Source organism: Rhodopirellula baltica SH 1 (assembly GCF_000196115.1).
Lineage (GTDB): Bacteria > Planctomycetota > Planctomycetia > Pirellulales > Pirellulaceae > Rhodopirellula > Rhodopirellula baltica.
This window is the reverse complement of record NC_005027.1, coordinates 4,325,364-4,383,034: the sequence shown is the minus strand read 5'-3', so window position 1 is coordinate 4,383,034 and position 57,671 is coordinate 4,325,364. Positions and strand designations below refer to the sequence as shown.

Below are 57,671 nucleotides of genomic sequence, written 5' to 3'. Positions count from 1 at the left end.
CGAGATTTGTTCCCACAGGCCTTGTTGTTCTAGGAATGGCAACATGCCTACCAGATACGACAGGCGATAGTTTGAGGAAATGTCTCCGTTTGGGTTGCCGTCCCATGGATCACGTCCCCCAACGGCATACGTTCCTGAGCCTTGGACTGGCAGGTTGTTGTAGGCCGAGTGGTAGTTGTGGGCAGCTAATCCAAGCTGCTTGAAATTGTTGCTGCAACTCATACGGCGGGCTGCTTCGCGGGCGGCCTGGACCGCAGGAAGCAATAGTCCGACGAGCACCCCGATGATTGCGATGACAACAAGCAATTCCACCAAGGTGAAACCGCGAGGCCGCGAGAAACGTTTGTGCATCAGTACCTCAATTGAGTCTTAGATGGGCTAGTTCGCCCGTAGCAACCAAACTCGAAATGAAATCTGGACGGGCTTCAATTTGAGCATGTTAATATGGGGTTCAAAGTCTTTCATCTCCGATTGCGAAGAATCCAAAGCCTTTTTTCCCGAATAGTGGGTCGGGAATCCCCGAAGATGCTGCAAGTCAATTGATTAACACGTGCTCAAAATGAAAGTACCGCGCTAAGTAGAATTACTCCGGCATTTTGTCTCGGATGGGGGGATGCCGACAAAGGCAATGTGCGGTGGTTGCTTCAGCGGGTGCTGCTGGCAGGTGAGGGAAGAGGAAACCGCATTCGCGGAAACCCGAATGAGATTTTAGTTTTCCTCCTATTGCAAAATCGATGATTCAATTACTCTCCTGGGCCACAGAAGTCGGCGGCGTGCAAATTGACGTCGCGAATCGACTTTTCTGCGACAGGTCTTCAGTGTGATCCGCTCGGTTTCGACCCGAGTGGCTACCCAGTCCGTTGAGCGTCTTGATTGATCGCTTGAGACGGATTCTTTCTGGTGAATGAGAAGCGGCGTCGTGGTTGTGTCGGAATGCAAGGGTTCGAAGGTCCTGGAGGACTGAATCGAACCGCAGACAACCAGATCCAGGGCTCTGAAAGAGTCCTCTTGGTTTGGCATTCCATCCTTACCAATTCTGCCGCGACCATGACCGCCTGCGAAACGCAGCGTGGGTGCGGCTACCTTTTTAAGCGCACGAGTTTTTTGATGTCTGATCATCCCGCTTCCAATGAAACGTTGGTCGATCCTACGTCCGAGTTGAATTCGCAAGAACGAGCTCAGGACACATTTGAAATGTCGACAACCGAGACGGTCGTCGATCCTTCGGCACAATGGGCGGCTCACTATGCCAACCCAGTGATTGATCCGAGCGAAATGCCATCGCCGGCTGTCGACGAATCCTTGCTGTTCTATCAAGCCGACTGCACCGATGAAGCGTCCGACGTGATCGTCGAAGTGCAAGCAGAGCCAGCGATCGAACTGAACACAGAACCTGTTCAGGTCGAAATCGCTGAACCAGAGCAGCACGTTCAAGAGCAACCGAAATCGCAGGAACAGCCAGCTGAATCCGATGCTGTTGCATCACCAGATGCAGTGATCGCTGAGCCTGAGGTGGCTCGCGAACCAGAACCTGCGAATGAAGCCGTGGTGGAATCGCAGCCCGTTGCAACGATGGCGCCACCTGTCGTCGAAGAGCCTGTTGCGGCTGCGGAAACAGCGGCCAGCCCAGAACCAGTCGTTGAACCGGAAGTGGTTGCGGAGCAAAAGCCCGCAGTTCAATCAGAACCCGTTGCTAAACAAGAACAGTCTGTTCGCGAAGAATTGGCTCCGCCAGCTCAGAGCCAGTCCGCACAAACAGAAGAGCCCGCGAAGGCGGAGAAGGCACCTGAGTCGAACGAGCCGGCTGAGCCACTGTTCCGCGATTTGGACCTGCGAGCAGAAGTTCAAAAAGCGGTTGCCGCATCGGGTTACGATAAACCAACTCCAATTCAAGCCGAGATCATCCCCTACATGTTGGATGGTCGCGACGTTTTGGCACAGTCGCAAACTGGCACCGGCAAAACGGCTGCATTTGCATTGCCGATCTTGTCGCGTGTCGATGTTCGCAGCCGTCGCCCACAAGTCCTCGTGCTGGCACCAACACGCGAATTGGCGATCCAAGTGGCTCGGTCGTTCACCAAGTACGGTGCTGATCTGAGTGGTTTCCAGGTTGCTGCTATCTACGGTGGACAAGACTACGAACCACAACTCAAACAGCTCCGTCGCGGTGTCCAAGTCGTCGTCGGCACACCGGGCCGAGTCATTGATCACGTCAAACGCGGTACGTTGGATCTCGGTTCGCTCGATTGCCTTGTGCTCGATGAAGCCGACGAAATGCTCAACATGGGATTCTTGGAAGACGTTCAGTTTGTCCTCGAAAAATCGCCTGAAGGACGGCAAGTCGCGTTGTTCTCTGCGACGTTGCCAAAGCCAATCCGCAAGATCGCTGACGAGTATCTCAACGACCCAGCTCGGATCACGATCAAGTCAAAGACGATCACCGCCGCTTCGGTTCGCCAGCGTGCGTTGTTTGTTTCACCACGCGACAAAATTGATGCGTTGACTCGCATCTTGGAAGTGGAAGAAACCGATGGAGTGATCGTCTTCACGAAGACAAAGGACTCCACGCTGAGTGTGGCTGAAAAGCTGAGCCAGCAAGGGTTTTCCGCTATCGCACTGAACGGCGACATGCCACAGAAGGTTCGAGAGCGGACAATTGACCAACTCAAGCGTGGTCAACTCGACGTTTTGGTTGCAACCGACGTCGCGGCTCGAGGTTTGGACGTGCCACGGATCAGTCACGTGTTCAACTTTGATTTGCCGCACGACAGCGAATCGTATGTGCACCGGATTGGTCGTACCGGTCGAGCGGGACGCAGCGGGCAAGCCATCATCTTCTTGACCAATGCTCAGCGTCGTCAGCTTCGGTTCATTGAGAACACGACCAAGCAACCCATTGAAATCATCGACATCCCAACGGTTGCCGATATCAACGAGGCTCGCGTGCGGCGTTTCAAGCAACGCATCACCGATGTTTCCGCTGATCAGGATTTGACGGTCTACAAAGACATGATCGCTCAGTACGCGGAAGAATCTGGCAAACCGATGGAGATGATCGCTGCCGCACTGGCAGAAATGAGCCAGAACGGACGTCCGTTCTTGTTGAAGGAACGTCCCAAGAAGCAGCGCGAACGTTCCGACCGAGACAATTCTCGCGGTCGTGACTCATTTGATTCGAACGATCGCTCCGGCAATCGTGGATCCTTCGGCGATGATCGCCCTCGTCGTCCCAAAGGCCGTCCACTCACACCCGTCAAAGAAGGCATGACTCGATATCGCCTTGATGTCGGTTGGCAGGACGGAGTCAAACCCGGCAACATTGTTGGTGCAGTTGCAAACGAAGCTGGTATCGATGGCGAATACATCGGCCCGATCAACATTCGCGACTCGCACACTTTGATCGACCTGCCCGAAGGCATGCCCTCGGACATCTATCAAACGCTTCGCAAAACTTGGGTGGCCGGCAAACGGTTGAACCTTGAAGAAGCAGGTGACGTCGTCGATGACTTCGAAGGCGACGGTGGCCGCAGCAACTTCCGCAAGGAGGGTTTCCGCAAAGGCAAGTTCTCTGGCAACGGAGGTTCGGGCGGCAAGAACTTCAGTGGCGGAAAGCGTTCGTTTGGCAATAAGTCTCGCAATAACGGAAGCACCGCACCCACCGCGAAACGCGGCAAGAAGAAGTTCAAACCTTCTTGATCCACGAAGCCGCTTCGCGAAGTCCCGCAGCGGCTTCGTTCACCGGCCAATACTCCAGCCCAACGTGGCCGGAGTAGCCGGTGTCCGCGATCGCAGCGAAAATGGACGGGTAATGCAATTCGCCACGGTCGAGTTCATGTCGACCGGGATTGCCGGCGGCATGGAAGTGAGCGATCGCATCAACGTTCTGCGTCAAATTCGCGATCACATGACCTTCGCTGATTTGTTGGTGATAGATATCAAATGTCACCTTCACGTTGGGGCTGTCGACCTCTTGGATGATCGAGAACGCTTCGTCACTGCGGACGAGGTAGTAGCCGGCGTGATCAATTAATTCGTTGAGAGGTTCGATCGCCAGCACCACGCCGGAATCTTCCAGCATCGGTGCGGCTTCTTTTAGACCCGCGATCAAGCAGTCGCGTTGCTCGGCACGATCGACTCCCGGTCGTGCATCGCCGACCTGCGAAATCAGCACGGGGCAATTCAGGCTCCCAGCCGCGGCGATGGATTCCTTCAAACCAGCGAGGTATTCGGCTCGCACGTCGGGATCCACCAGGCTGACGAACTTTGTGCAGACGGCGGCGACCTGAAGCTGCAACTCTTCGCGTGCTTGATTGATTGAGTCCAGGTCTTTGTCCCACCACTTCCAAAATTCGAAGGCGGGGTAGCCACAATCCGCGACCAACTTCATCGCATCGACGGTGGACAGGTTTTCGAGGACAGCGTCGACGCAGACGGAAGCTTTCAATCGAGCGGGCGAATTCATGGAGGCGAGTTGCTTTCAACTTCGTGGTAGAGTTCGGCGAGCGGGACCAAGATTTTCTCGAGGTGGTCCGCCCATTGGTTGTCAGGGAACGCGGCGGGATCAGAAAGCCGTTGCATGCGAAGTGCATCCAGCCGGTCTTCCAATTCATCGCGGCGTTTGAGCTGATCGTCGGTCCAATTCAACGAGTTGGCAACCGGGGCGATTGTCATTCGCCCCGCCTGTTTTCCATCGAGCTTTGCGAGCTGTTCTGGTGTGAGCACTTTCTTGCGAAGGTCATCCGCCTTCGTGCCCAAACCATCGCCGTTGTCATCCATCAACGCGTGTTCTGTCGCGATCCGATCTTCCGCTTCGTAGAAAAGCTCGACGTCCTTGCTGGCTCTGACAAATGCTTCGCGAATCGAAACCGCGTCATCGTGATCGAGATCAGAATCGATCGCCGCGAGCGCTTCCGCGAAGTACTGTCCAAACCTCGCAAAATTTTGTTCGTTGCCGCTTTTGGTTGCGGTCACGATGACTCGGTTGGGGGCAGACAATGCATTGATGAACGGGCCGCTCGATGAAGCGTTGTTGACGACAACGACCGGACGTTGGAAGCCGGCCAACCAGTCCTTCATTTGGTCCGCGGAAACATCCGGGCCTCGCAGATTGAACTTGGCAACATTGCGAGCAAAGGTTCCATGGCCGATCAACGAGATCCACAACGGTCGTGGCGAGTCGGTCTCCAAACCCTGGAGGGCCTGTTCCAACAATTGCTGGTCAGTTTGTTCGCTCTCCAGCGATTCGCTTCCAATCCGGATGGCGTTCAGTTTCGCCGTTTTCGCGAGTTTCATCCAAGTGTCAGACCATTCGCGAAAAAGGGGTTCGTACGTTGGATCGCCCGCCGCTCCCACGACCACGATCAGATCGCCACGCATGACCTGGGTCTCATCCGAGTCAGTGCGAGCTGATTCGCTGGCCACATCCGGTTTCGTCGCCGGTTCGTTGGATGACGTGTCTTGCCCTGAGTCGGACGTTTGGCCGCTGCCGGATTCTTGCAAGGTATCGGGCTCTTGCCCCGAGGCCACCGTCGAAACGGGCAGGCACAACGCGGTGGCGACACAAAGCTTGGGCCAACTTTTTCGACGAAGCATTTTCAATCGATTACTCATGCGAGTCCCTTCCATCGTCGAAGTCCCCATTCGCCGCACAGGCAGGCCATCGCGAGGAGCATCACCCATGTTTGGTGCCAAAGAGGATAGACCCAAGTCTCGGTCACTGGTATTTCTCGATTGGGTAGGTCGCTGACGAAGTCGCCTAGGTCCGATACCCGCAAGACTTCGCCACCGGTGGATTCGGCCAAGTTCTTCAGCCAATTTTCGTTCCACGACAAACGCTGAGTCTCTTCCATGCCGGGATCGCTGACCCAACCACCTTCGTCGTTTCCGATGAAGCTTTGGTCAGCCGCTTTGACATCGGCTGATACCGTGAACCGACCGGAGTCACGCGAGACAAACGTTGCGGCGTAGGTGCCAAGTTCGTTTGCATCCGGACGAGCGGTCAGCGGGATTGAAACGCCATCTTCACCGGTCACGTTGAGTGTCACCGTCGCATTTTCCATCGGAAGATACGACTCATCTCGTACCAAGACTCGCAGGTTGGTCGATCCGGTCGAGCCATCCGGTTGGATCGTCAGTTCCACGCGGCGAGGGACTTCGCCCACCAACCAACGCGCCATTTGACGCCATGCCTGAGCTGGATCATCACTGACCTCGGTGGTGTTGTCGTATTGGTTCTTCCGCATCGACCATCGCCAGAAGTCGCCGATCGGCATGGCAGCTGTTCGGCCTTTCCCGAATCGCTGGGTGATGAAGGCGGGGGCGGGTTGGCCAGAACTCGTTTCCAATTGGGCCAATTCGATGGCTCCGGGTTTGATGTCACCCACCTCGTGCGTCACGCGGAACGGCGGCATCTTTAACAGACGCAGCTTTTCAGCTGCTTCCGTTTCGCGAAGTCGTTGCCACGGTTGCAGCATGCCTTCTCGGGTGATGGACCATTTGCCAGCGGGAGCCGGTTGGTCGGACCGATTGCGCGGTGGGTAGACGGGGGACAGTTCGCCCAGAGGTGTCTTGCCAAAGGAATCGTCGTTGAAGGATTCTTGGCCGCCCATCATCAGCAATCCGCCGCCACGCAGACTCACGAATTGTCGCAGCAGCAGCATCTGGTCCTGTGTAAAAAACTCCGGTTCGATGTCGTCCAGAATGATCCCGTGATACCCAAACAATTCTTCGGGTGTCTCTGGGAACCCTTTGCTGAGTTCTTCGGATTCTTTGACTCCCAGGCGGATCATGACTGCTTCGTCGTATTGCTCGCGGGTTTCTTCTTCGTCCTCGCCTAAACCAGCGAACAATGGGTTGCTGCTGTTGACGCCTTTGTCGCGGAAGCTGAATTTGGGTTCCTTGTCCGCGATTCGAAGCAGGCCCACGAGTTGGGTTTCCGCATCGCTCTGCAACGCACGACGTAAGAACTTGAATTCCCAGTTCGGGCGTCCGGCCAAGTACAGAATTCGGAACGGGCCACGCCGAGGTTGAACGTCGATCCAACGTTGATTGTTTCGCAACGTGGCTTCATCGCCGGATGATCCTTCCAGCCACGCATTGCCTTCATCGATTTGAGAACGGATCGATTGACGTTGTGATGGAGTGAAGGCCAGCACTCGATAGAACTGGGTGCCAGATTGTTCGGGGCGAAAACGAAAAGTAACCGATTGCAGCTCGCCTTCCTTTTCGATGGTGACAGTTTTCTCTTCGACGGAAGTCCCGGATGCGTTGAGCAATTGAACGACAACGTCTTGGTCTTTCAGCCCGGTCGCCATCACATCGGCGCGAACGGTCATTGGCGACGTCTCAAAATCGCTTTGAGTCACGCTGACTCGTTCCAGTCGCAAGTCCGTTGGGGTGGTCGGAGCGTCGGGGAGAACGGGGAAGATTGGGAACGGTGAATCGGTGCCGGTGATCTGTTCCGCGGAGGGATCGGTGAGATTGCCATCGCTGAATAACAACGCACCGGCGACGGGGCGTCCTTTGAGTCGCTGCGACAATGCATCGATCGAAGTTTGTATGGACGATTGCATGCCGTCGAATTCGATTGTGTCGATGTCGGCCATACGGCTCAGTCGTGAATCTGCACCGAACAGGCGGACGTCAAACGTTTGTTCCAGACGAACTCGCCAGTCCGAGTCGGCAGCCAACGCGTTGGCAAAGTTCTGCCCACGTGAAAGTTCCTCGTCGACATCTTGGAGCTGCATGCTCTGGCTGGTGTCGACCAAGATCGGAAACAGGTTGGCCTGCGGTCGAGGACGTTCGCCTCGCCACATCGGTTGAAGCAAACACAGCAGCATCAATGCCACGGCGATCAGTTTCAGCGTAGCCGCGAGCACGCGAATCGGCGTGGTTGCGCGTGAACGTGCGTAGGACCAACCAATCGCGGCGGTAAGCACCACGGCTAGGATGCCCGCAGGAAAGATCCACTCCGGTGCACCCCAAACCAAATGCTGGCTCCAGTTGTCAGATGAATTGAAAGCGTCGTTCAAAGCCCGCTCCCGATTCGTTCGTAATATCGACGCACCGCTTCGGAGTACTGGTCCGGTACCGGATCACGATCGATCGGAACCAGCGATTGTTTCTTGGCGCTGCGACGCATGTATTCTTCGGCGAGATCGCGTTTGAGTTCTCGCATGGGTTCGACGATCATCTCCTCGACCAAATCCCATTGCGGCGGTTTGGATTCGCGGCGAATTTCCTCACGCATGTCGCGGGCTCGTTCCCGAATTCGTGTCGCACGTGAACGCAACTCGGGGTCGGAAACCATCTCTTCGATGTCTCGCAATCCATCAGACCATTCGCGAAATCCTTCGCCGGTCAGCGGTGAGGTGAAGTTGCTGGGAGAGGAGGGAGCTTGGGCGGCGGATGGATTGGGACCGCCGGATTGACCTTCTTGCGGTTGGTTCGGCTGTGGTTGCCCTTGCTGCGATTGCGAACTAGGGCGAAGACCAGGTGGCCCTTGCGGACGCTCCGTGGATTCTTGCGGTTCGGTGTTTTCAGACGGTTCGCCCGGAGTCGGCTCGGTCGAAGGTTCTTCGTCTGGAGCTTGTCCGCCCTGCCCTGCCCCACCCTGCCCCGGCGAGGTTGACTGCGAAGGCGGATTCGATGGTTGACCCGTTTCTGATTCGCCAGCGGATTGTTCTCCCGGCTCTTGGCCATCTTGTGATTGACTGGGGCCACCTTGACCCGGTTGGCTTTCCTCGCCGGGTTGTTGTTGGCCAGGTTGTCCTTCCCCTTCCCCTTGTTCTTGCCCTTGGCCTGGCTGGTTCTCACCGGGCTGTCCTTGTTGGGGTTTGTCTTCTCCTGGCTGACGTTCCGTTGGCTCTGAGGTTTCGCCCTGCCCTGCCCCGCCGGAATCGTCTCCGCGTGCTTGCTGGACTTCGTCTGACACAGCGGATTCCAATTGCTCAGCCAAACTCGCTGCACGTTGCAATCCTTCTGCTTCGTTGCCCAATACGCTTTCGGCGGCCGTTTCGATTTGCTCGCTTAATTCCTGGATCGCTTCACCGGCCTGCCCCGCCATTTGCTGCGACTGCTCGTCAAAGCCACGCTGAAGAAGTTGGCTGGCGGCATCGAGTCGTTCTTCTGTCCGGCGTTGTTGCGTTTCGCGGAAAGCGTCGTACAAGTTTTGTGCGAGCAACGGTTCGGACTCTTCGGCTTCCTGGACGACCTCCTCAATGTCCTCCATTAGTTCGCCCAAGGATTCACGCTGCTCGGTCAGTGCGTCCTTGAGTTCTTCGCGATTGCCGCTGGAACGCAGGCCAGGCGATTCGCTGGGTGCGTCCATTTCGGACAATTGTTCCTCGAGTTCCTTTTGTTGCGTGTTCAATTCGCGAGCTCGATCACGCATTGACTGCATCGCTTCGTTGAACTGACCCGCAGCCTGTTCGCGAATTTCTTCTCGAACGGATTCGAGTTCGCGCTCGGCGCGTTTGCCGCTGGATAAAGCCGTTTCAGCGTCTTGCTGTTCCATCGCTTCGCCAGCCTCACGAATGTTTTCGCGAGTTTGCTCGAGTTGTTCGCTGGCTTCCTGCATGTTGGACGCGTTCTCGGGTGAGTTCATGCGTTCCATCAGCTCATCGGTTTGGCGGAGCATATCCTGCTGTTGCTCGCGAAGACGTTCGAGTTGCCGGCGTAGTTCTTCCTTTTCCTCTTCGTCGTCAGCCAATTGCATCGCTGATTGAAGTTGGGCCAGTTCCTCGTTGAGATCCTGCTGGCGACGGGCGAGTTCACTCAGCCGGCTGAGCACTTGCCGAATCTCACGTTGAGCTTGCTGCTCCGGCGTCATTTGCGCCTGTTGCTGCGTTTCGTAGCGGTCCTGTTCCTGGTCCAGTTCCAATTCATCCAATTGTTGTTGCTTGCGTTGTTGACCCGCCGAACCTTGACTCGGTTGTTGCTGCTGTTGTGAACGTGTGACTTCGAATTCACTGGCTCGCATCCGCAACAGGCCCGCGTAAGCGGGTTGTTCCGCCACGACGGCAGCCGACAATGGTTCACGATCGCTGGTTTGAATCGCTCGGTTCAGTTCCGCGACGGCGGTTTGCATCGATTGTCGAACGTTGGCGGCGTGCTGCTTGGCTTCGGCTTCGTTCAGCTCTTGAGCCAGTTCATCCAACTGAGCAATGACATCCTGTTGCGAGTCCGCGATCACGCGAACGTCCGCCGTCGTTTGCTCGTTCCACCGAACGGTGGACTGCAGTAGCTTCCAAGTGGCCTGGATGATTTGCTTTTGCGTTTCAATCAGCTCTTCGGCTTGTTGTTCTTGTTCGCTTGGTTCAGAGGGTTCCGAAGGTTGGCTGGATTGAGGATCGCCTTCACGAAAAATATCTTCGAAACGTCGGACTTCGGCAAAGTACAAATCGCTTTGCGTGCGACGGACTTCAGTCTCGGAAGATTCACCTGCGACCTTGTCCTCGGCCCAAAAAGAGTACGACAGCAAATCGTCGGGTTTGGCCTCAAGTGATTCCATGTCGACCATGTGCTGGATCGTTTGCTTTTGATTGGCAGCGATGTTCTCAGCCAACACGATGTCCTGCGGTGGTTTGCCGGCAAATGTCAGCGAGACGCCCGCGCGAGCGAGCCCGTGATCGTCCCGAACTTCCGCGGCGATGAGAAACTCTTCCAATGCCGACACGGAAACGTCGCCACCGACCGTGGGGCGAATTTTGGCTAATTGGTTGGGTAGCATTCGAACGATGAACTGAGTCGAGAGCTGGTTCGTGCGATCTTTGTCGTCTTTCAGTTCCACATCGTATCGTTGGCTTTCTTCCACCTTGATTGCGACGGACCACCACAGTGGACGCTCGGGATCTTGGGTCATCTCCAAGGGAGCGGAGTCTTCGTAGTTGGCCTCGTTCTTTTTGTATGGCTTGGGGAAGAGTTGGGCCGACGTGACTGGTTTGTTGATTCGAACCCACCAAGTGACTTCGCTGCCTTTGGCCACCGAGACTCGCACGGTGTCTTCAATGCGTCGGTTCTGAAGTCCGGTGAACTCGGGGTAATCGATTTCAGCGTCGCTTCGGGTGACGGCCGGGTATTCGAAAACTTCAACACGGTATTCCTCGCTTGACCAGTGAGGCAATACGACTCGGTAAGTGAAGGACTCGTCGACTTCGGGAACCAAACCACCCCAAATCGGATCAGCCATGCTTCGCCGCATGGGCAGCCGTGCAACACGTGGTTCAGCTTGGTCTTCCGGAACTGTTTCAGTGTTTGCGACGTTTGCGACGTTTGCGACTGGTTGATTGTCGATCGCTGTGAGGACGAGTTCTGGTTCCACCGCGGATTGGCGACCAATCCAATCGGCTTGGAATTCCGCCGTGACCAACAAGTTCGTGCCGCGTTCGATTTCCATGCTGCCGGGCTGTATCACCACGTCGGGTTTGGGCAACACAACTGAGGAAGCTTTGGCCGAAGAGTCCGGTTTGGCCAGCAGAAAGAAGCCGGCCAAGGCAAGCGTCGCTAGCGTTCCCGACAATCCAAACAATCGGTTGACCAGCAACCAACGAGACGACACGACGTCCGGCCAATCGTTGCGACGAGCGTGCTCACGGGCTTCTCGCATCACACGTTGGTTCAGATAATTGTCTGGTTGTTTGGCAACGGAATCGTCGACCGCGGTGATCAGACGTTGGTCGAGGTCCGGGTATCGATGTTCGATCTTTCGAGCCACGGACTGAATGTTTCGGATTCGCAAGCGGGCGGCGATCAAGCAAGCCACCATCGCAATCACCAACGTCGATACGATCGCGACGGACGTGGAAAGCGAAGAGGTTGAAAGTGTCATCGACGACAGGAATGCAAGCGGTCGCTGCGTCCACACCAGCCACAGAAGAACGATCAAGGTGATGGTCCAAGCCAGCCACCCAAGCGATTGCCAAAAACGCAGTCGTCGCATTCGACGGATCACGGGATCGATGCAATCAAGCAATTCGTTTCGCATAGCGTCCTCCCCAGAGGGTTTCGATCACCAACATTCCGATCGCAGCGAGTAACAACCATTGCCACAAACGTTGGTTGCTTTCCAATTCGCGATCTCGAAGTTGCAGAGTCGCTTGAGTCAGTTTTTCCGCCGTGGCGGCTTCGCCCAATCCAATGCCCAGACGTTCGAGCGTGTCTTCGTCCATCGCGTCGGTTTGACTCTCGGACTCGGACAGATTGCTCGCGAATGTGATGGGGGCTTCGTCCGGTAGCTTCAATTGATGAACACCGGGACGATCGATGAAGTCAGCATCAGAGGCTTGCTCGTAAGGCGATGATTCACCGTCCGAGCGAACCAGTTCTGCGCCCTCGGTTGCGGGCCACGGAAGCGGCGTTCCCACCACATGCCCAGCCACATATCTCGTCGTCCCTTCGTTGCCGGTGAACATTTGAGCGATCAACGGGATGAATTTTGTGGACAGAGCCAGTTGGCTCGAAGACGGTTGCCAACCCGTTGTCAGCAACCAAACGTTGCCCGTTTGAGCCAGTGCCGGTGCACCAGAATCAAAATTTGCCAGTATGTTCCAACCGGCTTCTTCAAGTCCTGAAACGTTTCGATGATTCCAAAATTGGATTTTGCTGAAATCATTGAATTGCGGGTCCGCCATCGATGCAAACAACGGCGACGAAAAATCAACTCGCGACCACATGGCGTAGTCATCGACGGTGGCTTCTTCCGCGGAGAGTGAATCGTTGTCGGTGACTGATGCGATGCAAGTGATCAAATCCTTCGCGTCATCGGATTCATCCAACACAAACAACACTCGGCCGCCTGCTTCGGTGTACGTTACCAGTGACTGTATGAAGGCGTCGGTGTTTGCGACATCGCTGACAACCATGAGCGGGCATTCACGTGGATCCAAGTCGGTCGGCAACTTCGCGACGGTGGTGGTTTGAATCGAGACCGTTCGGGTTGCGTTGTCCAGCGGAACCCGTTCCAGGTAATAAAACAGACTTTCGCGAGGATCGTCTTGAACGTCGCCGACATGCAGCAGTCGATACGAGCGTTTCTCGGGAGCAACCCAGTGAACGGTATTGTCAAAGGGCGAGTTGTCACCGGACAGGACCATTGCGGTGACGGAATCCGCCGGCTGGTCGAGACGGATGATCTGGGTTGCATCAGCTTCGACCTGGATCGTTTGTTTGTCACTGGCGTCGTTCCATTGCAACGTCAGATCGAACTGGGAAGCGAGTTTGGAATTGACGACCCGGACCGGAAGCTTGCGATTGGCATTGGACGCGGATGATTCTTGCAAGTTCTCCAAGGTTTGATCATTCATCATGATCGCGGTCGCATTGCCTTCTTCCTTCGGCACCACTCGCCGGATGTCCAAGGTAACTTGTTCGGGCCAAGTGTTTTGCTGCAGTGCATCGAGTTTGGAACCGTCTTGCAGATCGGAAATCAAAACGATGCTGGCAGGACCCGGTAGCTGGCCTCGGGTAATCGCTTCTTCGTCGGCTAATCCGTCTTCTCCCGCTGTCGGTGACTCGGTCGGCCACTGTGCCCAATCGGCGGCTTCGCGAAGGGCGGTTCCCAGATCGGTGGCTCGCCAAGTGGGTTGAACTTCCGTGAGAGCTTGCAGAGCGAGTGCGTTCTGACGTTCATCGGATGTTGCCGCGAGCGATGTTTCCCAGATGCGTTCAATTTTGGTGTCGAAGACAAACACCGCGAATTGGTCTTGCGCTGATAGATCAGTCAGAACCGTTTCAGCTTTTTGGATTGCTTGTTCCCAAAGGTCTTCCCGTTGCATGCTGGCACTTCGGTCGACCAACACCGCGATCCGCCGAACGGGTGTGTTGTTGAACTGGTCGTCAGCACCACGCAGAAACGGTCTAGCAAAGGCGGCGGCCAACAACAACAACGCGAGTGCTCGAAGGAGCAGCAATGGCCACTGATCCAAACGGCTGCGGCGGGTCAGTCGTGGCGGGACCTCTCGCAGGAACATCACCGAGCTGAACGGCACGGCACCCTTGGGGTGCTGCCGAATCAGGTGAAACAAGATGGGTGCCGCGACGGCCAGTGCACCGGCTAGGAAAAACGGGGCGAGCATGCTCATCCGAAGGTTCCTCCTGAACTCAGCATGCCCGATCGACTGGCACCCACCGCACGACGTTGATGAGCGGAGACGAAATCAGACAATGCTTCCTGCAGAGGGCGATCGGTCGTGCTGGTGTAAATCGCGGCTCCTACGGCGTTGCAAATCGATTCAATCGTCTCGGCGTGTTCTTGGAAGGCGGCCTGATAGGCTTTGCGAGTCGCATCGGGATCGACTTGGATTTTGCGTCCCGTTTCCATGTCCACCAAGACCTTGGATTCGTCCACCGAAAGATTCACTTCGTTAGGATCCAGGATTCTCAACACGATCACTTCATGTTGTCGCGAACGCAGCAGTGCGAGAGACCGTTGCAGGTCTTCGGTCGGCGAGAGCATGTCGCTGATCAGCACCACCAAACCTCGGCGACGGGTGATCGCGGCAATTTGAGAGATCGGTCCGTTGACATCCGTTCCAGATCCCGACGTTGGACGAGCCAAGCAGGCAAGGATTTGACGCAGGTGGCCGACTCGGCTGCGCGCCGGGACGACGTCGGCGATTGTATCGTCGAACGTCATCAGTCCAACATGGTCACGTTGCAGAGTGAGGAAGTAGGCGAGCGTCGCGGCCAGCGTTCTCGCGTATTCCATCTTGGTGTATTCGAGTGACCCGTAACCCATCGACTGACTTTGGTCGACTAACAAGTAGCAGCGACGGTTGGTTTCGTCCTCGAACTTCTTGATGTAATAGCGATCTGTGCGAGCGAACAATTTCCAATCCAGTCCCCGTGGATCGTCGCCGGGCGAGTAGGCTCGGTATTCGCTGAACTCGACGGAGGCCCCGTGAAGAGGGCTTCGGTGCAGTCCGCCAAAGAAACCTTCCACGACAAGTTTGGATCGCAGTTGCAGATTCTTGATCCGCATCAGAGCATGCGGGTCCATCGAGGCGGCCGTTTTACCGTTGCCACCCGCCGGCGAAGCGGCAGCCCGCGACGACTTCGAGGAGTTGCCCTGGAGTGTACCCGTGCTGCCGTTGGTGGCTTTGACCGACGAGCGAGATTGACGTTGGAACCAGCTCAATTCAGACTTCCGTGGGGATTTCTTGAAGAAGTCGTGTGACCAGGTTCTCAACGTTGAAACCTTCGGCCTCGGCTCGATAGCTCAGCAAGACTCGGTGTCGGAGCGTCGGGTGCGCGAGAGCCTGGATGTCTTCCGTTCGGACATGAGCGTGGCCGTTGAGCAAAGCTCTCGCCTTGGCACCGAGCACCAATGTTTGAGCGGCCCGAAGCCCTGCACCCCAGGAAGCGTATTGGTTGACGAAGTCCGGCGTTCCATCTCGTCCCGGCCGAGTCGCGGCGACCAACCGCACGGCGTATGCGGCGATCGATTCCGCAATCGGAACGCGTCGAACCGCGGCGTGAAAGCGAGCGACGTCTTCACCGGTGAAGATTGGCTGAATCGGTTCGGGCTTCGTCGATGTCGTTTGCAGGACCACCGCCAGTTCGTCTTTGGGCGGCAAGTAGTCGATCAGCACATTGAAAAGGAAACGATCGAGTTGGGCTTCGGGCAGCGGGTAAGTGCCTTCCATTTCGATCGGATTTTGCGTGGCCAAAACAAAGAACGGTTCTTCCAGTTCAAATCGTTGGCCTCCCGCGGTGACCTGGTGTTCTTGCATCGCTTCGAGCAACGCGGCTTGCGTCTTGGGCGGTGTCCGGTTGATTTCATCGGCCAAGATCACGTTGGCGAAGATTGGTCCTTTGACGAATTGCAGTTGTCGGTGACCGTCGGCGGATTGCTCCAGGATTTCTGTTCCGGTGATGTCCGCCGGCATCAAATCGGGGGTGAACTGAATCCGCTGGAAGTTCAAATGAAAGATTTTCGCGACGCTGCTGACCAGCAATGTTTTTGCCAGTCCTGGTGCACCGGTGATCAAACAATGACCGCCGGCAAACAAGCAGATCAGCAACTGCTCGATGACTTCTTCTTGGCCGATGATGACCTTAGACAATTCTTGAACGATTCGTTCTCGTCCGTCGCGAATTTGCTCCACCACTTGGGCTTCGTCTTCGTGGGTCATGGTATCCGTTGTCATGAAGTGCAATCGGGTTGGAGGAGCGTCGGAACCGTCGATGGTTGATACAAGGAATGATTCAGTGGGTCATCGCATAAGTCACGATGTTGATTCCCATCGGATAAGCTTTCTTGACGGAGAACTCATCGAAGTACCATTGGTCTTCGCCTTCTCGTTCCCAGCCATCGCCCAGGTCGGTGTTGTGGCAAATGAAAACCATGATGCGGTCTTCGTCATCGGTGATGGCTCGGTAGTGAGGAACACTGGTGTCGCTTCCGTCACGCGACCATTCCCACGAACCGACACTGCCGTCGGCGCGGCGTCTGGCGGAGTTGATCGCGGGGACCTGAGGTTTTTCTTTGAGGTCGTAGACGATGTGAAAGATCTCGTGTTCCAAAGGAACCTCGAATGGATCGCGATCGGGGAACACGCGTTTGAGTTCGCTCCGCATGTTTTCGTACTGGGAGTCGCCCCAGAAATCATCCACCATTAGGAAGCCGCCGTTGAGGCAATACTTGCGGAGTGCTTTCACCTCTTCTTCTGAAAAGACGAGGCCCCCGGGTTCGATGATGTAGATGAATGGGTAGTCGAACAATTCATCATCGGTCAGGCGAATGACCACCGGATCAGGATTGACCTTCAGTGACGTCAGTTGCTGCAAACGAAGTGAGAAGTTGAGATCGCTGTCGGGATAGTCGGTCCAGCAGCCTCCGCCACCTCGTCCTCGACCGCCGTAGGAATCGTATTCGATTCGAGCGAACGTGAAGCTGTCTTGTGGGAATCGTGGATCGACTTCCCATGTTGGGACACCGTTGCGGTCGGTGGGAAGCGATCGGTTGCGACGTCCCCAGTAACCTCGTTGAGCAAACGCGGCCCCGCCCATCAAGACAATCAACGCGGCCAAAATCCAACGACGGTGGCCGAATGGTTTGTGAGAGAAGGTTAGAGGGGTGGATTGCTGGCGAGTTTGCGTCTTGTCACCGACCGTGAACGCAGTTGTCACCTCTCCCCCAATTTCATTGGGGGAGAGGTCGAGCACGCCCTTCAGGCGTTGCTCGGGTGAGGGGGCGTCCGCGTGACATGGGGCGTTCTGTGGCATAGCGATTTCGACCGCCATGTGATCCGCCCCCTCACCCGGACGACGGCTGAACGCCGCGTCCGACCTCTCCCCCGACGATGGTCGGGGGAGAGGTGAATGGGAATGGACGCTGCCCCGAGCAAGTGCTCGCAAGATGCCCATTAGGTTGAGGTTTTTAGGAGTCATAGAGCTTCCTCCTCTTCGACGGCTGACACATTCTCGGCATCATTCTGTTCCGCGTCCGCCGGATTCTCTTCCGAGACCGCGTGGTGCAGTTTCCAGAGCAATCGGTGAGCGTCGCGGTAGCGAGGGGCCAATTCCAATGCCATCAGTGCATGGTGTTTCGCGGGGAAGGACTCGTTTTGTTCGTCGTAGGCATTGGCCAAACGGAAATGCAACGCCGCAGGGTCCACCGGATCCAATGCGAGCAGCGCCGACAAAGCTTCCACCGCCAATTCGTGGCGATCGAGCTTTTCGGCGGCGACGGCGGATGCGAGATGAAATTCGGGCAGCAAGGGCTGGATCGCGAGCGCCTGTTGCGAGGCGTCCAAAACGTTTTCCCACTGCTCTTCAGATTGGCCAATATTGATCCAACGCCGCAAAGCCGGCAAAGCATCGCTAGATTGCGACAAATTGTCTTGAATTGCTCGGATTTCTTGCCGGTCTTGTCCCAATTCGCGATGGGCTCGAGCCAGCCATTCCAGCGGACCGCCGCGTTCGCCGGTGAGCACGCCCAATTGCTGCATTCGAGAAAGCGGGATAAGCGCCTGCTCCCACTGTTCACCTTCGATGGCACTTTTGGCTAACTCTCGCAAACCCCAGTAGTTGGTCGGGTTCGCTCGGGTCCAACCTTTCCAGGTCGCCAGGTCACCGCTTTCGGGCAGCGTGTCACGCGACCAATCGACCAGAGCCCCAAACTGGTTGGCTCGTTTTTTTGCGTATTCATCAAACTGAGCGTCCAATCGTCGCAGTGATCCGGTATGCCGGGTTAAGGCATCGTTGATCGGAATGCCCGCGGACAAGTCATCGAGCACTGCCAGCAAAGCATCATGACCATGTTGTTCGATCAGGAACTCGATTACCAATGACGATTCGTAGTAAGCAAATTGCAACGCGATCGCGGATGGTGGTGAAAGGAACGCCGCACTCAGGTCGCTGACCGGAGTCAGATCGTCCGAGAGCAGCATCGATCGGTATTGAGGCGACATCTTCTCGCCCCACGAAGGATTGCGTTGGCGTTCTTCGTAAACCGAGATGCCTTCGCTGAGCCAGCGCGGCATTCGGTTGTTGGTTTTCTCCAGCGTGACCACATGACAGAACTCATGCCATAAAACGCTTTTCCAGTTTGATGGGCGTTCGCCTTGAGACGCGGGGCTGTTCGCCGTGATGACTCGGCCGAAGCAAACGCCCAAATACCCTGCCCCACCCGGCAGACCAAACGTGCGAATGGCAAAGTCGTTTTGGTGTGGGAAGATCTCGACCAAGATCGGTTTGTCCGGCATCTCGTCGTACTTCTCGCACAAGACTTGCTTGGCATCCAAAAGCAACTCCATCACCGCATCGCCATAGAGTTTGGCTTCGGTTGCGTCCATGCGGACTTGAATCCCGTCTTGTTTCAAAACGGTGAACTTCGCGGTTCGATCACGAAGCGTCATCAGGTTGTAGGCAACCACATTGTATGGATCTGACTTGGCCACCTCCCCCGCGATTTCCCAACCGATCTCTTCCTCGCCCAATCGCAGCATGTCTTGCGCGAGTTGGAAGCTGGCGGCCAAGTGCAGAGGATCAGCATCGAGTGCCAGGTTTTGATACGCAGCACCTTCGGCGAAGCGATACTTCTCAGAAAGTTTGCGACCAATCAGATGATCGACGTTTGGGTTTTGTTCCCATGTCGACAAGGCCGCCGCACGCATTAGTTTTTCAACATCGTATTCGCCTCTCAAGTGCGAGATGACCGCCATCAAAGCCCATGCCGACGGTTCATGCGGATTGATCTGAAGCATTTGGTTCGCGACGTCTTTGGCTTCATCATATCGCTCGCGATCAATTGCACGTTCCGCTAACCATTGCAGCGAAGGCAGATGTTGTGGGTTGATACGAAGTGCGATTGCGATTTGCTCGGCGGCAGCCTGCCCATCGCTGGATTCCATCGCCTTGGCCAACAAGTGATGCAGGTCGGGAGTTTCTTCCTCCAGTTTCAAGGCTTGTTGAAGCGTGTTCGCGGCGACTTGGAAATCACCTTTTCGAATCGCCAGTTCGGCTGTGGCCAAATAGGCATCGAGGTAATCCGGGTCGCGATCACGCACCCGGTCATAGAACATTTCCAATACCTTGCGAGCATCTTCGCCACGACCAGTCAGAAAGCGGCCTGCGGCGATCAGGTTGTCGCGAGTGATGTATCCCGCGAAGGCACGCTGCATTTGTGCGAACAAGTCTGCTTCTGCCGTGCCGACTTCATCATGCAAGCCGTTGAATCGCAATACATCCAGACCCATGTAACGCAGTGCGATGCTGGTTGGATATCGCTGCAGGGCTTCGCGATAAGTTTGCAGAGCATCAGCGTAGTCACCCTGAGTCAGTTGGCACTGTATCAGCAACCGCGGCCAACGTTCGCTCCAAACACCTCGCTCGACTTCCGAAGCGGCGGTCGTTGCCGCGGCGTCGTACTGGCCGTTGCAAAATTGCTGCACCGCGTCGTCGTAGCTGGCCGCGAAAACGGGGGCGGGCGTGAGCAACGAGACAAGCAAAACGCAAACGACGAGCAGACAATTAGCCGTCGTAGTCATGGTTTGGCCGAATTGACCATGCAGCGTACGAGAACGATGGCCCAGGTCGATCACTTCGAGAAGCTGATCGTCGTATTGGTTGTCAACAAGGAAGCGAGATGCATTCACTAGGACAGGTCTCATGCTTTGGTGCGTGGTTGGGAACGCAGGCGGGAGAGATCGCATTTCGAAATCATCGGTAGGATGATTCTACGCTCTCAGCAACCCGCTCGCACGGATGAAACCCGCCGAGGCACGACCGGTTCCGATGGAATCGCTACACTGCGGTTGGTGTGGCACCCGCCCGACGCGTTCAATGGCGTTGTGGGCGTGCAGTCCGACGTTGTTCTCTTTTTATCACCATGACCTGAAGGATCTCACGATGAGTGAAAGACGCTATTCCCTCGACCGCTTCTTGGAGAAAACGCGGGACAAGGACCTCAATCAGGGCCTGTTTGAACTGGAATCGGACCGAATGTTGGACATCAACCTCAACGGCGAGGTGTGGACAAAAATGGGTTCAATGATCGCTTACACGGGCAATGTGAAGTTCGAACGCGAAGGGATTCTGTCGCAAGGATTGGGGAATTTGCTGAAGAAGGCGGTTTCCGGCGAAGGCACGGCGCTGACGAAAGTTAGTGGCAAGGGTTCCGTGTTCTGCGCCGACAGCGGAAAGAAAATCACCATCCTCGAGTTGCAAAACGAAGCGATTTGCGTCAACGGAAACGACCTCCTCGCGTTCGAAATGTCATTGAACTACAACATCAAAATGATGAAGAAGATGACCGCGATGTTGGCCGGTGGGTTGTTCAACATCCGCCTGGAAGGCACGGGCATGGTTGCGATCACCAGTCACTACGATCCGATCACGTTGCCGGTCACACCTCATCAACCTGTCGTGACGGACCCAAATGCAACCGTGCTGTGGTCCGGGCAACTGGAACCTCAACTCAAGACCGATGTGCAGTTCAAAACGATAATTGGTCGCGGTTCGGGGGAATCGTTGCAGTTTCTTTTCCAAGGACATGGCTTTGTGGTTGTTCAACCGTACGAAGAAGTTGTGTTCCAAAACCAAAGTTGATTGAAACGTTGAAACTGATTTCATGGAACGTCAACGGCATTCGTGCCTCGATGGACAAAGGTTTTCGCGAATTTGTCGAGAGTGAGCAGCCCGATGTGCTGTGTTTGCAAGAGACAAAAGCGGAACCCGAGCAAGTCGATTTGTCTTGGGCGGATGAGCTTGGATACCACCAGGTTTGGAACACGGCGACCAAACGTGGTTATTCGGGTGTTTCAACATGGAGTCGTGTTGAGCCTTTGAAAGTCACCAAGGGTTTGAGCATCGAAGAGCACGACAACGAAGGACGAGTGCTGACGACAACCTTCGATGACTTTCATCTGGTCAACGTCTACACGCCAAACTCACAGCGGGGCTTGGCTCGGTTGGATTATCGAATGCAATGGGACGAAGCATTTTTGGACTACGTCAAAAAGCTGAATCGACGCAAACCGGTTTTGTTCTGCGGCGACGTGAACTGTGCCCACAAGGAAATCGATTTGGCAAACCCAAAGGCCAATCGCAAGAACGCGGGCTTCAGCGATCAGGAACGTGCGGGACTGGATGCGGTCACCGAGGCAGGGTTCATTGACTCGTTTCGACAATTCCACGATGGCCCGGGTCACTATTCATGGTGGACGTATCGAAGTGATGCTCGCGCCCGAAACATTGGGTGGCGTTTGGATTACTTTTGGGTTGCGAAAAATTTTTGGGATCGTGTTGCCGATGCACGGATCCGCTGCGAAATTCACGGTTCGGACCACTGCCCCGTTGAGTTGACGCTGACGTGAAGTTGCCGCTGCCCTCCGTGCGAAAGCTCTTTCGAGAGCACTTTTCGGGTGAGTCACCGATTGAAATTGATCCAGGGCAACGCGCGGCGCTGATCAAACAGTGGCGATCCAAGTTGGAAAAGATCGAGGGCGTGCGATTGACCAACCACCCCGGCGATCGTGACTCGCGATCGCCAACGTGGGTGCGGTTCACGATTCCAGACCCAAACGCATCGCAGACGTATTATCGGTCCGATGAATTGCGTCTGGAACGCAACGAGCAAGGCGAACTCGAATGCGTGTTTGGAAAGTTTGATCGCGAAATCGCGGGCCCGATCAGCGACTTCGGGGAGGTGGAGAGCTTGGTGGCGGAAGTTCTCCGTCGGTACGTCAAGCGGCACGCGGGTGAAGCAAAGCGTGCAAAAGTCCGCTCGATGAAGTCCAAAGCGATCGTCGCTCGCGTCAAGGCACTGGCCAAAGAAGAACAATTTGACTTCGCGACCAGCATGGACACGCAGAAGCTGCGTCTGTTTGTGAAGTTGTCGAGTCAGCACATGATCGAGATCCACATCCCGTTCACGCGGTTCGAAAAGGTCTTGCCGCAATTGCAAGAGACGATTCGAACGCTGCGGTCGCTGTATGAAGACGGGTTGCGGTTCAAGATGATCGGCTTCATGCAGGCTGATTGGCGAACCGAATGGATTCGGTACGAAGAGTGATTTTTGATTTTGATTTCCACGTTGATTGAGACATTCCTTTGGCTGTTCGAGTTGATGTTCACGAGTTGATTCAGTTACTCGAAATCACTCCGCCCGATCAAAACATCATGTTGGTGGGAAGGCACGGAATCGGGAAATCGCAGATCATCGCCGAACACTTTTCCTCTCGCGGAATGCGTGTGGTGCCATTTTTCTTGGGGCAGATGAGTGATCCGGGCGATCTGATCGGATTGCTGCACAAGGACGAGAAGACTGGTCGAAGCGAGTTTCTTCCGCCATTTTGGTGGCCATCGGACGAGGAGCCGATCGTGCTTTTCTTGGACGAGCTCAATCGGGCTCGTCCAGAAATACTGCAATCGGTGATGGAGCTCGCATTGAACAAGACACTTGCGGGAAAGCGATTGCCCCAAGGCAGTGTGATCGTCTCGGCGGTCAACGAAGGCGATGAATATCAGCTGACCGATCTCGACCCCGCTCTCGTTTCACGATTCAACCTGTATCAGTTCGCTCCCACCGTCGACGATTGGTTGCTTTGGGCTGATCAGCACAAGGTGGACGATCGAGTCACCGGATTTGTGCAGCAGCAGCCTCAGTACCTCGACGGCGAAGGAATCTCGCCCTCGGCGGAAGACGCGAATTCAATGTCAGGGTTGGTCAAAACACCCGACCGCCGCGGATGGGCTCGCGTGTCGAGTATGCTTCAAGGCGTCGAAACGATCCAACCGGTGCACGTCAAGTTGATCGCCGGCGTGGTGGGTTCGCCCGCGGCGATGGCGTTTCGCAGAAGCCTTGCATCGCGATTGCAGGTGTCGCCCGATCAAGTGTTGCTGCAATTCACAAAGCATCGCAAAGCGATTGAGAAGATGGCGTTGGGCGAACTGCTGATGTTGAACGAACAGTTGCTCGTTCACTTGGTCGGTGACCCATACGACGATGCCGATCGAACGAAAGCTCTCAAAGGGATGCTGAGCTATTTGAAGCTGCTTCGCAAACGAAAGCTGGATGAAGCGGTCGCTCACTTGGTTTCCATGACGGATCAGCCGAAGTACGAACCGGCGATGGAGTTCTTTGCGGAGTCAATGGAGCTGACAACCTTGCTGACCGAATACGTCGACGGGATCCGAATTCAGTGAGCGACTCAGCGGCTTCTGGGAAAACCGATTCGAAACGAGACGCGAAGGCGCGAGAGCGAATCACTCGTGTCGTTGAGAGTTGGTATCTCGTTGATCCGTTGTTGTTTGCCGCGTGGACGCTGCACGAAGTCGTGGCCAAGCCGGAAATCGCAACGTTGCGAGTGGCTCATGGCCGCGTTGAATTCAATCCCGCGTTTGTTTCGTCGCTCAAGCGAGATGAACTGGGGGAGGTACTGCGGTTTGAAGCGATGCGAATTCTGTTGGGGCATCCCTATGCCAGACGCCAACCGAAGACCGAGTTGTCTTACTCGGCCAGTAATTTGACGGTGCAAGAATGCTTGCGAAGTAAGTTGCCCATGCCCAGACCGCGGGAAGTCTTGGGAAGCGAAACGCACGATCATCAATACTTCGAATATTACTATCGGCAGCTCGCCGAACGGGAAGGTGATCAACCCGATCCCTCGGAAGACTCAACGCCTGAACCGGATCAGTCGGATGATTCGAAACCAGGCGAGGGCACGAGTCATCCAGAAGAAACGCTGGGCGACGACTCAAGTGACGCTGGCGACTCTGGCAACGACGCGGTGGCCGAGCAAAGGGACGAAACCGGTGATGAGTCGTCCGTGGAAGAAGATGACGGCTCTTCAGCGGAGTCGAATGAGCCCACGCCGGATTCACCCTCGCTGGAACAGGCAGCGGACTCGTCGGTGGGCAATGATTTGGAATCGTATGTCGATCCGAGCCAAACGGGTGCTGAAAACGCGGACCAGTGGGATGCCGACGATCTGCTGCATGAGGAGATCAAATCTGCCGTCGCGGACGCGGCGGAGAATGGTGGTTGGGGAACCTTGCCCGGTCACGCTCAAGAACGTTTGTTGGCAACGCTTCGGCCACCACTGGACTACCGGTCGATCTTGCGGCAATTTCGTCAGAGTGTTCTGTCAGTTGATCGTCGGCTGACTCGCATGCGGCCGAGTCGGCGTTACGGGTTCGCTCAGATGGGTAGCCGGTACGACTTCACCACGCGATTGCTTTTCGCGGTGGATGTCTCGGGCTCGATGAGCCACCGTGATTTGCAAAACGGATTCTCGATTATCAATCGGTTTTTTCAGTATGGCATTCGCTCGATCGATGTCGTTTGGTTTGATACGCAAATCCGGTGCGAACCACTGACGTTTCGATCGGCGCGGCGCGACGTCAGCATCACCGGTCGAGGCGGCACTGACTTGGGTTGTGTGACCGAGTTCATCGATGAGCATCGCGGCTATGACGGAGTCGTCGTGTTTACCGATGGCGATTCGCCTCACCCCAAGCGACCAGCCAATCGGCAGACACGGATTCTCTGGTTGTTCAACACGCAGGCCGCTTTCCGGAAGTCCGCTTCGGATTTGAAATCGCTCGGCCACGTCGCTTTCTTAAAGCCTTCGCGAGTTGGCTCGCCGGTTCATGCGAGCTAGATCTGCTTGCGAAGAGTGGCTGCTGGACGCAAGCCAATGCCGCTCTTGGAGTCGCCCAATCTCAACTTTCGCAAAGCGGCAGGATGGGATTGGTTGAGTTGACCAAGTCATCGATCGTGACGCCACGAAAAGCTTCTTCGGTCGCGGCGTAGACTCGATCGAGTTCAGTGTGCAGCGGACAAAGATCGGTGTGAGATTTCAGGCCGAGGGGGCATTTTCGAATTCGTTCGACTGGAGCAACCGTGTTGACGACGTCCAGGATCGTCAATGTATCCGTCGGAACGCACAGTTCGTAACCGCCGCCGGGACCCGGTCGTGAGCGGACCAGCCCTGCGGCACCGAGGTCTTGCAGCACACGAGTGAGATACCGCCGAGGCACCTTGGTTTGCTCAGCCAAATGATCCGCCGGGACTGGTTTTCCGACCTGGCTGCCCATGCAGGCGATGGCGCGAAGAGCGTATTCGGCGGTTTTGGAAAGCATAGTTGTTTGTTGTGAATTTGAAATCTACATGTTGAAATGCAGATATTGATTCTGTACAGTCAGGTGTACGAATAAGAGTTTAAGCTGGAACCCACGTACGAGCAATCTTCTATGGTCTCGCTGCATTCAAATGGTGCCGCTCCATCCTTCCATGAACGGTGTGTTTTTGCGGTGAAATCGCGGGTGATCAGCGGTGGGCTGTTTTGCTTGGTCGTTTGGATGGCGTCCTCGGCATCGGCCCAGCCCGATTTTGAACGTCCGCCGATCGATTACCTCAATGCGGAGGTCAATGATCCTGTCGCCAAGCTAGCAAAACGCATCGAAGCGGGCGAAGTGGCACTGAACAGCGATCCAAAGTTTGGGTATTTGCCGTCAGTTCTCGAAGCTCTGGATGTGCCGCTAAGTTCGCAGACGCTGGTGTTTTCAAAGACCAGTTTGCAGTTGCATCGAATTTCGCCTCGGCGGCCGCGAGCGTTGTATTTCAACGACGACGTTTACGTTGGTTATTGCCAGCATGGCGATGTTTTGGAATTCGCTTCAACCGATGCCAAGCAGGGGGCAATCTTTTACACGTTGTCCCAATCAGAAGAAAAAGAACCCGAGTTTGTGCGGGATCGTGGTGGGTGCTTGTCATGTCACGCGTCGTCGCGAACTCAGAATGTCCCTGGGTTCTTAATTCGCAGCGTCTTCGCTGATGCGGCGGGGCGTCCCAAGCTTGGTAGCGGGACGTTCACGACGGATCACACCAGCCCGTTCGACGAACGATGGGGTGGTTGGTATGTCACCGGATCCCACGGTTCGATGCGTCATATGGGCAACGTCATCTGCACCGATGAAGCTCAGGAGCTGGACCGTGAAAGCGGGGCGAATCAGGACGATCTTGGGGAGTACTTTCGGACGGATTCTCATCTGACACCGCATAGCGACATTGTGGCGTTGATGGTGTTGGAGCATCAAACGCAAATGCACAATGCGATCACGGCGGCGAACTTCGAAACGCGGCAGGCACTTCATCAGTCCTATCAGATGAATGAGTTGCTCGAACGCGAACCTGATTTCATCAGCGAGAGCGCGACGCGACGGATTGAGTCGTCCGCTGATCGAGTGCTGAAGTATCTGTTGATGTGCGACGAGTTCACGTTGACCGATTCGGTGGCGGGGACTTCCACATTTGCCAAAGAGTTCGCCTCGATGGGACCCCGAGATCCGGAGCAGCGGTCGCTGCGTGACTTTGATCTAGAAACACGGCTGTTCCGATATCCGTGTAGCTATTTGATCTACTCCGACTCTTTTATGGAGTTGCCCGCCGAAGTGAAATCTCGTGTGCTGGAGAAGCTGAAACACATCCTCAGCGGAGAAGATCAGTCAGAGGCTTATCAGCATTTGACCGGCAAAATGCGCAGCGAGATCCTGGAAATCCTTCGAGCGACCCACCCTGACTTTCAGTAGCCCGAGAAAGCGACATGGCCATGCCACGTCGCGTCTTGTTGGCTCGAAGCACGTCCTTCGATTTGGGAACGAGCGAAGCTCATCGAGCGGGCGAGCGTGTCCGTGCTGAGCTGAACTAGCTGCAGGTGGCCGAGAGCCCCAGAGATGTCTGGCTAGTTTTTTATCGGCGCAAAAAATAAGCCGCCAGCTTTTACAAGCAGACGGCTTATTCAGTGACCCCTACGGGACTCGAACCCGTGTTACCGCCGTGAAAGGGCGATGTCCTAGACCGCTAGACGAAGGGGCCGGTCGGTTTGCCAACAAAAGCTGGCGTGCCAACGAGGCGAGTATCAAACCAAGATCGCATGAAGGCGTCAAGGGATACGAGCGTCCGATTTGCTTTGCGACAACAAAAAAGTTGTCAGGAGGGCGAATGTGCCTTCACGAACGTCCAGTGAGCAGGAAATTAACCTACGAAACGTCGTTCGAATCCGCTGGTGCGTTCGCATCGAACGCTTCGTTATTCCGCTGGATCGCGTCGTAGACCTCACGACGATGAACTGGCACTTCGCGAGGAGCTTCCACGCCGAGGCGGACCTTGTCTCCACGGATTTCCACCACAACGATTTTGATATCGTTGTTGATGACAATGCTTTCGTTTTTCTTTCGCGAGAGTACCAACATGGCTCATTCCTTTTTGCGGCCGCCTGCCTCCTAGTAACAACTGCCTAGTCAACGACGAATAGTGGACAGGTTGTGGAAGGGAGTACGGACAGAGATCCTTGGTCCAACAACTCTAGGACAAAAAACGGTTCGGTCAAGGAAATCCGGGTTGACAAACAGTGAAAAATCTTTTGGTGGTCGCTTGTTAGAGGGGTTCAGGTTGCGAAACGCCCTGTTTTGCTAGCAAATACGAAGTGTCGCGTTTTAGACCCATTCCCAACTCAATTGGCGATTTTCTATCCGATGACTGCTGCTTTTACGTTTCAGACTTACGTTTACGGACCTGATCGGGGGGCATTTGACGTCTCAATGGAGACCGTCGCAGGCCGATTCGAGGCACTGGAAGGACTGTTCTTTGAATGGGATGGTTCGTTTACTTGGGCCAATCAGTCGCAAGGCTGGCAAATCGATGGCACCGTCTACGACAACGGTCAGGCCATTCAGTACGTTGACTTACACGGCCGTGGTTCATCCGCGGAGGGGCGCCAATTGTTGATGGAACGTCTGCGAACGCTGTTTTCAGCGTTTGGCGAACCAGCATCGGTCTCGCTGATGCGGATTCCCGACCGGACATGGCAAGATTTACAAGGTTTTGAAAAAGACGTCTGTTCGACCAACGCCTCTGATCGCTGATTTATCAGCCGCCAAAAAACGAATGGATTCAAGCGGCGACTCATTTGGCTCTTTTTCCCAGCGATTTCGCTGCGAAACGCATGGTTTGCTCCGGTGCGATTGAAACAGTTGGAACGTTTTTTCTGGTTTTCGGAGTTTTGGCACCCTGGTTGCATTACCACCAATCCAGACGCCAATGCCTCGGATGGAGGCATCCAAATCGGTACCGGCGTCAACGTGGTACCGAGCCTTATGAAAGCCCCGTTTCAGGAAGAATCGCAATGTTGACCGAAACCATGCCATCGCTCGAAAACGTCTCGATGATCTCAACTGCATCGCAGAATGAGACAGCACCATCCGACGCTGAGATCACTCGCCGTGTCATGAAGATCCGCAGCAGCTGGAGCGTCGCAGAACGTCTGCGTCGTCGTCGCGAAGCCGATGATCGCTTCGCCGACTTGCTCGATGCTCTGTCGGCTGAGCACACCGCTGCCTGAGATGATGATTTGTGCAGGTTCGCCAAGTTGGCGTCTGCACCGAACCGGTCCTCCGCATAACGCGGCAGTCAGTTCCTGATTCAATTGGTGGCGTTTATTTCGAGCGTCTACCGAGTCGTATCAACGGACGTGACCGGAAATGCCTTTGTCAGATCTCAGAATGTCGGTCATCCAATCCGACCAGAATTGAACGAACGGTATTCGAACTGGCCCGTTGGCCAGTAGAATAGTGGCTTTCGTTCTTCAGGGATGTCATTGGATGATTCAAGCTCAAATTGCCGTCGTGATGGGCACGTTGCCGAAAACCATCGGAGCATGCGTCTTTGCGATCTTGTTGACCCAAATTGTTGGAGGCTGCACTCGCCAGCCTTCTGCTGAGTCGACGGATCCTGCGTCGGGGGCTCCATCTTTGGAGACCAACGATGGTCAGTCCGAGGAGACGGACCAGACGTCCGACGACGATCTATTGCTGGTCGGGGATAGCAGCGCTGCTTCAACGCCCGAGTCACCGGCCACCAGTAATAATACGAATGGCGAGGTTGCTGCGCAGCCAGTCGTCGATGACCCAGCCGTGATTGACGTGCCTCAGAGCGTTGCTTCTCAGTTGGATGGTCGCAGGAAGCAGCTCGCAAATGATTTGAAGCCCGAGCAGCTCCGGACGTTTCTCTCCGAAGCAGATATCGAGATGCGGATGATCACAAGCGGTCAGTCCGGCATCGAAGATAGTGCCACCGCTTTCAGCGAGCTAAAACGCATCGCCACGTGGAAACGTGAGGCTTCGCGTCGCTTGATCGAACACGCGGATGCAACCGAGAAGGAGAAGGCGATCGGCCGCCGAGGTGAGCTGCAATCACTTTCACACTTGGCGTCTTTGGGGGATCTGAAAGCGGCTGAGAGTTTGCAACTATTGGCGGAGTCGCTTCAAGAAGATTCCGATCCGGAAGTCCGCTCAGACAGCCAGCTTGTGTTGATCGGTTTCGCGATCGAAGACCTGCGAAACGGAAAGTCAGATGCGCCCAGTCGAGTGGTTTCTCAAATCGATCGATTGCTGCAAGCAAGTTCCTCTCCCGACGCAGCAACCTTGATGGTGATGGGGCAAGCGAAAGACGCGTTACTGCAATTCGAACATGTTGAAGAAGCCTCGCGGGTTCGCGCGATGATCCTGGAAGAATTTGTCGAGTCAGGTGAGGCAATCGCCGGCGAGTCCGATGCGATGGGGGGATTGGTGGACATGGCCCGCCAAATCGCCGGCCCAAGTTTTCAAATCAGCGAAGCGACAGCTCGCGTTCAGAATTTGATGGAAACATTCATCACCGAGGCCAACGAAAACACCGATCCATCGGACTCCGCAGTGTCAATCAACGATTGGAAGGCAGCGATTGAATCGTTGGCAGATGAGCAACCCGATCTCTTGACGACACAGTTCTTAGCGGGCGCGAGTTTGGAAGCGGAGACGGTTGGTCGTTTGGATTTGTCCGAGGCGACCTACCAAGTTTTGGATGACAAGTTTGCATCCATGCAAGACGACCGTGGAAGTGAGGCTAGGACGGCACTTCAGGCCCGCGACAATCGTGAAAAAATTATCGGCAAGACTTTTGATCCAGACCTGCCCAGCACAAAGGGCGATGAGCTGTCGATGGATGACTATCGTGGCAAAGTCGTTCTGATGCCGTTCTGGTCGGCCGCTTTTGCAGACTCTTTGTTGGTCGTCGACAATCTTCAAAAGATCGCCCGCCAGTATCCGGAGAAGGTTGCGATCGTGGGAATGAACTTGGATGTTCAGTCGACAGACGTTCCCGCGTTTGAATCTCGAAACAAAATTTCGTTTCCGAGTTTTCGGAGTGTTTCCGACCCGGAAGCGTCTGTTGCCAACTCCGTTGCATACCGTTTTGGCGTGGTTTCGTTGCTGTTTGTGGCGGTGATCGATCAAGAGGGCAAAGTGGCGGCGATCGAATTTTCTGGCCGAGATTTGACGCCGGTTGTCGAAAACCTTTTGCGTTGAATTAAGCTGGTTGGACGGACGAGCGCCGTGGGGCAATGAGAAACGACTCGTCTTTGAATCCGTCTGCTAGGTTGCGACCATGCAATTCATCGAACTCACCGGCAAATCGCTGTTGGACGTTATCAACGAAGGCGAAATCGACATGGGCCAGCTCCATGAAGCTGGCGTCAATGGTGACTCTATTTTGCGAATCAACAAGTTCGGCGAAATCGAGCTGAGGGATCGTCACGAATGGGTTTTAGTCGGCGGTCTGCTCGGGAATTTCGAGGACCGACTGCGAAGGATCACTCAGCTGGATTGGCTGTAGTGAATCCCTCACAAGTTGTTGAAGCAACGATCGAATAGAACAATTCGTTACGCTGCTTTCCCCGTCCGAGAGTCACGGATGTGATTCACTCGGTCTCTCTGCCTAACTGATCGCGAATTTTTTGCAGCCGCGAGGCGAGTTCTGATTCGAATCCTCGCTCGACCGGTTTGTAGTAGCGGCGGTCGACGCCCAAGTAATCCAGCTTGGCCACGCCCTCCTCGGTGTTGTGCGCGGACTTGTAACCGTCGCCATGACCAAGTTCTTCGGCGCCGGTGTAGTGTCCGCAACGAAGCATCTTGGGAACGGGAATGACCTGGCGATCTCGAACGTCCCGACGGGCGGCGCTGATCGCGGAAGTCGTCGCGTTGCTCTTGGGAGCAAGGCTGAGGTAGGCCACCGTTTGGCTTAACGTGAGTTGAGCTTCGGGAAGTCCGATCATCTCGCAAGCTTGCATGGCGCTGACCGCGATGATCAACGCCTGCGGGTCCGCGTTGCCAATGTCCTCGCTGGCCAAAATCACCAATCGCCTGCAAAGGAAGCGAATGTCTTCACCGCCCTCCAGCATCCGGGCGAGCCAGTACAAGGACGCGTCCACATCGCTGCCTCGAATGCTTTTGATCAGTGCGCTGGCCAAATCATAGTGATCATCGCCGGTGGCATCGTAACCAGCGATGCGACTGGTCATGGATTCGGCAACATCGTCTCGCGTGATCGATGCTTTTGGATTCTCATGGCTGTGCACTGCCACTTCCAGTGCCGTGAGAGCTTTGCGAGCGTCTCCATCCGAAGCAGATGAGAGATAGTCGATCGCGTCTTCGTCGATGGTCACATTCTGATTTCCCAGGCCACATTCTCGGTCGGTGATCGCCCGTTTCAGCAGGCTGCGCATGTCTTCGACCGAAACAGGTTCTAAGCCGAACAATTGGCTTCGACTGATGAGCGCGGCATTGACGGCGAAGTATGGATTGCTGGTTGTGGCACCGATCAGAGAGATGATGCCCGATTCCACATCGGCGAGCAGTGCGTCTTGCTGAGATTTGTTGAATCGATGAATCTCATCAATGAAAAGCAGTGGCCTTGGGTCGCCCGCCGACACGCGGTCGCGTGCTTTGGCCAGCACTTCGCGAACGTCTTTCACACCGCTGCTGATGGCATTGAGAGTGATCAGCTCGCTGTTCTGCTCTGACGCGATCAGGTGAGCCAGCGTGGTCTTGCCGGTTCCCGGTGGGCCGTGCAGCAGGATCGAGCCAACGCGACCACTGGCGATCAATCGCCGAAGCAGTTTCCCTTCGCCTAGGATGTGTTGTTGGCCGACGAACTCCGATAGCTTCTTGGGACGCATTCGCGCGGCCAAGGGCTGGGCAGCAAACAAATGGTCAGCTTCTTGATCGGCAAATAGATCCATGGTCGACGTGACAATTCAAAGTAAGCAGCGGGATGACCGCTCGCGAAAACAAACGAGAAGAGCAATGACAGGAGCGGCAATCGCTGGGGTGGTAACGTTGGCGATTGTCGCACGTGTGGCGACTCTCGTCGACGATTGGGGACGAGATTGGACGACCAATCATGCCAAGTGGGATGATTCCGCCACGGACCCGCAAATGAGACCGATGCGATTGCATCAACGTATCGCTGACGTACGGGCCGATTTGGAGCGATGGGTGGAGACCGAATCCATTTGGCAAATTGAGTCGATGACCGCTGACCCAATGGACACATTGGCGACCGATCAAACGCAATCGATTCACTTGACCCGCCGGACGAAGTGGCTGCGGTTTGTCGATGACGTCCACGTGCGTTTGACGGAGGACGTTTCGTCCTCCGGTGACGTTTTCACTCGCGTCGATGCGGAAAGTCAGTCTCGGGTCGGCAAAGGGGATCTCGGTCAAAACCCCCGCAACCTCAAGCATCTCCGCGACGCGTTTTCAGCAGCGTGAGGGATTGGGCCGTAGCGGAACTCGCCGTCGTAGCGGAACTCGCCAAGAGTTTCGGCGTTGGGGGCCGGCCGAAAGTCTTGGCGACTTCCGCTACCTTTCCTGCGGGCGAACGACGTTCCCTACGGCTGGGGGTGATAGGATTTTTGGATGGACGCGAGACAGAAACAGCGATCGAAACGGCTTGATCCGGAGTCCTATCGCGGGCTTGCTTGGGTCCACTGGACGATGGCGATTGAAGATCGTCGAACAGGTTGGTTGGACCCGCGTTTCTTGTACAAGTTCCGTGAAGTCCTCGCCCATGCAATGTTTCGTTACCAGTTGGCGTGCCCCATTTTCTGCTTGATGCCAGACCACGCCCATCTGTTGTGGTGCGGATTAAGTGAAAGTACTGACCAACGTCTCGCGATGAAGGCGGTTCGAAAGGATTGGAACTCTTGCTTGAAGCGAATCGGTTTCCAGTTTCAGCGGCAGCCTTACGATCATGTGCTGCGCGAATCAGAATGCGAGTGTTCGGCAATCGAAGATGTTGCGGAGTACATCGCTCGCAACCCCGAACGGAAAGGGCTTGTGCCGGTCGATGGATTTGCATGTTATATCTATACCGGATGCCTGATCCCTGGTTATCCCAACCTCCGATTGTTTGAGCCAGATAGTTGGGAGGTTCTTTGGCGAACTCTCTCGTTCTTAAAACGAACCGAGTGTTTCCGTCGCAATGACCCAAAGTACGCACAGAAAATGTAGCGGAACTCGCCAAGAGTTTCGGCGATTGGGCTCCAGCCGAAAGTCTTGGCGACTTCCGCTACGGTCTTGGCGAACTACTAACGAGCCACAAATGCACGGAAGGCCGCGTTGAGCTTTTGAGTCATTGGGCCGGGTTTGCCATCGCCAATGACTCGCCCATCGAGTTTGACCGCGGGGATGACTTCGGCGGCACTGCCGGTTAGGAAGCATTCATCGGCGACAAAGATGTCGTGACGGGTCATGGCTTCCTCGGCCACTTCGATCCCATTTTCGCGAGCGAGATCAATCACGGTGTTACGCGTGATCCCTTCAAGGATTCCTGCATCGATTGGTGGGGTGATCAACCGGCCGCCACGGACGATGAAAATGTTGTCGCCGGTGCACTCGGCAACTTCGCCTTTGGTGTTCAGCATCACCGCTTCAATGCACCCGGCGCGAATGGCTTCGATCTTCGCCATGATGTTGTTGAGGTAGTTCAACGACTTCACGCGGGGGCTGAGCGCGGCGGGATGGTTGCGGATCGTCGACGCGGTGATCAGTTCCAAACCTTCGGTGTAGAACTTCTCAGGGTACAACGAGATCGTATCCGCGATGATGATCACTTGGGGATCTTCACACGAGAACGGGTTGAGCCCCAATTGGTTGCCACCACGGGTGACGACCAAGCGAATGTAGCCTTCTGTCAAACCATTTTTTGCAACGGTTTCGTTCACTGCAGTCGTCAAAGCATCGATTGCGATGGGAATGTCCAGCATGATCGCACGAGCGCTTTCGTAGAGCCGTGTCATGTGGTCTTCGAGTGCGAACACTTTGCCCGAGTAGATCCGCATCCCTTCGAACACGCCGTCGCCGTACAGCAGTCCGTGATCGTAGACACTGATCTTGGCGTCTTCGCGTGAGAAGTATTCACCGTTGATGTAGATGGCTTGGGTCATGCCCGGAAACTCAGAGATTGAAGGTGCGATGGATGTGTGTTGTCGGTGAGTGGGCGAACTCAGCTTGGGAACCCGGTTTCAGTCGACCGATGCGTTGGTGACCGCTCCGACTACGTCGGCATCAAAATAGTTGATGGACATGCCGGCATCGACCACGATCGATTGGGCTGTGATTCCACTGCTGCGTGACGACAGTAAAAAGGCTGCCGTTGACGCGACCTCGTTCGTGGAAACTGCTTCCCCGCGTGGGATGACTTTTTCTGCGTACAGGTAGGAATCGACGTAACCAGGGATCCCCGCCGAAGCACTCGTTTTCAGCAGCCCAGCCGCGACGGCGTTGAAACGCACTTGGCTGAATCGGCTGAACGACTTGGTGAGAAATGCCAAAGACGATTCCAGGGCGGCTTTGATCGGCGCCATGAAGCCGTAGCTTTCGCTGGCCATCCGCGTGGTGCTGATCCCAATCGTGACGACGCTGGCATCGTTGGCGAGCTGATCTTTGATGGCATTGCAAACTGCGACCAATGAGAACGCCGAGATGTCGATCGCTTGAAGGAACTGACGGCGGGTGGTTTCGTGGAACGGACGGATGCCATCGCTGTAATCCGCAAAGGCAATCGAGTGGACAACACCGGCGAGCGTCACGTTGTCTCGTTGAAGTTCAGCGGCCATCGCTTCGATGTCCTCTTGTTGTTCAACGTCGCAAACGATCAACCGGCGGTCGGCCAACAATTTGGACAAGCTATCTCGACGAGCTTCACTGCGAACGGCATAGATGACCTCTCCGCCGGCCTGCTCGATTTGCTTGGCGATGGCGAAGGCAACGCTTTTCTTGTTGGCGACACCCATGACCAGGAATGTCTTGCCAGACATCCCTAAGAAATCCATCGCCGGAGTTGGTTCCGTGCTCACGATGTTGCATCCGAGTCAGAGGAACCGGTTGGTTGAGTCTGGGTGATGCTGCATGCGAATTCGAGCCGAGTGGTGACCTTCCCGTTGAGCAGCATTTTGCCGGAGAGGAAAAAAGCGTTGGAAAGTTGTTCTTTGAGCGTCACATGAATGTCGACTGTGTCGCCCGGCCGCACCATGTTTTTGAACTTCACGCTGTCCATTCGAGTTGCCACGGGCACAAACTCACCCACAGCGGGCGTGTGTTCGGACAGCAGGATCGCTCCGGCTTGCAGGCAGCATTCGCACTGAATCACGCCGGGAACCAATGGGTAATCGGGAAAGTGCCCCTGCACAAAGAACTCGTCTGCGGAGAACGTTTTGCGGGCGTGCAGCGTGTTCTCGGTGATCTCCACCACTTCATCCAGCAACAGCATGGGAGCGCGGTGGGGAATTTTGGCCTCAATGTCTTTTGGGCCAAGTTGCCGAGTTTCGGTGGAGTCGTTGGGTGTGTTCATCCCCGTATCAAACGCCATTTTTGGGGCGATCGTCAAGGCCGGCGAAAGAGGGTTTGTTCACGTTCGCGGAGGAACGCCCGCCTCGTGTGCGATGATCGGCAATACCGAGCCAATTGTGAATTGTGCTGATCGGGATACAAGTGCGAATAGTGACGCAAAAGGTTCGCGTGGAATGCCGTGATTCGTCTGCGTCGCCCCGGATGGGGCCGTCTTCCATAGCTCGGGGTGGAAGCCCCGAGTCCTTGGCGAAGAACAGGAGGTCGCCCCGGATGGGGCCGTCGTGAACGTTGGAGAGCCTCGCTGACGCTTTGGGTTTCCATTTCGACGGGATTGGAATCCCATCGTACGGAACTTGAGCGTCAGCCCAACAGGGGCAGCTTCGCTCGGACGTTTTCTGGCAGGCTTTCCAACCATCGTTGACGAGTCGCATCATCATTCCAAACCATCAGGCCAATTGCGATCGCGAGCAGCAACGCGACATACGGGGAGACCAACAGGCTGACCGGTAACAGTGAGAGCACGACCAGCGTCATGTCGACTTTGTATCCACAGCCGATCATCGCCAACCAAACTCCGCTCATCACAACGCCGTGAGAGCAAAGCGTCGCGATCACGGCACCTTGCAAGCCATACATCGGTAGCAGCCAAGCGTTCAGTGCAAGGTTGCTGAGCAATCCGGCTGCCATCGCGACTGGAACCCATTTTCCTTTTTCAACCGTCCACAGATAGTTCTGACCGACGGTCACGAGAGCTGCCCAAGTACAAAAGCAAAGAGCCATCGGCATCAATGTCATCCCGTCGGTGTAGCGGCCTTGCAATAGCACATTGAAGATCCAAGGTCCAAGCAGAATCGCCATCGCGCTTCCGCATGTGAAGACGATCGACACCGCCAGCAACGCATCACGCAATCGAGTTTGCACCGCGGCGAAACGTTTCGCTTCCCAGTCCGCAGACAAATAGGGCAGCATCACCCCACCGATCATTGTCCCCAGGCTCAGCAACAGCATGGGAATGATGCGGCCGGAATGATATTGGCCAACCGCGGCTTGCCCAGCGATTTCAGCGGAGAGTGTTTCGGTGGCGGGAATGAAATGCAAAATCATGTATCGATCGGAAAGCTCAAAAAGGTTCCCAATCAAATTCATCAGCCAAAGAGCGGTCGCGTAGGGTGCCAGTCGGCGAATCATGTTCCACAGGCCAAATGGGACGTCATCGGACGGCAGTGTTTTGTCTGCAGTGGGTGAGTTGGATTCTTCTTCCGAGTCTTGAAGAATCTGCGCTGAATCCCAAGAGCGAACGAGTGACCACAGCCCTGGTAGCGATGCGACCAAGCATGATGCGGCAAACATCCAGACAACGCCGGTGAATGTTCCACCAGTCAGCAACCATGCAACACTGAGCAGCGTGAATCCAACGCCCTGCATGAATTGCATGCATGAGACCATTCGGACTTGCCGAAGTGAACCGTTCAGGTCACTGATGAAGTTGTAAACAATCATCCCGACGACTGCGCCCGCGACGCCATAGATCAGTCGGTTGTCTTGCGGTTGCAGGAAAACGATCCATCCAAACCAATCGGGAAGCCACAACATGGTTGTGACGAAGATCACTGTGCAGGACAGTGTCCCGATCGCGATCCGGCGTACGAATGGTGTGAGTGAACGTTTGAGGCGAAAGTGTTCCGTGAATCGAGGCAGCACCCCGGGGATCCCCAGCAGCATCACCGGAGTGATCAACGTGATGAATCCAAACGCCATCGACCAGCGCCCGACATCGGTATCGTCCATCAAGCGACAAAACGCCATGCCGCGAATGAATCCGATGCCACGCCCGAGCACCGTCATTGCCAACATCACGATCATGCCGATCGCGAGCGAATCGACGCGAAAGGCTGAACGGGGTGTGGTCGATTGGGTGGCTGAGTCGGCGGTCGACATCGGCAATTGGCTTCGAGAATCGGTTGGATCATTGCGGGCGACGCGGACGAATTCGCGTCGGGATGCCACGTGTTGAGTGGCGGCGTTTGCAAAGGTTGGCTCGCTGATCGGTGTCACCTTGTTCACTTTGTCGTTCGCAGGAAAAGATCGAGAAATCATGTGGGACGAAGGTCCGTTCGGAACGGTCGTGCGGATTTTTCGCTGCAAAACGTTGACAGGGCACTGAGGTGTGCTATCGTGATAGCACACAGGTTCGGTGCATCGTCTGGTGTCTCGAACTCCTTCCCAGGAGACGCCCATGTTCTTTTCCATTGACGCGGCCAGCGACGTGCCGATCTACGAGCAGATCGTTCGTCAGGTCAAGCTCGCCGTTGCCGATGGCACGCTGGTGGGAGGCCAAATGCTCCCCAGCGTGCGTCAGCTTTCTCGCGACATCGCGCTGAATCCCAACACGATCGCGCGGGCCTATCGCGAGCTACAGGCCCAAGAAATTCTCAAGCCACTGCGTGGTCGCGGGATGGTGGTCCGCCGCGATGCGATCGAAGCCTGCACATCCGCCCGTGATGACTTGGTCGGGGACGGGGTTCGCCGCGCTCTGGCCGATGCGATTGCCGGTGGCATGTCGCCGGATCAGTTGCGGTCACTTTTTGAGTCGGAGCTGGCGCGATTGAGTGCAGCCGCCACGAAGTCCAACTCAGACGAATCAAACCTTGAATCTGCTTCTTCCTCCAACAACGAGCCGAGCCATGAATGAATTGGATTCCATCGGGCGTGAGCCAACGACACGGGAAGCTTCTGACATTGCCTCGAATCGACCTGCGTATGATTCGCACCAAGCTCGGCCGAATGTTGAACCTGGAGGCATCATTCAAGTCGATCGAGTGAGCAAGCGGTTTCGAAACACGGTCGCTTTGGACAACGTCAGTTTGCATGTTCCGGCGGGGACTGTATTCGCGTTGCTCGGTGAGAACGGTGCGGGCAAGACAACGTTGATTCGGATCTTGACCGGCTTTCAAAAGCCAGACGCGGGAATGGCATCGATCTTGGGACATGACTGTGGTCAGAACTCCGAGGAGATCAGGCGAAAGATCGGCTATGTGTCTGACTCGCCGGCCCTGTATGAGTGGATGACTCCACCTGAAATCGGATGGTTCGTTAGTGCGTTCTACGACGATGGCTTCATCGCACGCTATCGTGATTTGATCGAAGAGTTTCAGGTTCCGCCGGCGACGAAGATCAAATCGATGAGCAAAGGCCAACGAGCCAAAGTGGCTTTGGCGCTCGCGACGGCTCACGACCCTGAACTGTTGATCTTGGATGAACCGACCAGTGGGTTGGATCCGATGGTCCGCCGTCAGTTCTTGGAATCGATGGTCGACCGTGCCGCTGCGGGGCGAACGGTGTTGCTATCGAGCCACCACATCAATGAAGTCGAACGAGTCGCGGACATGGTGGCGATGATTCATGGCGGCCAAGTCAAATTGGTTCAGTCGATGAACGACTTGAAGCAGCACACTCGAATCGTGACAGCGACGATGGATGACGCTCATGTCGAATCACCCGATTTGCCTGGGCGGGTGTTGAGCGAAACGAGCAACGGTCGTCAAAGACGTTGGGTGATCACGGATTGGAACGACGCCGGGGATCTGCACTGGGGACCTAATGATGGTGTGCGCCAATTCCATGTCAGCGTGCCGACGCTCGAAGAAGTCTTCATTGCGGTTTGTGGTCAACCCATTCGGGATGAGCCATCGTCATTCGATCGTCGTCAGGAGGTGAACGATGGCCACTTCGCTTGATGCTTTTGCTTACCCGGCCGTTTCGCGTCCACGATCAGCATTTCAGCATTTGGTTTGGAAAGACTTTCGGATGCTGCAACCGCTATTGTTGGCGGGTGTCATCGGCACGGCGGCGTTGTTCTTGCTGGCGGTCCTTCGTGCCGCGATCGATCCGGCCTCGGATCCGAGCCTGACGACACTTTCCGTGTTGTGGGTGCTGCTACCCAACTTGGTGGCACTCGGAATTCCACCGATCTCGCTGGGCACGGAGAACGAAGAGCGAACCCTGGATTGGTTGCGGACGTTGCCGGTGACTTGGTGGCAAGTGTTGTTGTCCAAGCTGTTGATCGGGTTCGCTGCCTGGGTGCTGGCGGTCTTGGTTGCGTCGGTTTGTTTTGCGCTGTCGTGGTTGGTGTTGCGGGGAGGCTGGGATTGGTCTGCGATCGGACGGATCTCCGGTTCGGAATCGATCTTCGAGCTGATGGTTTACGGAGTGGGCTTGCTGATCTGTGGCTGGATCGCGGCGTTGATCGTTCGCAATCCGGTCGGTTCGGTGATGTTGGTGATCCCGTTGATCGTGGGCCTGACCTTGTTGTGGAATTACTCGGTCGCTGGGTTGGTCAGCACGCATTTCCACTATGGCGTCACGTTCTTGGAGGCGACCGCTGCTCAGCGAGTTTCGATGCTTTGTTTGGCAACTGTTTACCTCGCTGCACTGGGGGGCGTGGTGGCCGGATTGGCTCGGCATCGTTTAGCTGGCGCGAGTGACCACCGTTGGCAGGCTCCAGCGGTGGCCTCGACTTCGGCTTGGCAACCAAGCGTGGTGCAAGTGGCTTGGCATGCCAAACCGCGTCCGTTTCGTGCATTGCTTTGGCAACAGGTTCGGCAGACTCGTCTGGTCATTGGTGCCGCGTTCTCGTTTGCCCTGTTCGCGCTATTATCGATTTGGACGGATGGAAATCATGGTTTTCATGATCTGTTGCTTGTCCTCGGATGGCCGGCCGCTCATCTGATGCTAGGAGTCGCGGCTTTTCACGGCGATCGTCGGGGGATGCGGCAAGGGTTCTTCGCCGACCGTGGATGGCCACCCAACCTGATATGGGTGACGCGACTGATCCCAACCGCCTCGGCATCATTGTTTCTGATACTGGTGTTTCCGTTTGTTTCTGGCCTCGATTTGTATCTTGGGATGCATTACGGAACTGGAACCTTGTGGCAGGCTTTCGGGTTCAGCGTGGTCGTCCAGACCCTCTTGTTCTTGATCGGCGTTCTAACCGGGCAGTGGGGCCGCCGGCCATCGCTGGCGTTCTTTGGCGCACCTGTGGTGGCTCTGCTCTGGATGCTACCCGCGTTTGGCCTGCTCGCGTTCTACGGAGGCTACACCGGGTTGCTGTGGCTGGCGGCCGGGGTGTTGCTGTTCGCAAGTCGGCGTTTGACGCCTTTTGTGATGGAAGGTGTTTCTTCGGCTGCTGTGTGGGGACGAGGGCTGGCGTATTGCCTGCTGGCTTTGGGGGTGATGTGCCTATGTCTCTTCATTCATCGTTGGTGGACGACGCCGTCGGAAATGCCGCAGTGGCGAAAGCAGATGTTGGCGATCGTTCAGGAGCCCATCACGCCTGAGACTTTGGAGTCAACCGTTGGGGTGTTACCAGGAACTCGGAATATCCATCTGAATGCGGATGTGTATTCCCTGGAAGATTATGAAATGGATGCCCGGAAAAGCTTGCTGTTGTCTGAATTTCCAACGGTCAATTTGGTGGAAGCTTCAGCTTTTCAATACACTGTCCGTTTACATCCGAGTCGATCTTGGGCTGGTCAGCGAATGAACTATGCCTTCGAGAATGAAGCAGCAAGATATCGTGATGTGGAGCTGCGATTGGATGCAGAACTGAAGTCCAGCGAAGTGATGGGGGAACACGTTTCGCAATCGGAGTTGTATGGCTTGTGCGTCGACACGCCGATCGCTGCTAAGGGATATGCCAGTGTTCCGAATTGGAATGGGCTGCCTTACGGCGTGAGTCCGTATCAACATTTTCAGTGGCATCCCTTTCGCCGCAAAGCTCTGGAGGTTGCGGCAAAATGGTCAAAGCTCTCTCGCGAGCAGTCGTTTGTGTTCGGTGCGTTGGGCGAATTGCTCAACAATGCCGAGTCCAACGAATGGATCGTGATCAATGGTTTGAGACAGATTGCTTACGAGCAAAACCTGTTCAGCGACGAAGCTCTTCCGCAGTCCGAAGAGGATCAATTGGATCGCGAAGCATTCATTCGTGTTGTCGATCAATTGGTCAACAAAGATCTTCGGCGAGAGAGTCGCCAGCGATCCCTGATCGCCGAATGGCAACGTTTTCAGACGGGAGAGTGGAGCGGCTGGTTCGATGATGAGCTGGGAAACGAGAAGTCGTTCTTAGACGCTCCGTTGTCGGAACCGTTCTACCGGTTGGAATTCGAGCAAACGAGGTTTGAACGGATACTCGATGTCGCGGTTCGCAACACTTTGGATCAGCTGGAAGATGGCTTGCCCGAGTGGGATGATCCCGAGCTGACTAAGCAAAGGCTGCTATGGACCAAACTGCTGAAGGACCGTCGTTCCGGTGTCGGTCACCAGGAAGTCGCATCACCACCTCGAGCTCCCGTCTTCTATCGCGAGCAAGATTTGCTAATCGATGAGCTTCGTCAGATGGCAGACCGCTTGCGTGAAACGCAGCAGAGCAACGTAGGCCAGGTTTCACCTGGCACTCGAGCCGATGCTTTGTCACAAAGCGAGGTGAGTCACAATTTGATTCTCGAGTTCGAACGAGTACCGTCCAATCACCCCGCCAGGTAGGACCTGGCCTACGGGGAAGATGAGTCTGCCGAGAATGGCAGCGACAATCAGCGTTGACTTTTCTTCTTCGACGCGACCGTTGTGGAGCTGTCTTCGGGTAGTAGTTCCTCTGTCATCTTGGCCCGGTATTCCATCATGCTGCCAGGCCCCTGGAAGCCAACGACGGACTCGTCCCAGATCAGTTCTTTGCTGAGCAAATAGCCGTTGTCGACATCGAAACGCAGCGTTCCGTTGCTGAGTTGCTGAATGACTTGTGCCCGCAAAGATTCTTCTTCGATCGGAGTCAGCGTTTCACTCTTCACGCTCAGCGTTGCTACACCGGCTTTGACCTTCTTGAGCGTGTAAAGCTGACGAATTTTGATTTGCTTGACGAAGCCGTCTTCGGTTCGGGCTTGGATTTCGGAAGGAACGGCCCATGATTCGCCAATCTTGACGGGTTTGTCAGGCAGTGCCAACGCAAGTGTCCCCATTCCCAGTGAGGACTTGGAACCCGCATGGTCTTCCCGGCGGACTTCTTGGCCCTGCTTGTTGATCGTCACCGTTGCCAACGGAGTTCCGATCTGCGAAGCGACAACGCTGAAGATTTTTGGCGGTTCTTCGCCCGTGGTGCTATCCCACTGAACTTCATCCGCGTCGCCGCTTTGCTGCGTCATGGCGACGGATTCGATCGAGTGATCGAACGTCATTTCGGAATTGTCGGCTTCCGCAACGGTCCAGGCTCGATTGCTCTTGGTGTGAACATTCGCAATTTCTTCGGACCCATTGATGCGAGTCTTGGTTTTGGCAACGTGGGTGACTTCATAGCGAAGTGTTTGACCAGGCTGAAGCGAGTGTTTCAGCGAGTAGGTTTCACCGGATGCGTCGTCTGCTTGTTCTAAAACCGACTGTTCTTTGGCGTTTCCGATCGATTGAGGTACCAGAACGCTCTGTGTTCCCAGGCAGGCCAGTCCGATCAAAGCGAGGCGACGGGACGTGGGAGGGATTCGCAGCAACATCGTGGTGGGCTCCAGTCAAAGTTTTATCGGTGGGAAGGGACCAACTGTGTTCGCCGATACCAAATGCTGAGGTTCGCTGCCAGTGGAATACTTCGCAGACGATGGTGTTGTGTTTTGGTGTCGGTGAATTTGCGATGAAGACGAGCCGGCTCTTTTCGTGAAGGTTCTCGCGTGGGTTCCTTTTTGACGTTGATGCCTCGCCAGTCCATGCGAAAAGTGGAGCTGCACGAGAATCCCTCTTTGGGCTCTCGTCTCATCCTCCTCCACGGTCTTCATTGTGATGTCCATCAACCGCCGCCATTTCGAATCATCTCTCAAGCACCCATTGGATCCGCGAAACAACGCCGCATTCACGTTGATTGAGATGTTGGTGGTGATTTCGATCATCGGTGTGTTGGCAGCGTTGTTACTCCCGGCCGTTTCGAAAGCACGTGAAGCAGCTCGAGCCGCTCAGTGTCAGAACAACCTCAAGCAATTTGGTGTCGGCCTGACTGGACGGACAGTGAACGCGCCCAATGGTGAGTTTTGTTCAGGTGCATTCGACTTTCGTCGTGATGGTGTGCCCACTGAAGTGGGATGGGTGGCGGATCTGGTACGACGCGGCGTGTTGGTCAGCGAAATGCGGTGCACCAGCACATCGGCTCAGGCGAGTAGCGCCATCGAACACCTGCTCAGTGACAACGAGGCCGACTGGGCGACCAACGACTGCGTCGATCAGTTGGGCGCCGAGGAATACACGAACGAAATGGGCACCGTTATCAAGAATGTGGCTCGGTTGATCGAGGCGAGTCCCGCGGATCGAGTCGAATATATCGAACGCAAAATGCTGGAAGACGGTTACAACACGAACTACGCCGCGTCGTGGTTCCTGGTCCGTAGTGAAGTGATTTTGGACGAAAGCGGTCAGCCCCAGCCCAAAGATTCTGCCTGCACAAATGATCTGAAGTCGCTCAACGTGACCCGTGGTCCATTGACGACGCGTCTTTTGGACACCGCCAAAGCACCCAGCAGCACAGTTCCGCTTTTGTGTGATGCGTCGCCGATTGGCCAGCTTTCCGGCAACGTCGGTGAATTGACATCTGGAACGCCGTATGTGACTCCCATCATCGGAGAGCCAATTCTGTACAAAGAAACCGATCCAAATTATCTGAAGGAACCGGTGATTGCCGCCAGCACGCCACGCGAAGGCGTCTCAGGATGGCTGCGAATTTGGAATTACGACACGCGACAAGATTACCGCGGGATGTCGAGTCACCATGGTGGTGTTTGTCACGTCCTGATGGCAGACGGAAGTGTTCGGGGACTGTATGACGCCAATGGTGACGGTTTTATTAACAATGGATTCCCAATGGACGCCAACTTCTGGACCGATGCCGAAGTCGAAGCCGGCGACTTGGAACTAGCGAGCTACTACTCGCTCAATAGCAAGGGTGAAGAACTCTAAAGTCGGACGCTATCGATCCGCGAAATAGATCGAATGTTGCGCCCGACAGTCCGCTTTTTGCTGGCTCGGCAGTCTCCTTTGCCATGCGTCCGGCAATTGCTTGGTCTCTATCACTAACGCACTGGCACGTTCGGGCGATGACCAGCGAAATGCCCGCTTTGCAATCTTGCTATCGACTGAATCGACAGAGCAGTTTTGCATGAATCAGTCTCAGAAATGTGTGTGAAGTCTTGGTGAAGACTCGCGGGCCCTCGGTTTTGATTCGATGAGTTTTGTGAGTCTTATCGCGGGAGAATTCATCAAGAAAGCTGCCTTCGCAACTGTGTGAATGCGAAGCGAATGAGTAGGGATTGTGAAAGGTTTGTGAATGCAAGTTGTGAAGCCTGTTGGTGCTATCGGCTTCTTGTAAAACACCACCCAAATGAATGTCTTGTCAGCCACCGAATCTGTTCAAGGAGGCTGACAGCAACCAGAAGCTTCTCTACCGAAAGGAGGTTTGCCTTAGCCTGTGGCACACGTCACGGCAACTGAAAGAAGACGATTGGCGTGATTGCAATCACGCAATGGAATTGAAGCTTGGGAGAGAGTCTCTCCACCAGGTTTCGTTCCGAAGAAGAAGGAGTCGGTGACGCTCGACAAGCTGAAGCTTGCTGGAACAAGTCTCAGCTCTTGTGAGTCCAACGCCACCAAACTCACCACATCTCATTTTAACACAAGGTCGAAGCCGTTCGGCTTTCGGCAACTAAAATCTCAGGAAAGACTATGAAGTCGCAATTTCGAAAATCAGGTTTCACCCTGATCGAGTTGTTGGTCGTGATCGCGATCATCGCTCTGTTGGCAGCTTTGTTGTTGCCAGCCATCACCAAGGCTCGCGAAGCTGCCCGTGCAGCTCAGTGCCAAGCCAACCTCAAGAACATCGGCATCGGCCTGTTCAAATACAGCAATCGTGCTCCTTCGGGAACGTTCTGCAGTGGAGCGTCGGACTTCCGACGCGATGGTTGCATGGACGAATACGGTTGGGTTGCTGACCTCGTCAACGTTGGCGACGGCAACATGAACGAGTCGTTGGACCCTTCGAACCCATTGAAGGGCTCGGAAAAACTCAATGACTTGTACGGGAAGGACACCACCGACGCCAAGGACGCTGCACCGTTGGCACGCCTGAGTGCTGGCCAGTGTGGCAAAGCAGATTGGCAAGGCGTTTCGGGCGATGGAAGCTCCACCACCTTTGGCGGAACGGCTCCAGAAACCGCTGTTCGTGCCGAGTTGATCGCTCGCTACTTTTTGACCAACGGTTACAACACGAACTACGCCGCTTCTTGGCACTTGGTCCGTGGAATGGTCAAAACCGAAGCTGATCCGAGCACCGGCGAATTGACCACTTGGTCCGGCGGTGGATTCAAGGGTTTGGGCGGATCGACTGGTCCAATGAGCGTCGCCGACTTGGAGCGAAGCCGTATCAGCAGCAGCAACGTTGGCTTCATCGGCTGTGCAGCTCCTGGCGATGTCGACGAAGCGATTCTCGGTGCGACTCTCGGTTTCGATGGAACCGGCGTCTGGGGAACTGCCCTGAATCAAACCGAAGCTGTCGAGTACATCGCCAGCGGATCGTTGTTGACCGAAGCGTTCAACGACGGACCTGCCTACTGGAATGCGACTGCAGGAAACTTGGACTTGATTGGTAGCAACGAAACTCTGCTCGCGCAAATCGGTTGTGAGCGTGGCGAACCCACCACAGCTGGATGTGCTGCTCCAACCGGCCCAGGCGGCAACGGGATCTACATGCAAGACACTCGTGACTGGTACGCCGTTCACGCAGGTAGCTGCAATATCCTGATGGGCGATGGTCACGTTGAAGTCTTCGCCGACAGCAACGCCGACGGATTCTTGAATCCTGGTTTCCCCGTCACCGGTTTGACCGAAGCTGAGATCTCTGGTGTTGGCTACGCCGACGACAAGTTGGAAATGCCTCGCGACAAATTCTTCGCCGGTATCTTCATCAACGATGGCTACTTCAAAGGCAACTTTGAGTGATCCATTTCGGGTTTGAACAATCCGTTTCGTAAGGTGGAATCATTGCGAGTTCCGTCCATTCAAGCCACGGCATCTTTCAATGGATGCCGTGGCCGTTTTACGCAAAGCATGCCACCCAATGAGCGCGAGTTCAGGAATGTTTGCGGACAAAGATGGCGAGCTTTTGGCTTCCATTTTCGTTGGTTCTCCTTTTCTTTGAAGAATAGAGTGTGATGAGCATCACAGGAAAGTTTTTGCTTGTTGGAATCCTGCTGGCGTCTGTCCTTGGCGGCCTTTCAACGGGATTGGCGACCATCGTGACTTACGCTCCGTATGGAGTCTCGAAGACCGAACGCGCTGAATACGAGAAGAAGGTTTCGTTGATCAAACGCGAAGAGGCCCTGCGAAAAGAGGCCCAGTCGATGGGATTGCCGCAAGCGGTTTTGCCATCTACCCGGTACGACTTCGGGCTGGTCGACCCGCACACAACCGCTTCGCACGCATTCGAGATTTGGAATCATGGGGCGGGACCACTGACGATTGACGTTGCAGAGACAACCTGCAAATGCACTGTTGGAAGTGCACAGAAAGGAACACTCGCACCGGGCGAAAAAACGAGTGTCACACTGACGTGGAACACAGGTCAGAAATCCGAACAATACGAACAAGCCGCGCGGGTCATTACCAACGACCCAACGCGAGAGGTGATCGATCTCACGGTTTCCGGCGTGGTCAGGACCGAACTCTTTGTGCCTGCCAAGGGTGTTTTTCACTCCGGCGATGCGGGTGAGGTCGTTGAGTCGACTCTTTTGATCTACAGCCAACAGCACGACGATATTGCAGTCGTCGGTGCCGAGTCCGATTTGGTCGGATTCGATTGGGAATCAAATGTCGTTCCTTCCGACTCACAGCCGTCTTTGTCAGAACAGCAGCCGACCGTCATCAACCAAGTCAAACTCCGATGTCGAGCTCAGAAGCCAGGCCGTTTTCAAGGCGAAGTGAAGCTGCACTTGCTGGTCAATGGTGAGTCAGATGTGATCGAAAAAAGTGTCGAGCTAACTGGACGCGTGCACGCTCCCATTAGTTTTCACTCACCCATGCTCCATTCGCGAGATGGCCTTGATCTGGGCACACTTGGAAACGACCAAGAGCACGAGTTTCATCTGATTGTTCGAAAGCACTTCGACGAAGAGCGTGCTCTCAGCGTTCTGGATGTCAGTCCAAAATCACTCGATGTATCCATTGAACCTACCAGTCGTTTTGGCGACTATCGACTGACCATTCGCATTCCCAAGGGGATCCCATCCACCATCTTCAATTTGGATCAGAAACGAGGTTACGTCCAAATCGGTGATCCCGAAAACGAAGACTTTTCGAATTGGTTTCCTTTAATCGGTGCGGTGGTTGCAAACGATGAGTGATAACACTTCAGGAAGTGGAATCGTCTTGCGACCAGTTGGTCATCGCAGCGTCGTCGGGACGATGGTGTCGCTCGTTTTGGGATGCCAATTGTTGTGCTGCGGGGGCTGTGGTCCCAGCAAAGAAGAGTTGATGATGCGCGCTGCGCAGCGTGCTCGTCCGAAAAGTTCGGACGAAAAAGAGGAGTCCGCGAAGGCACAAACTCAGCCAGTCAGCACGGCAATCGCATCAGAGGTGGTCGACGCCAAAGCAGGGGTAAAGGAGACGGCGAACGCCGCTACAACATCGGCGGTGCAGAAGGCAGCCAAAGACCGTGATGCAAACAGTCCGGAAGAAACAATCGGAGACTGGAAGCCAGTCTCTGATCGGAAACCGGCAAATCCTTTGGGTGAGCCAGAGCGTCATGCAAAGGCAGTCGAGAATCTCAATCGATTGACCGAAGCCCTGATGGCATACAAGGAAGACAAAGGACATTACCCGCCGTCGGCGCAAGCGAAGGCTGGGATCAAGACATTGTCTTGGAGGGTTTTGATTTTGCCTTATCTCGGGCATCAAGATCTATTTGAGAAGTTCGATCTCAACATGCCGTGGAATCGTTCCCCAAACAAAGAGCTGATTGAGTTCATTCCTGATGAGTTGGTTTCTCCAGAGCGATTTGACAGCAAAACGAATTGGATGTTGCCGGCTCATCGCAACTACATGTTTGGGGACAACCGTTATCCGCGCGATCGCAATATTGAGGATGGGATTGAGAACACGCTGATGCTCGTGGAGGTCAATGATGATCTAGCAGTCGAATGGACTCGTCCGGTCGACTTCGAACCGGCGGATCTAGGTGCTTTGAAAGGATCGCTCGGTGAATTGCGATCGGGAGGTACGTTGGTTGCTTGGGCAAATGGCTGGCCTTCGTATGTTGCCAATTCGGTGTCAACGAAACAATGGACCAACGCGTTCACGTATGAGTCAGGTGATGGGCAGCGGGCGGGGGCCATCCACAAAGAGCCCGATGCATTGCTTGCTGCACATAAACCATCCCGCAGCGAGACGAAGGTGGAAGCGAAGGTTTCTGGCCGAGTTGAAGCATCCAAGATCGTCGAGAATACGGAGGTTGAGGCAGAGAGTTGGGGTGAAAATCGATTGCCGGTCCCACCATCTCCTGACTTAGCCACCTCCAATCAACGAATCGAGCAGTTGTTCGGGGAGCAGTTAGTTCGAGCGAAACAGAATCAGACACAGGCGGAGCTGAGCAACGATTTTCTAAAGAAATCATTGGTGATGTCAGATGACGCCGCAGGTGCCTACGCCTTGCAGAACGCTGCGATTGATCTGGCGATCGACAGCGGCGACTTCATGCTTTTTCAAGCGGTCTTGGATCAACACGCGTCCACCTTTGAAGTCGATCTTTATCAGGTCAATCGAGATGGGCTATTGGAGTTTTCGCGTCGAAATGATGTGGACGAGGACACTGCGAGTCAAATGGCATTTGTCCGCCGAGCGCTAGTCGCAATTCAAGAAGGTTTAGAACGAAACGATTTTGAAGGAGTTGGCCGGATTGCTTCCGCTTTGCCACGAGTGGAGGAAGAGCGTCGAGGGTTTCGGCGAGCCAATGTCCGGGGTGGCAAACGTGACGCGTCCGCTGAAAAGCTTGTCCGGCTCCTTCAGACACAGTTGTCTTCTGCGAACAAGCAATATGAGCAAGCCGCTGAGAAGGTCGCCGAGTACCGAAAGAATCCGGACGATGCGGAATTGGCATCAGCTCTCGGCCGGTTTTATTGCTTTCTGAAAGGCGATTGGGCAATGGGGTTGCCGTTGGTCATCAACGGAACAAGTGAAAAACTTTCCCGGGTTGCCAAGCGAGATCTGGAAGGTGCCAACGATGCTGAGGACTTCTTGGCAATAGGCGACATGTGGTGGGAACTGTCGGAAGGATTGCCAGCGGGAATCTATCGTCAAGGGACCCGTGACCGAGCGGGCTACTGGTACGAGCAGTCCTTGGAAGTGATGCCGGAATCCTTGGATCGCTTGCATGTGCAGGCCCGTGTGAAGGAATGGCAGTCGCAGGATCCCGGCAGTCCGCTCGCAACGATCCGAACGATCAATCGACAACTAGGTTTAGCGGAAAACGCTGATCTCGAGCAGGTTGTGGCTCGAAAGCGTACTCAAGTGAATGCACCAGGTGATGACTATGAAGACGGTTGAGAAGTCTAAGAGCCAAGTTTGGCGACCGTTTGTTTTATTTGTTTGTTGCTTCGTTTGTCTTGCGAACGTTTTGGTTTCTGAAACAGTTCATGGCGCTGTCGTCACGAGGACAATGCAGTTCAATAATTCTGATGGTTTTACTGTGGTAGGGTCGTCTGACGATAAGCCTGGGGCGTCACAGTATGTTATTGAAGGAATGTATGTCGGGATTTCCACGGGCAAGTTTTTGTATCCCCAACAAAGCAGTGATGAGTGGTGGGATGGCCAGTCAGACCAATCCACTTCACTTGGGTCCCAGGCGGCGGGGACTGGGCCAATTCAATTCACGCTGGCTCTTAATGCTCCTGCCCCAGGACAGACATTTGATATGGAGTCCATCACATTACTTGGTTACAGCGAGCTATCAACAACGATTGAGCAGACCGTCCGAGTGAATTTCACCGGTACAAAAATTGTCAACGGAACGATGAGTTCGGTGACATTGTTGTCTGGTGAGTTCGAAGCAGACGAACTCACTCCATTGGTCGTTACGTTCGGTGATGAATTTCACGGTTTGACCAGTCTGACATGGAGTCAGGGTGGAACTGCGAGAGCTCATCAGTTCGACAACATCACATTCAGCACGGTCACCGCTGTGCCGGAGCCTGGGACGTTTCTCGCAATGATCGCTCTGGCGACGATGGGATTTGTGACTCGCGGTCGACGATGGATTGGTAAACGTCTCCAAGTGGTTTGATTATGGAGAAGGTGGTAAGTCAAAGACCGCTATTCGGTCTTCGTCTTTAAGCACGATGCCGTTCTTTAGGATGGCTGGCGAGCAGTAGCAGTCTGCCTTCATGAGAGGTTGTTGGGTGAACGAGAGCACTCGCGGTTCTTCGATGCTGCGTTGCAGCGAGGCTAAGTGGCCGCGTTCTCCGAGAAAGAACATTGCATCGCCTGCGATCAGTCCCTGACTGCGACGCAGAACGCTGTGGTACTTCCATTTCAATTCACCCGTGACGAATTCGATGCAGCGCAGTTCGGCACCGCCCTGCCCCGCGGACGTGAACCCAAAGACATGGCCATCGGAGAGCAGAAGGTTGGTGTATTGGCTATCGAGGAGTCGTCGGTTTTTCCAGCGTTCTTCGTAGGAACGATCCGGCAGGATTTGGAGACACACTGCGCCCGGTCCCGGGCCGGTGACCATCAGAACATGGTCGTTCCAAACCAACGGCGAGACCGAGTTGTAGCTCATGGGGGCACGGCTTCGATGGGGGATCTCCCAGTCGACTTCTCCGTTGGCGGGATCGAGGCAAACCAAGCCTTCAGCTGTCATGACGAAGGCGAATTCTTGCCCGAAAAGTTGAGCCACCACGGGCGTGGTGTAGGCGGCTTTGTGATCTGTGCATGACCAAATGGTTTTACCGTCTCGGACATGGATGGCAATGATTCCCGCGTCGTTGTTCGCTCCGCCCAAGGAAAGGATCAAGTGTTCCCCGTGCAGCAGCGGTGTCGCTCCGGATGGGAACAATTCCGGTTCCACCTGAAATTCGCCGTGAAGATCGCGGCGCCAGACTTCTTCGCCTGTGTCGAAGTCCAAAGAGACCAGCGTCCCAGAACCGCTGAAGTGATAGACGGCACGACGCTCCTGGTCGATCAACGGTGTGCTGTAGGGGCCATCGCTGTATTCAAAGTCGCATTCGGCGTCAGTCTCCAGCGAGTGTTTCCACCGGACCGCTCCATCCTGGGCATCATGACACTGAATCCACTCAAGGTCATCGACGCGATGGGAAAAGACGACGCGGTTTTCGGCGGTCACAGGAGATCCATATCCGGTGCCAACTTCCACGTCCCATCGAAGGGCGGGACCCTGTTCGGGCCAAACCGCAGGGATGGACGCTTGCGTCGCACCGGTTCGATGTGGGCCAAATAGAACCGGCCAGTCCATCTGTGTTTGGAGATCGTCACGCCTTTTTGATTGTTGGTAGTCGGCAACAATCATTTCGCTGGGGCGGTCCGCTCGAGTGGGTTCTTCCAAGGGAACGTCGAAGGTTCGCTCCGAGGCAGCGGGCGTGCATCCTGCCAGTCCAAGGGCGAGCAGGATTGAGCTTTGAAGAAAGATGCGTTTCATGTTGATCGTAAGAAGCCACGCAGGCGTCATTGGGGATGTGCGGCGTTTGGCGTTGGCCTCGGTTCTTTCGCACAATCGGGCGATCACCCAAGCGGTGCACAGGATGAAATCCAATCATTTCTGTCTGCTCAGGACGCTTGAGTCGCCGTCTCGCTGCGTCTTTCAGTTCACCCCACAAAGTTGTTTCGGAGAGAAGGTGGAGTTTTCGCCCCAGGATAGAGGCTGCCTCGTTTTATCGCGTCAATCCGGTGTGAGTGTGCGGTGAAGAATGAATGAAGCTAATGCGGGCTTACATGGTTCACTTCGCATTCCGGTGACGCTTTGACCCTACTGCTGCAATTTGATCGTTCCACTGCGGATCTTCCTTGCACGCGAACGGATGGCCGTCCATTCAGAGGAGTCTTTTCGTTCGATGTTCTTCAGTTGCAGGGTCATGCGATTGTTGTTTTGAAACTGTTGTTTGTGACGGTCGAGGAAGTCCCAGTACAGAGTCGTGAACGGGCAAGCATCCTCACCGGTTGATTTTGCTGGATCGTAGCGGCAGTTCTTGCAGTGGTTGCTCATCCGATTGATGTATTTGCCGGTGGCGCAGTAGGGTTTGGTTGCCATCAGGCCACCGTCACCGTATTGGCTCATCCCAAGTGCGTTGGGCAGGCTCACCCAGTCGATCGCATCGGCGTACATCGCCATGTGCCAATGATGAAAACGCAACGGGTGAGTGCCAAAGAGTTGGGCGAACAATCCAAGCACCATCAATCGTTGGATGTGATGCGCGTAGGCCGTGTCGACCAGTAAACGCATCGCATCGGAAACGCAGGCCATGTCGGTGTTGCCGTCCCAAAAGAATGGCGGAACATCTTGTTCCGAGTCGCAGTGGAGTGCGTTGCGTTCTTCGTAGTCCGGCATTCGGTTCCAATAGACGCCGCGGACGTATTCTCGCCATCCAAGGATTTGTCGAACAAAACCCTCGACGCAGTTCAGCGGTGCATTGCCATCTTTATAAGCTTTCACCGCCGCATCGACGACCTCTTTCGGCGACAGCAGGTGCAAGTTGATCGAGTGTGAGAGTCGCGAATGATAGAGGAAGGTTTCGCCCTCCCACATCGCATCTTGGTAGGTGCCAAAGAGCGGCAATCGATGCTCAATGAAATCGTCCAGCGAGTTCAACGCATCGTCGCGGCAAACAGGCAGATCGAACTGGTCGACTTTGCCGGGATGGTCTTCGAATCGATCTCGCACCATCGCGATCACCTCCTGAGTGATCGAGTCAGGTTTGAACGATGGAGTCGGCGGTACTTCTTTGGGTCCGCCTTTGCCGAACGTCTTGCGATTGTCTTGGTCGAAATTCCACTGCCCGCCTTCGGGGGCACCTTCTTCGTCGAGCAGGATGCTGTGCTCCTTTCGCATCGTTCGATAAAACTGTTCCATCACCATCGATTTGCGACCCGATGCCCAATCGTCAAATTGGTCGGGCGAACAGTAGAAGTGATTGTCGGTGAGAAACTCGAGCGGCACGTCTTCCTGTTCGGCGGTGGCCTTGAGTTGTTCACGGACTCGGTAGTCACCTGGAGCAACGACCAAGATTTTTTCGACCGAGTGAGCCGAGAGCGTTTTCCGCAGAACGCTGGCAAAAGAACTTTCGCGAGCCTTTCGCCGATCACCGGTCAGTTCGTGGTAGATCACATCGAATCCACGCTGGATCAATTCCTCGCGAAAGTGCCGCATGGGGCTGAAAAAGCCAACCAGGCGAGTTTGATGGCACCAAACATGGGTGGCTTCTTCGTCGTTTTCCGCCATCCAAACTCGATCGGATTGGGGATCGAAATCGGTGAAGGCCTCGGAATCGTGGTTGAGTTGATCACCCAACACGAGGACGAGATGGCGAATTTTTGTCATGACGGGTCCAGTAAACGGCGGTCTCGAATTATCCTCACGCGTATTCACGGTAGCGCTGACGCAACCCTGCCCTGCTCTGCCCTGCCCCAAACCCGCAATTTTTGTCCTCGCAGACACCTGGAAGCGAACCACGCATGGAAATTTGGCCCGCCATCGATTTGCGTCACGGAAAACCGGTTCGCCTTCGCCAAGGAGACTACGACCAGCAAACCACTTTCGGCGATGACCCGGTCGAATTCGCCAAACGTTGGCAGGAATCCGGCGCCAAACGATTGCATTTGGTCGATTTGGACGCCGCGCGAGGCGACAGTCCCGATGCCAACCGAGACGCCGTCCAGCGGATCATCGAGGCGACTGGGTTGCCCTGCCAAATGGGCGGCGGAGTGCGCGACGAAATCACGATCGAATCTTTGCTGAATGTCGGCGTCACGCGATTGGTCGTTGGTTCGCGGGCACTGAAAGATCCGGATTGGTTTGTCGAAATGTGCGACAAGTATCCCGGCAAGTTGGTCGCGGGCATCGACGCTCGCGATGGCAAAGTCGCAACGCAGGGATGGCTCGAAACGAGCGATGTTTCGGCGTTTGAGTTTGCGACGAAGCTGCGATCGCGAACAGAAAACATCGCTGCGATCGTTTACACCGACATCGCGAAAGATGGCATGATGCAAGGTCCCAACTTTGAAGGGTTGGCAGAGATGGCTGCTGCGAGCGACATCCCCTTGGTCGCCAGCGGTGGCGTCACGACTTATGACGACATCAAGCAACTGGTCGAGATGAAGATGCCGGCAGCGATTGTCGGTCGGTCACTCTATGACGGTGTGATGGAACTGGGTGAGGTCGTGCGATTGGCTGGCGATGTTTGAGATCGCCCTGCCCTGCTGGACGTGCTTGCCGTAACTTCGCGTTGCTTCGGTACGGCCTACGTGATGTTCAACCTGTAGCTCGGTGGTCCCCCACCGAGCAATGCATCAATTTCAGCACAAACATCACCAACTCAGTTGAGGCTCGTTTTCGTTGAGCTTTCCGGGGCCACGGATTTCTGAACCCTTGACCTTTTGAAGTTTGTCGCCGAGTTGTTGACGATAGACTTCCGCGGCCGCCTGCAGTTGCTTGACGACTTCCGGGTGGGCTTCGATCACGTTGGTGGTTTCCGAAACGTCGGCGTCCAAGTCGTACAGTTCCAAACCCGACTTGGTCATGGCGTAACCGTCGGGCATGCCGTCTTTTCCTGGTTCGCGATCTCCCAACGTTCGATAGGCATGCGGGAAAACCAATTTGAAACGCTCGTTGCGAATCGTTTGGAGTTGCCCGCCGCCGTAGTAACCGACGAAGGATTCGTGAGGCGATTTCGCACCGGGAACGTCTAGCATCAAATCAACGATGGAGTGGCCATCGATCTTTCGTTCGGGAGCCTCGCCGCCGGTCAACTCCACGATCGTCGGCAGCACATCGATGGTGGAACAGAATGTCTCGCAGGTGGTGCCAGCCGGAATGGTTTCAGGCCACCACATGAGGGTTGGTTCGCGAACGCCGCCTTCCCACTGGGTGCCTTTGCCTTCGCGAAGTGGCGCGGCACTGCCGGCGTGGTTGCCGTAGGAAAGCCAAGGTCCGTTGTCGCTGGTGAAGATCACGAGTGTGTTCTTCTGCTGATCGATGGATTCAATTGCGGAAAGGATCTCGCCGACCGACCAATCGACTTCCATCATCACATCGCCAAACAGCCCTGCCCCGCTCTTGCCGCGAAAACGCTCGGACACATACAGCGGGACGTGAACCATCGGATGAGGCAGGTACAGCAAGAAGGGTTTGTCGCTGGATTGATTCTTGATGAACTCGACGCTGCGGCGAGTGAGTTCCACCGTCATTTGTTCTTGATCCGCCGGTTGAACGTTGTCGTTGACGATTCGAGGTGGCTGGCCCGCGATGGATTCGATGATCGGCAGCGGCGGCCAATTGCCGGGGTCGTTTGGATCTTTTTGTTGACGGCGGATGGTGTCCGGGTGCAACGGCCACATGTCGTTGCTGTAGGGAATGCCGTAGAACTGGTCGAAACCTTGGTTGGTTGGCAGGAATTTGGGGTGGTGGCCCAGATGCCATTTTCCGTGACATGCGGTTCGATAGCCGGCTGATTTGCAAACTTCTGCAAACGTGGTTTCCGCCGGGGCGAGTCCGATCTTGGCTTGGGGGCCGAGGGCTCCTGACAATCCGACACGTCGGTGGTAGCAACCGGTCAGGAGAGCGGATCTCGACGCGGAGCAGACGGCGGACGAAACGCTGAAGTCAGTGAACTTGCGGCCTTCGTTGGCCATTCGATCCAGGTTCGGCGTGGAGTAGCCTTTGGCTCCGAAAGGGCCAATGTCGGCATAAGCCATATCGTCCATGTAAATCACGACAATGTTGGGGCGTGATCCCGCGATGTCTTCAGGGGCGGTGGCGGAGGCTGGGAGAGCTGTGAAAAAGGCGGGCAGGCACAAAGCCAGGAGGTGGGGAAGTCGCATGGGGAAGGTGGGTCAATCAGGGAGGAAGGTTCTTTGGGCCGCGCTGGCCCACCCTGTTTTACCATGAACGAAACCCCGAATGATCAACGGACCTGATTCTCCCAGCGGAAGCGTGAGTGTTTGGAGGATGCGTTTGCCAGCGGAAACCTCGATTTGATGTTCGGTGATGGTGGTGCCATGCGCGTCGTGTTCACTGGTTGAATCAGTTGGCGTCTTTGTGATCGCGGTTAGCGGTCGTTCAACGGCGACAATCAGCGTTCCCGCAATCGGGCTGGTGACGGCAACGCTGAGTGAACGTGCGACCACACCATCGGTTTGTTGATCGGTTTGATTCGATGGCTCGATCGAAAGGTCCAGTGGTTGAGGTGGATGCAAACGCAAGGTTG

The 57,671-nt window shown here is 55.2% G+C and carries 44 protein-coding genes, 1 tRNA gene and 1 pseudogene (2 of these 46 cut by a window edge); 23 read left to right on the top strand and 23 right to left on the bottom strand.

Features of this window, described 5'->3' with window-relative positions:
- Nucleotides 1-351, bottom strand: partial view of a DUF1559 domain-containing protein gene (locus RB_RS16760; protein ID WP_007331718.1) — the beginning only. The gene continues 882 nt to the left of window position 1, outside the view; 351 of the gene's 1,233 nt are visible here — the first part of the coding sequence; it begins with the start codon at nt 349-351; its stop codon lies beyond the left edge, outside the window.
- Between the two features lie 756 nt (nt 352-1,107).
- Here RB_RS16760 and RB_RS16750 point away from each other — a divergent pair.
- Nucleotides 1,108-3,696 (top strand): DEAD/DEAH box helicase, encoded by a 2,589-nt coding sequence (locus RB_RS16750; protein ID WP_193427738.1) that lies wholly within the window; start codon nt 1,108-1,110, stop codon nt 3,694-3,696.
- Here RB_RS16750 and RB_RS16745 read toward each other — a convergent pair.
- The 9 genes from RB_RS16745 to RB_RS16705 form a co-directional block, all read right to left on the bottom strand.
- On the bottom strand, nt 3,683-4,462 hold the full coding sequence (locus RB_RS16745; protein ID WP_011121747.1) for a hydroxypyruvate isomerase family protein: 780 nt from the start codon (nt 4,460-4,462) through the stop codon (nt 3,683-3,685). The genes RB_RS16750 and RB_RS16745 overlap by 14 nt on opposite strands.
- Nucleotides 4,459-5,610 carry a hypothetical protein gene (locus RB_RS16740; protein WP_231845716.1) on the bottom strand — a complete coding sequence of 384 codons (1,152 nt, stop codon included), beginning with the start codon at nt 5,608-5,610 and terminating at the stop codon, nt 4,459-4,461. Before RB_RS16740 ends, RB_RS16745 begins: the two co-directional genes overlap by 4 nt.
- Nucleotides 5,607-8,030, bottom strand: a complete 2,424-nt coding sequence (locus RB_RS16735) for an Ig-like domain-containing protein (protein WP_011121745.1) — start codon at nt 8,028-8,030, stop codon at nt 5,607-5,609. Before RB_RS16735 ends, RB_RS16740 begins: the two co-directional genes overlap by 4 nt.
- Nucleotides 8,027-11,983, bottom strand: coding sequence for a hypothetical protein (locus tag RB_RS16730; RefSeq protein ID WP_011121744.1), 3,957 nt, complete (start codon nt 11,981-11,983; stop codon nt 8,027-8,029). Before RB_RS16730 ends, RB_RS16735 begins: the two co-directional genes overlap by 4 nt.
- Nucleotides 11,964-14,078: a BatA domain-containing protein gene (locus tag RB_RS16725; RefSeq protein ID WP_011121743.1), complete on the bottom strand. Its 2,115-nt coding sequence runs from the start codon at nt 14,076-14,078 to the stop codon at nt 11,964-11,966. Before RB_RS16725 ends, RB_RS16730 begins: the two co-directional genes overlap by 20 nt.
- Nucleotides 14,075-15,133, bottom strand: a complete 1,059-nt coding sequence (locus tag RB_RS16720; RefSeq protein ID WP_164922127.1) for a DUF58 domain-containing protein — start codon at nt 15,131-15,133, stop codon at nt 14,075-14,077. The genes RB_RS16725 and RB_RS16720 overlap by 4 nt, the downstream gene beginning before the upstream one ends.
- A gap of 1 nt (nt 15,134) precedes the next feature.
- Nucleotides 15,135-16,130, bottom strand: a complete 996-nt coding sequence (locus tag RB_RS16715) for an AAA family ATPase (RefSeq protein ID WP_007327063.1) — start codon at nt 16,128-16,130, stop codon at nt 15,135-15,137.
- Nucleotides 16,131-16,203: 73 nt separating this feature from the next.
- Nucleotides 16,204-17,241 (bottom strand): DUF4159 domain-containing protein, encoded by a 1,038-nt coding sequence (locus RB_RS16710; protein WP_164922909.1) that lies wholly within the window; start codon nt 17,239-17,241, stop codon nt 16,204-16,206.
- A 143-nt stretch (nt 17,242-17,384) separates the two neighbouring features.
- Nucleotides 17,385-20,111: a tetratricopeptide repeat protein gene (locus RB_RS16705; protein WP_231845714.1), complete on the bottom strand. Its 2,727-nt coding sequence runs from the start codon at nt 20,109-20,111 to the stop codon at nt 17,385-17,387.
- A 60-nt stretch (nt 20,112-20,171) separates the two neighbouring features.
- Here RB_RS16705 and RB_RS16700 point away from each other — a divergent pair, with 60 nt between their 5' ends.
- Genes RB_RS16700 through RB_RS16675 form a run of 6 tightly spaced genes read left to right on the top strand, consistent with a single transcriptional unit; the run spans nt 20,172 to nt 25,103 of the window.
- The gene (locus RB_RS16700; RefSeq protein ID WP_011121738.1) at nt 20,172-20,333 is read left to right on the top strand and encodes a hypothetical protein; all 162 of its coding nucleotides are present in this window, start codon (nt 20,172-20,174) and stop codon (nt 20,331-20,333) included.
- A gap of 16 nt (nt 20,334-20,349) precedes the next feature.
- Nucleotides 20,350-21,048 (top strand): AIM24 family protein, encoded by a 699-nt coding sequence (locus RB_RS16695; RefSeq protein ID WP_011121737.1) that lies wholly within the window; start codon nt 20,350-20,352, stop codon nt 21,046-21,048.
- A gap of 8 nt (nt 21,049-21,056) precedes the next feature.
- Nucleotides 21,057-21,815, top strand: coding sequence for an exodeoxyribonuclease III (locus tag RB_RS16690; protein ID WP_231845713.1), 759 nt, complete (start codon nt 21,057-21,059; stop codon nt 21,813-21,815).
- Nucleotides 21,812-22,513 (top strand): hypothetical protein, encoded by a 702-nt coding sequence (locus RB_RS16685; protein WP_007327058.1) that lies wholly within the window; start codon nt 21,812-21,814, stop codon nt 22,511-22,513. The genes RB_RS16690 and RB_RS16685 overlap by 4 nt, the downstream gene beginning before the upstream one ends.
- A 38-nt stretch (nt 22,514-22,551) precedes the next feature.
- A complete protein-coding gene (locus RB_RS16680) occupies nt 22,552-23,646 on the top strand; it encodes an AAA family ATPase (protein ID WP_011121735.1) in 1,095 nt (364 codons plus the stop codon).
- A complete protein-coding gene (locus RB_RS16675; RefSeq protein WP_011121734.1) occupies nt 23,643-25,103 on the top strand; it encodes a DUF2201 family putative metallopeptidase in 1,461 nt (486 codons plus the stop codon). Before RB_RS16680 ends, RB_RS16675 begins: the two co-directional genes overlap by 4 nt.
- A 61-nt stretch (nt 25,104-25,164) precedes the next feature.
- On the opposite strand, the gene RB_RS16670 is transcribed toward RB_RS16675, so the two are convergent.
- On the bottom strand, nt 25,165-25,584 hold the full coding sequence (locus RB_RS16670; protein ID WP_164922126.1) for an RrF2 family transcriptional regulator: 420 nt from the start codon (nt 25,582-25,584) through the stop codon (nt 25,165-25,167).
- Nucleotides 25,585-25,695: 111 nt separating this feature from the next.
- On the opposite strand from RB_RS16670, the gene RB_RS16665 reads away from it, so the two are divergent.
- Nucleotides 25,696-27,033, top strand: a complete 1,338-nt coding sequence (locus tag RB_RS16665) for a hypothetical protein (RefSeq protein ID WP_011121732.1) — start codon at nt 25,696-25,698, stop codon at nt 27,031-27,033.
- 213 nt (nt 27,034-27,246) lie between these two features.
- Here RB_RS16665 and RB_RS16660 read toward each other — a convergent pair.
- Nucleotides 27,247-27,319: transfer RNA gene (locus RB_RS16660), tRNA-Glu, on the bottom strand.
- 164 nt (nt 27,320-27,483) lie between these two features.
- Nucleotides 27,484-27,696 carry a carbon storage regulator CsrA gene (gene csrA, locus RB_RS16655; RefSeq protein ID WP_007327053.1) on the bottom strand — a complete coding sequence of 71 codons (213 nt, stop codon included), beginning with the start codon at nt 27,694-27,696 and terminating at the stop codon, nt 27,484-27,486.
- A gap of 282 nt (nt 27,697-27,978) precedes the next feature.
- On the opposite strand from csrA, the gene RB_RS16650 reads away from it, so the two are divergent.
- From RB_RS16650 to RB_RS16635, 4 genes are all read left to right on the top strand, one after another.
- Nucleotides 27,979-28,368, top strand: a complete 390-nt coding sequence (locus tag RB_RS16650; RefSeq protein WP_231845712.1) for a hypothetical protein — start codon at nt 27,979-27,981, stop codon at nt 28,366-28,368.
- Nucleotides 28,369-28,628: 260 nt separating this feature from the next.
- Complete coding sequence (locus RB_RS16645) at nt 28,629-28,844, top strand: hypothetical protein (protein WP_007327050.1); 216 nt, start codon at nt 28,629-28,631, stop codon at nt 28,842-28,844.
- A 259-nt stretch (nt 28,845-29,103) separates the two neighbouring features.
- Nucleotides 29,104-30,846, top strand: a complete 1,743-nt coding sequence (locus RB_RS16640; protein ID WP_011121729.1) for a TlpA family protein disulfide reductase — start codon at nt 29,104-29,106, stop codon at nt 30,844-30,846.
- 79 nt (nt 30,847-30,925) lie between these two features.
- Nucleotides 30,926-31,153, top strand: coding sequence for a hypothetical protein (locus RB_RS16635; protein WP_007327047.1), 228 nt, complete (start codon nt 30,926-30,928; stop codon nt 31,151-31,153).
- An 85-nt stretch (nt 31,154-31,238) separates the two neighbouring features.
- Here the strand turns inward: RB_RS16635 and RB_RS16630 are convergent, their stop codons facing one another.
- Nucleotides 31,239-32,558: a replication-associated recombination protein A gene (locus RB_RS16630; protein WP_011121727.1), complete on the bottom strand. Its 1,320-nt coding sequence runs from the start codon at nt 32,556-32,558 to the stop codon at nt 31,239-31,241.
- A 64-nt stretch (nt 32,559-32,622) separates the two neighbouring features.
- Here RB_RS16630 and RB_RS16625 point away from each other — a divergent pair, with 64 nt between their 5' ends.
- Both RB_RS16625 and RB_RS16620 read left to right on the top strand, forming a co-directional pair.
- Nucleotides 32,623-33,090, top strand: a complete 468-nt coding sequence (locus RB_RS16625; protein ID WP_164922125.1) for a DUF1499 domain-containing protein — start codon at nt 32,623-32,625, stop codon at nt 33,088-33,090.
- A gap of 147 nt (nt 33,091-33,237) precedes the next feature.
- Nucleotides 33,238-33,831 carry a hypothetical protein gene (locus RB_RS16620; protein ID WP_164922124.1) on the top strand — a complete coding sequence of 198 codons (594 nt, stop codon included), beginning with the start codon at nt 33,238-33,240 and terminating at the stop codon, nt 33,829-33,831.
- 77 nt (nt 33,832-33,908) lie between these two features.
- On the opposite strand, the gene ilvE is transcribed toward RB_RS16620, so the two are convergent.
- The 4 genes from ilvE to RB_RS16600 form a co-directional block, all read right to left on the bottom strand.
- Complete coding sequence (ilvE, locus tag RB_RS16615; RefSeq protein WP_007336792.1) at nt 33,909-34,766, bottom strand: branched-chain-amino-acid transaminase; 858 nt, start codon at nt 34,764-34,766, stop codon at nt 33,909-33,911.
- 78 nt (nt 34,767-34,844) lie between these two features.
- Nucleotides 34,845-35,678 carry an enoyl-ACP reductase gene (locus RB_RS16610; protein ID WP_011121724.1) on the bottom strand — a complete coding sequence of 278 codons (834 nt, stop codon included), beginning with the start codon at nt 35,676-35,678 and terminating at the stop codon, nt 34,845-34,847.
- Nucleotides 35,675-36,190, bottom strand: coding sequence for a 3-hydroxyacyl-ACP dehydratase FabZ family protein (locus RB_RS16605; RefSeq protein ID WP_164922123.1), 516 nt, complete (start codon nt 36,188-36,190; stop codon nt 35,675-35,677). Before RB_RS16605 ends, RB_RS16610 begins: the two co-directional genes overlap by 4 nt.
- A 341-nt stretch (nt 36,191-36,531) precedes the next feature.
- Nucleotides 36,532-38,109: a lipopolysaccharide biosynthesis protein gene (locus RB_RS16600; protein WP_193427784.1), complete on the bottom strand. Its 1,578-nt coding sequence runs from the start codon at nt 38,107-38,109 to the stop codon at nt 36,532-36,534.
- A gap of 298 nt (nt 38,110-38,407) precedes the next feature.
- Between RB_RS16600 and RB_RS16595 the strand changes: the two genes are divergently transcribed.
- The 3 genes and pseudogenes from RB_RS16595 to RB_RS28605 all read left to right on the top strand — a co-directional run.
- Complete coding sequence (locus tag RB_RS16595; RefSeq protein ID WP_007331692.1) at nt 38,408-38,863, top strand: GntR family transcriptional regulator; 456 nt, start codon at nt 38,408-38,410, stop codon at nt 38,861-38,863.
- 127 nt (nt 38,864-38,990) lie between these two features.
- Nucleotides 38,991-39,908 carry an ABC transporter ATP-binding protein gene (locus RB_RS16590; protein ID WP_011121719.1) on the top strand — a complete coding sequence of 306 codons (918 nt, stop codon included), beginning with the start codon at nt 38,991-38,993 and terminating at the stop codon, nt 39,906-39,908.
- Nucleotides 39,909-42,650: 2,742 nt separating this feature from the next.
- Nucleotides 42,651-42,734: pseudogene (locus RB_RS28605) on the top strand (hypothetical protein); the annotation flags it as partial.
- A gap of 24 nt (nt 42,735-42,758) precedes the next feature.
- On the opposite strand, the gene RB_RS16575 reads toward RB_RS28605, so the two are convergent.
- Entirely contained in the window at nt 42,759-43,706 is a 948-nt protein-coding gene (locus RB_RS16575) for a DUF6263 family protein (RefSeq protein ID WP_011121717.1), read from the bottom strand.
- A gap of 280 nt (nt 43,707-43,986) precedes the next feature.
- Between RB_RS16575 and RB_RS16565 the strand changes: the two genes are divergently transcribed.
- The 5 genes from RB_RS16565 (at nt 43,987) to RB_RS16545 (ending at nt 51,517) form a co-directional block, all read left to right on the top strand.
- Entirely contained in the window at nt 43,987-45,150 is a 1,164-nt protein-coding gene (locus tag RB_RS16565) for a DUF1559 domain-containing protein (RefSeq protein WP_011121715.1), read from the top strand.
- Between the two features lie 762 nt (nt 45,151-45,912).
- A complete protein-coding gene (locus RB_RS16560) occupies nt 45,913-47,184 on the top strand; it encodes a DUF1559 domain-containing protein (protein ID WP_007327030.1) in 1,272 nt (423 codons plus the stop codon).
- Nucleotides 47,185-47,396: 212 nt separating this feature from the next.
- Nucleotides 47,397-48,584 (top strand): DUF1573 domain-containing protein, encoded by a 1,188-nt coding sequence (locus tag RB_RS16555; protein ID WP_164922121.1) that lies wholly within the window; start codon nt 47,397-47,399, stop codon nt 48,582-48,584.
- Nucleotides 48,577-50,781, top strand: a complete 2,205-nt coding sequence (locus RB_RS16550) for a DUF1559 domain-containing protein (protein ID WP_164922120.1) — start codon at nt 48,577-48,579, stop codon at nt 50,779-50,781. Before RB_RS16555 ends, RB_RS16550 begins: the two co-directional genes overlap by 8 nt.
- Nucleotides 50,762-51,517: a PEP-CTERM sorting domain-containing protein gene (locus tag RB_RS16545; RefSeq protein ID WP_231845709.1), complete on the top strand. Its 756-nt coding sequence runs from the start codon at nt 50,762-50,764 to the stop codon at nt 51,515-51,517. Before RB_RS16550 ends, RB_RS16545 begins: the two co-directional genes overlap by 20 nt.
- On the opposite strand, the gene RB_RS16540 is transcribed toward RB_RS16545, so the two are convergent.
- A complete protein-coding gene (locus RB_RS16540; protein WP_011121707.1) occupies nt 51,518-53,005 on the bottom strand; it encodes a PQQ-binding-like beta-propeller repeat protein in 1,488 nt (495 codons plus the stop codon). It lies immediately after the preceding gene.
- Nucleotides 53,006-53,218: 213 nt separating this feature from the next.
- Nucleotides 53,219-54,787 carry a cryptochrome/photolyase family protein gene (locus RB_RS16535; RefSeq protein ID WP_164922119.1) on the bottom strand — a complete coding sequence of 523 codons (1,569 nt, stop codon included), beginning with the start codon at nt 54,785-54,787 and terminating at the stop codon, nt 53,219-53,221.
- A gap of 134 nt (nt 54,788-54,921) precedes the next feature.
- Between RB_RS16535 and hisA the strand changes: the two genes are divergently transcribed.
- Nucleotides 54,922-55,650, top strand: coding sequence for a 1-(5-phosphoribosyl)-5-[(5-phosphoribosylamino)methylideneamino]imidazole-4-carboxamide isomerase (hisA, locus tag RB_RS16530; RefSeq protein ID WP_007327023.1), 729 nt, complete (start codon nt 54,922-54,924; stop codon nt 55,648-55,650).
- Between the two features lie 123 nt (nt 55,651-55,773).
- Here the strand turns inward: hisA and RB_RS16525 are convergent, their stop codons facing one another.
- Together RB_RS16525 and RB_RS16520 are read right to left on the bottom strand one after the other, a co-directional pair.
- Nucleotides 55,774-57,285, bottom strand: coding sequence for a sulfatase family protein (locus RB_RS16525; protein ID WP_011121702.1), 1,512 nt, complete (start codon nt 57,283-57,285; stop codon nt 55,774-55,776).
- A gap of 12 nt (nt 57,286-57,297) precedes the next feature.
- Nucleotides 57,298-57,671: the 3' portion of a C25 family cysteine peptidase gene (locus RB_RS16520; protein WP_231845707.1), read on the bottom strand. It continues 1,264 nt past the right edge of the window; 374 of the gene's 1,638 nt are visible here — the last part of the coding sequence; its start codon lies beyond the right edge, outside the window — the gene reads right to left on this strand; the stop codon is at nt 57,298-57,300.

Excerpts from the sequence above, each read along its gene's own strand:
- RB_RS16695 (WP_011121737.1), top strand. The coding sequence starts at position 20,350 with ATGAGTGAAAGACGCTATTCCCTCGACCGCTTCTTGGAGAAAACGCGG.
- RB_RS16525 (WP_011121702.1), bottom strand. The coding sequence starts at position 57,285 with ATGCGACTTCCCCACCTCCTGGCTTTGTGCCTGCCCGCCTTTTTCACA.
- RB_RS16555 (WP_164922121.1), top strand. The coding sequence starts at position 47,397 with ATGAGCATCACAGGAAAGTTTTTGCTTGTTGGAATCCTGCTGGCGTCT.
- RB_RS16710 (WP_164922909.1), bottom strand. The coding sequence starts at position 17,241 with ATGGCGGTCGAAATCGCTATGCCACAGAACGCCCCATGTCACGCGGAC.
- RB_RS16665 (WP_011121732.1), top strand. The coding sequence starts at position 25,696 with ATGGTCTCGCTGCATTCAAATGGTGCCGCTCCATCCTTCCATGAACGG.
- RB_RS16750 (WP_193427738.1), top strand. The coding sequence starts at position 1,108 with ATGTCTGATCATCCCGCTTCCAATGAAACGTTGGTCGATCCTACGTCC.
- RB_RS16600 (WP_193427784.1), bottom strand. The coding sequence starts at position 38,109 with ATGTCGACCGCCGACTCAGCCACCCAATCGACCACACCCCGTTCAGCC.
- RB_RS16640 (WP_011121729.1), top strand. The coding sequence starts at position 29,104 with ATGATTCAAGCTCAAATTGCCGTCGTGATGGGCACGTTGCCGAAAACC.
- RB_RS16740 (WP_231845716.1), bottom strand. The coding sequence starts at position 5,610 with ATGAGTAATCGATTGAAAATGCTTCGTCGAAAAAGTTGGCCCAAGCTT.
- RB_RS16535 (WP_164922119.1), bottom strand. The coding sequence starts at position 54,787 with ATGACAAAAATTCGCCATCTCGTCCTCGTGTTGGGTGATCAACTCAAC.
- RB_RS16620 (WP_164922124.1), top strand. The coding sequence starts at position 33,238 with ATGGACGCGAGACAGAAACAGCGATCGAAACGGCTTGATCCGGAGTCC.
- RB_RS16705 (WP_231845714.1), bottom strand. The coding sequence starts at position 20,111 with ATGAGACCTGTCCTAGTGAATGCATCTCGCTTCCTTGTTGACAACCAA.
- RB_RS16560 (WP_007327030.1), top strand. The coding sequence starts at position 45,913 with ATGAAGTCGCAATTTCGAAAATCAGGTTTCACCCTGATCGAGTTGTTG.
- RB_RS16630 (WP_011121727.1), bottom strand. The coding sequence starts at position 32,558 with ATGGATCTATTTGCCGATCAAGAAGCTGACCATTTGTTTGCTGCCCAG.
- RB_RS16645 (WP_007327050.1), top strand. The coding sequence starts at position 28,629 with ATGTTGACCGAAACCATGCCATCGCTCGAAAACGTCTCGATGATCTCA.
- RB_RS16545 (WP_231845709.1), top strand. The coding sequence starts at position 50,762 with ATGACTATGAAGACGGTTGAGAAGTCTAAGAGCCAAGTTTGGCGACCG.
- RB_RS16565 (WP_011121715.1), top strand. The coding sequence starts at position 43,987 with ATGTCCATCAACCGCCGCCATTTCGAATCATCTCTCAAGCACCCATTG.
- ilvE (WP_007336792.1), bottom strand. The coding sequence starts at position 34,766 with ATGACCCAAGCCATCTACATCAACGGTGAATACTTCTCACGCGAAGAC.
- RB_RS16595 (WP_007331692.1), top strand. The coding sequence starts at position 38,408 with ATGTTCTTTTCCATTGACGCGGCCAGCGACGTGCCGATCTACGAGCAG.
- RB_RS16670 (WP_164922126.1), bottom strand. The coding sequence starts at position 25,584 with ATGCTTTCCAAAACCGCCGAATACGCTCTTCGCGCCATCGCCTGCATG.
- RB_RS16715 (WP_007327063.1), bottom strand. The coding sequence starts at position 16,130 with ATGACCCACGAAGACGAAGCCCAAGTGGTGGAGCAAATTCGCGACGGA.
- RB_RS16650 (WP_231845712.1), top strand. The coding sequence starts at position 27,979 with ATGACTGCTGCTTTTACGTTTCAGACTTACGTTTACGGACCTGATCGG.
- RB_RS16635 (WP_007327047.1), top strand. The coding sequence starts at position 30,926 with ATGCAATTCATCGAACTCACCGGCAAATCGCTGTTGGACGTTATCAAC.
- RB_RS16700 (WP_011121738.1), top strand. The coding sequence starts at position 20,172 with ATGATTCTACGCTCTCAGCAACCCGCTCGCACGGATGAAACCCGCCGA.
- RB_RS16550 (WP_164922120.1), top strand. The coding sequence starts at position 48,577 with ATGAGTGATAACACTTCAGGAAGTGGAATCGTCTTGCGACCAGTTGGT.
- csrA (WP_007327053.1), bottom strand. The coding sequence starts at position 27,696 with ATGTTGGTACTCTCGCGAAAGAAAAACGAAAGCATTGTCATCAACAAC.
- RB_RS16625 (WP_164922125.1), top strand. The coding sequence starts at position 32,623 with ATGACAGGAGCGGCAATCGCTGGGGTGGTAACGTTGGCGATTGTCGCA.
- RB_RS16605 (WP_164922123.1), bottom strand. The coding sequence starts at position 36,190 with ATGGCGTTTGATACGGGGATGAACACACCCAACGACTCCACCGAAACT.
- RB_RS16725 (WP_011121743.1), bottom strand. The coding sequence starts at position 14,078 with ATGAGCATGCTCGCCCCGTTTTTCCTAGCCGGTGCACTGGCCGTCGCG.
- RB_RS16575 (WP_011121717.1), bottom strand. The coding sequence starts at position 43,706 with ATGTTGCTGCGAATCCCTCCCACGTCCCGTCGCCTCGCTTTGATCGGA.
- RB_RS16730 (WP_011121744.1), bottom strand. The coding sequence starts at position 11,983 with ATGCGAAACGAATTGCTTGATTGCATCGATCCCGTGATCCGTCGAATG.
- RB_RS16745 (WP_011121747.1), bottom strand. The coding sequence starts at position 4,462 with ATGAATTCGCCCGCTCGATTGAAAGCTTCCGTCTGCGTCGACGCTGTC.
- hisA (WP_007327023.1), top strand. The coding sequence starts at position 54,922 with ATGGAAATTTGGCCCGCCATCGATTTGCGTCACGGAAAACCGGTTCGC.